The organism is Haloflavibacter putidus (assembly GCF_006546625.1).
GTDB classification, from domain to species: domain Bacteria; phylum Bacteroidota; class Bacteroidia; order Flavobacteriales; family Flavobacteriaceae; genus Mesonia; species Mesonia putida.
This window is the reverse complement of sequence record NZ_VIAR01000005.1, coordinates 57,672-115,342: the sequence shown is the minus strand read 5'-3', so window position 1 is coordinate 115,342 and position 57,671 is coordinate 57,672. Positions and strand designations below refer to the sequence as shown.

Below are 57,671 nucleotides of genomic sequence, written 5' to 3'. Positions count from 1 at the left end.
ATTAAACCAAGAAATTTACGATAACAAAATTGTAACCGAAATAAGCCCCGCAAAAGCTTTTTATAATGCCGAAGAAATACATAGAAATTTTTATAACAGAAATCCGCAGCAACCTTACTGCCAGATTATTATAAATCCTAAATTAGAGAAGTTAAAAGAATCTTTTTCGCATAAATTAAAGCCAGCGTTTTAAGTTTTTTAGATTTCGGAATGATTTTTGGAGTTTTAACAGAAAACAAACCTATGAAAAATATAAAACGGAAACTTTTATTAAAAGGCTTAGCCTACGATGCCGTAGGTATGCTTAGTTCTTTTATTCCGGTAGTTGGTCCTTTTTTAGATATTATTTGGGCGCCTTATGCCGTTCAAAAAATGCGGGAAATGTACCCAAACAGGAAAGGGAAAATTGCTTCTGTAATTCTTTTTATAGAAGAGATTTTACCGGTTACAGACGTAATACCAACTTTTACCTTAATGTGGTTATACACTTTTGTTTGGAAAAAAGAAGAAAACCCAATTATTATAGATGCAGAAGTAATTTCCTAGAATAGACAGATTTTTATATATAGATTTTTAAAAAGAGGGTGGCGTTAATTAATCGTCATCCTCTTCTTCTTCGTCTTCTTTCTCTATATCTGCTTCTTCTAGGTCTTTGGGCGGAATCTCTACAATGGGTTCGTTTAAATCTTCTTCTTCATAATCTTCCTCATCGTATCGTGCCATTGTATCTTCTAGACGCGTACTTACTTTTACCAAATAAACAGTATCGTTTGTTTTAACCTCTACAGCTTCTACCGTTTGGTTTTTGGCATTTTTAAAGGTAATTATATGGTCGTCGTCATAACCATCCGGATATTTTTCAACCAACATACCTAAAATTTCGGGCGTTAATTTTTTATAATCTACTATAACTCGTTTCATAATTAAAAATCAAATCTAGGTTAAGGTTTAAAAACACAATAATAAAAAAAGATTGGCAGAATAAAATTGGTAGGCCTTTTTATTTTTTAATAAAATCAGCCTTTTGTATAGTTGCCAAGCTATCGCAATTTAAAACCCTTATGCGTATTTCTTTTTTATTCTTTAATTGGTGCTCTATTCTAAAAATATTGCACGTATCTATTCCGTTTGTTTCGCTGTTGCTGAAATCTACATCGCCATCGGTAAAAATAATTTCTACATCTGTAGAATCTAACTGGTTTTTTTTAAAAAACAGAGCTGCATTGCTAGAGTATTCTATTGGTTTGGTACGAATGTTCTTTAAAACTCTTGCATTTGGACCATAGGCACAAGATGTTTTTTTTCCGCCAAGGAAAAAGAAAAGAATAATTATTCCTAAAAAAAATCCGCCAAGGTAATAAGCGAGTCTGTAAATAAATTTCATATTAAAAAATAAGCAAATTAATATCGCGGTATTGCAAATCAAACCAATCTGCAACCGATTTATTGGTTAAAATTCCGTGGTAAAAATACAATCCATTTCGTAAACCACGGTCAAAACGCAAGGTGTTTTCTAAGCCGCCTTCTTCACCAATATGTAAAAGATAGGGCGTAAAGATATTACTAATTGATAATGAGGAAGTTCTAGGATATTTTGACGGAATGTTAGGAACGCCATAATGAATCACGCCATACTTATTTTTGGTTGGTGTGTCGTGTGTGGTAATCTCGGTAGTTTCTATACAACCGCCCATATCTATACTTACATCTATAATTACCGCGCCTTTTTTCATATTTTCTACCATAGTTTGCGAAACAATTATGGGAGCTCTATTATTGCCACGAACGGCACCAATTACTACATCTGCGCGTTTTAAAGCTTTAAGCAAAGTTTTGGGTTGTAGGGTAGAAGTGTACAAAGGTTTGGCAAGATTACTTTGTATGTTGCGCAATTTGGTTAACGAGTTGTCAAAAAACTTTACGCTAGCCCCAAGACCTAAAGCGGCGCGACCGGCAAATTCTCCTACCGTACCGGCGCCTAAGATTACTACCTCTAACGGCGGCACGCCACTTATGTTGCCAAACATCAAGCCGCTGCCTTTTTCGCTAGATAAAATTTCTGAAGCTATTAAAATAGAGGCTGTCCCGGCAATTTCGCTTAATGCGCGCACGGCCGGATAAGTGCCATCTTCATCTTTGATAAACTCAAACGCCAAAGCGGTAATTCGTTTTTCTGCTAATTGTTGAAAGTAACCTTTATCTTGTGTTTTGAGTTGCAAAGCAGAGATAAGTGTCGTTTGCGGATTCATAAGAGCCAGCTCTTTTTTAGAAGGCGGCTCTACCTTTAAAATAATGGGGCAAGCAAAAACTTTGGCTGTTTCTTTGGTAATTTCTGCGCCTGCTTCGCTATAATCGTGATCTGTAAAATTGGCATCTTTTCCGGCTTTACTTTCTATTAAAACCCTGTGCCCGTGAGCAGTTATTGCAGCAACTGCATCTGGCGTTAAGCAAACTCTTTTTTCTTGGTAGGAAGTTTCTCTGGGTAAACCTATAAATAATTTTCCTTTAGATTTTTGTATTTCTAAGGTTTCTTCCTGCGGAAGCAATTCGGCATGGCTAAAAGGTGTAGAAGGTTTGCTCATAATTTAAGATTGAACAATAAAGTAACTAAAAAAAATGTTTGCAACAAACCTTTTTAAAAACTTAATTAAACAAGTCTTTTACTTGCTGAAAAAAACCTTTCTTCTCTCCAAGTTCTTTTTCAAACTCTTTTAAATCGTTACCCGAAAGGCTTGTAGAAAGCTTAGCACGAATTAAATAAACCAACGGTACAATAATAGCCATAATAGGAATAAGGTACCAAATTTCTACAACGTCAAAGTAAGATAAATCATCGTTTAAGGCACTGATTAATTGGAATAGAAACATACCAATGGGAATTAGAATTACGTGGTACCACCAATGTTTGCAAGTTAAAAACCAAATGGTTAAAAGATATAAGGGTATAAACTTTCCCATTATTGTCCATACACTTGCTAAAACGCTATAGTAAAAATTACTTTCGTAGGTAAACAAAAAAGTTTCCCAGGTTTTTGTTTCCGGGAAACTTTTGTAAGAATAAAATATATAGGGGGTAATCGCAATTAAGAATGCAATGATACTACCCGTTAGTAGGGACCCTGATCTGGTCTTTTCTGATATCGACTTTTGCGATTTCTTGTTTGTCTTGTGTGTTTTCATCTAGTTGGGGTAGGCAAGATGCTGAAAAAATTCCGATTAAACCAATAATTGCGAAAACGAATATAAGATTTTTTGCGTTCATAATAGTAAAATTTTGTGTTTGTAAAATTATTTTTTTGATTAATGTTGATACAAACCTATAAAGAAATTTGTTAAAAAAATTAATTTTCTTTGCCGTACATTTGCAAACTTTTATTTTGCAAAATGCAGATTTTCAAAATTTTACAATAGCTTATCTTTAGTGAAATGTTAAATTTAACTAATGGGTTTACCGCAGTAATTTAAGATTTCTTTTGTGCTCTCCCTTTTTTGTTAGCAATAGTTGAGTGCAATTTTCTGGTAATAAATTTTTAATTTTTTCCGGCCACTCTATTAATTTATAGGCGTTGGAGTCTAAATACTCTTCAAAACCTATATCGTAAGCTTCTTCTTCGTCTTCAATTCGGTAAAAGTCAAAATGAAAAATACTACTTTTTTTTGCTTCATATTGGTTTACCAAAGAAAAAGTAGGGCTAGAAACCCGGTCTGTGCTGCCCAATTGTTTTACAATTTCTTTTATTAAAGTGGTTTTGCCTGCGCCCAAATCGCCATAAAATAACAAACAATGGCTTTTGTCTGCCTCTAAAATTTCTTTGGCTACTTTGGGCAACTCATCTATGGTATAAGTAACAGAGTTCATCTTAACGCGGATTTAAAACAGTAAACGGAATAATCATTTCTTCTAAAGAAACGCCGCCGTGCTGGTAGGTGTTTCTATAATAACTAACATAGTGATTATAATTATTGGGGTAGGCAAAAAACAAATCGCCTTTAGCAAAAATAAAAGAACTACTCATATTTATACTTGGTAAATGAAAATCTTTAGGGTTTTTTGCGGCAACTACATCTTTGTTTTCGTACGTAAGGCTCTTACCGGTTTTATAACGCAGGTTTAAACTCGTGTTTTTGTCGCCAATTACTTTAGAAGGGTTTTTTGCGTTAATAGTGCCGTGGTCTGTAGTAATAATAACTTTAAAGCCTAATTGTTGCGCTTGTTGCAGCATTTCTAACAATGGCGAATTTTTAAACCAACTTTCTGTTAAGGAGCGGTAAGATTTGTCTGTAGAAGCCAATTCTTTTATAACTTCCATCTCTGTTTTGGAGTGGGAGAGCATATCTACAAAATTATACACCACTACATTAAGGTCGTTTTCTTTTAAGGTTTTAAAATTATCTACCAATTTCTTGCCCTTCTTTAAGCTCGTAATTTTATGGTATTCCATTTTATAATCTAACCCCAAGCGTTTCATTTGTGCCCGCAGAAATTCTTCTTCGTGCATATTTTTACCGCCTTCATTGGTATCGTTTAGCCATAAATTGGGATGCAATTTCTCCATATCTGCCGGCATCAATCCGGAGAAAATAGCATTTCTTGCATATTGGGTTGCGGTAGGTAAAATGCTATAAAAAGCTTCTTCCTTTTCTTTTTTAAAATAATTGTTTACAATTGGCTCAAATGCACGCCATTGGTCATAACGCAAATTGTCTATCACTACCAAAAGTGTAGGTTGTTCTTTGCTGAGTTGCGGTACAACTTTATCTTTAAATAAGGTATGCGACATAGTAGGAGCATCGGCATCTTTTTCAAACCAAGAAGCATAATTCTTTTCAATAAATTTACAAAACTCTGTATTGGCTTCGGTTTTTTGCGATTCTAGAATTTCAAACATCCCGCTATCTTCAATATTTTCTAATTGAATTTCCCAATAAATCAATTTTTGGTACAGCTCTGCCCAAGCTTCCCAAGAATTTACAGAGGCCAAATCCATAGCAATTTTTCTAAATTCTTGTTGGTAGCTTGAAGTTGTCTTTTCGGAAACTAATCGCGAATGATCTAAATTCTTTTTTAAGCTAAGCAAGATTTGGTTGGGGTTTACCGGTTTTATAAGATAATCGGCAATTTTAGAACCAATTGCTTCTTCCATAATATACTCTTCTTCGCTTTTGGTTATCATTACTACCGGCAAGTTAGCTTGTTTTGCTTTTAATTCTGCCAATGTTTCCAAACCTGTAAGTCCCGGCATATTTTCATCTAAGAAAACAATATCAAAATTTTGATTTTCTATTTCTTCTATAGCTTCAGAACCACTTCGGCACGTAGTGACCGTGTAGCCTTTTTTTTCCAAAAATAAAATATGGGGCTTTAATAAATCTATTTCGTCATCTACCCAAAGTACTTTGATATCATTCATATATGTATATTTGTTTTCTAATTAAATTAATGATTTGAATAAACCTAACAAACTTAAAATATTAAACGATCCAATTTACGGATTTATTACCATTCCTAACGAGCGAATCTTTGATATTATAGAACACCCTTACTTTCAAAGATTACGCAGAATTTCGCAAATGGGAATGTCTTTTTTGGTATATCCCGGTGCACAACATACCCGTTTTCATCACGCTCTAGGTTGCTTGCATTTAATGCGAAAATCCTTGGGAGTGCTTCGTTTTAAAGGTGTTAAGATTTCTCAAGAAGAAGAAGAAGCCTTGCTTATTGCTATTTTATTGCACGATATTGGGCACGGACCTTTTTCGCACGCAATGGAGCATAGCATTGTAAGCGGGGTGAGTCACGAGCACATTTCGCTCAAATTTATGGAAAAACTCAACGATGAATTTAACCAAAGTTTAACGTTGGCAATCCAAATTTTTAAAGGAGAATATCCGCGATTGTTTTTTCAGCAGCTAATAGCAAGTCAATTAGATATAGATCGTTTAGATTATTTAAAACGCGATAGTTTTTATACCGGTGTAGCCGAAGGAAATATAAACAGCGAACGCCTAATTACCATGCTTAATGTGGTAAATGATAAGTTGGTAGTAGAACAAAAAGGAATTTATTCGGTAGAAAAATTTTTGGTTGCGCGCAGATTAATGTACTGGCAAGTATATTTGCATAAAACCGGGTTAGGGGCAGAGCAATTGCTTATTCGTGTTTTGCAACGTGCAAAAGAACTTACAGATACCGGCGTAAAATTAAAAGCCAGTAGAGCTCTTTCTTTCTTTTTAAACAATAAAATAACTTTAGAAAAGTTTTCCGATAAGGTATTAGACACTTTCAGTCAATTGGACGATTACGATATTGTCTCTGCCATGAAAGAATGGATGCATTGCGATGATTTTGTTTTAAGCGAGCTTTGCAGTATGGTAATTAACAGGAATTTATTGAAGGTAAAGCTTAAAAAACAACCCATAGATCCTAAAAAAATAGCCCAATATACCAAAGTGGTAAAAGAGAAGTATAACTTAACCAATTATGAAGCCTCCTATTTTGTTTTTAAAGGGAAGGTTAGTAACTTGGCGTACGATAATAAGATTCAGAATATCAATATTTTACATAAAAACGGAAAGTTGACAGATGTTATAAAAGCATCAGACCAATTAAACTTAGAAGCATTATCTAATCCGGTATTAAAATATTATATCTGCTATCCGAAAGCAAAATATTAACAAATTTTTCTATTTTTGTCAGAATGAAATTTACAGCAGAACAAATAGCAGATATCTTAGACGGAAAAATTGAAGGAAATCAAGACGCCGAAGTTTCTACTTTGTCTAAAATTGAAGAAGGTACCAAAGGTAGCCTTACCTTCTTATCCAATCCTAAATACACAGACTATATATACCAGACCCAAGCTTCTATTTGCATAATAGATGAAGATTTTAAATTAAGTCAGGATGTAGACACTACTTTAATTAGGGTAAAAGACGCTTATAAAGCTTTTACAACCTTATTAGAGTATTACAATCAAATTAAATTAGATAAAAAAGGAGTAGAGCAACCTAGCTTTGTTTCGGCATCTGCCAGCATTGGAGAAAACGCTTACATTGGCGCTTTTGCTTATATAGGAGAAAATGTAAAAATTGGTGATAACGTAAAAATTTATCCGCATACCTATATAGGAGATAATGTGGTCATAGGCGACAATACCCTAATTTTTAACGGAGCAAAAATATATTCAGAATCAGAAGTTGGCGATTATTGCATCATTCACAGCGGTGTAATTGTTGGTGCAGACGGTTTTGGCTTTACGCCGAATGAAAAAGGAGAATACCAAAAAGTTCCACAAATAGGTAATGTAGTTATAGAAGACTTTGTAGACATTGGCGCAGGAACTACTATAGATAGAGCAACTTTGGGTTCTACCAGAATTAAAAAAGGGGTAAAACTAGATAACCAAATACAAATAGCCCATAATGTAGAAATTGGCGAGCACACAGCTATTGCCGCTCAAACCGGTATAGCCGGCTCTACAAAAATTGGTAAAAATTGTATAATTGGCGGGCAAGTTGGTATTGCGGGACATATTACTATTGGTAATCGTGTAAAAATACAAGCACAATCTGGCATTGGTAAAAATGTAAAAGACGACGAGAAACTGCAAGGATCTCCTTCCTTTTCGTACACCGCTTTTAACAAATCATATGTTCACTTTAGAAATTTACCCAAAATTGTTGGTAAACTTAACAAACTTGATAAAGCTAAATAAAAATGGCTAAAAATAGTCCGAAGCAAAAAACTATTAAAAAAGAAATCTCCTTAAAAGGAGTTGGTTTGCATAGTGGTAAACAGGTTACACTTACCTTTAAACCTGCAGAAGAAAATCACGGTTACGCTTTTAAAAGAACAGACTTAGAAGGCTCTCCTGTTATACCAGCAGATGCAAATTATGTTGTAGATACCCAACGCGGTACTACATTAGAAAAAAATGGCGTTTACATTCAAACCTGCGAGCATGTTTTGGCTGCTTGTGTAGGTATGGAAGTAGATAATGTTCTTATAGAACTAGACCAAGCAGAACCGCCAATTATGGACGGTTCTTCTAAGTTTTTTGTAGAAGCTTTAGAAGAAGCAGGCTACCAAGAGCAAAATAGCCCTGTGGAAGAATATGAAGTTACAGAAGTTATTTCTTTTGCAGACGAAGAAACCGGAAGCGAAATTATTATAATGCCAGCCTCTGATTATCAAGTTACCACTATGGTAGATTTTGGCACAAAAGTATTGGGCACGCAAAACGCTTCTATTAAAAATATGTCTCAATTTAAAGAAGAAATTGCAGACTCGCGCACCTTTAGTTTTCTACATGAATTAGAAATGTTGTTGGAAAATGGTTTAATACGTGGCGGAGACCTAAACAATGCCATTGTATATGTAGACAAAGAATTGTCTGAAGATACGATGGAAAAACTCCGTAAAGCTTTTAATAAAGATAAAATTGCCGTAAAACCAAATGGTATTCTAGATAATCTTACCCTACATTATCCCAACGAGGCAGCGCGTCATAAATTGTTAGATGTTATAGGAGATTTAGCCTTAATTGGTACCAGAATAAAAGGCAAGGTGATTGCTAATAAACCCGGACATGGTATAAACACACAGTTTGCCAAAAAAATGGCTAAACGCATTAAAATAGAAAAGCGTAATAAAGTGCCTAAAGTAGATTTGGAACAAAATCCGATTATGGATGTTAACCAAATCATGAAAATGCTTCCGCACCGTTCGCCTTTTTTGTTGATAGATAAAATTTTCGAGCTTACAGATAGTCACGTAATAGGTAGCAAAAACGTGACGATGAACGAAGATTTTTTTCGTGGGCATTTTCCCGGAGCTCCGGTAATGCCGGGTGTTTTAATTGTAGAAGCAATGGCGCAAACTGGCGGTATTCTTATTTTAAGTACCGTTCCTGACCCCGAAAATTACCTAACCTACTTTATGAAAATAGACAAGGTTAAATTCAAACAGAAAGTAGTGCCGGGAGACACCTTGGTTTTTAAATGTGATTTAATTTCACCAATTAGACGTGGTATTTGCCATATGCAAGGCCAAGCATTTGTAAACGGAAAACTATGTGCCGAAGCAGAATTGATGGCACAAATTGTAAAATCTAAAGAATCCTAAATATATGAATCAACCTTTAGCCTACGTCCACCCGGGCGCAAAAATAGCTAAAAATGTGGTTATAGAACCCTTTACTACCATTCACAACGATGTGGAAATAGGCGAGGGAAGTTGGATTGGTTCTAACGTCACCATTATGGAAGGCGCCAGAATTGGTAAAAACGTAAACATTTTTCCCGGAGCAGTAATTTCTGCAATTCCACAAGATAAAAAATTTAAAGACGAAGAAACCGTAACCATTATTGGCGATAACACCACTATAAGAGAATGTGTAACCATTAATCGCGGTACAACCGATAGAATGAAAACCGTTATCGGGAAAAACTGTTGGATTATGGCTTATTGCCACGTTGCACACGATTGTATAGTGGGCGATAACTGTATTTTTTCTAATAACAGCACACTTGCCGGTCATATAACTTTGGGAGAGAGCGTTATCCTTGCAGGGATGACGGCCGTACAACAATTTTGTAAAATTGGCAGTCACGCTTTTATAACCGGTGGCTCTTTGGTAAGAAAAGATGTACCTCCTTTTGTTAAAGCAGGAAGAGAACCACTTTCTTATGTAGGAATAAACTCCATTGGTCTTCGCCGAAGAGGTTTTTCTACGGAAAAGATTAGGGAAATACAAGACATATACAGAATTTTATACCAAAAAAATTATAATAATTCCCAAGCAATTACCATTATAGAAGCAGAGATGGAGGCCACTCCCGAGCGAGATGATATTCTTCAGTTTATCAAAGACTCCAGACGTGGTATAATGAAGGGATATTTTTCAAATTAATTAAAATTATGGCAACAACTAGCGATATTAGAAAAGGCTTGTGCATTCGGTACAACCACGATATTTATAAAATTATAGAATTTTTACACGTAAAACCGGGAAAAGGACCCGCTTTTGTACGTACAAAATTAAAGAGTGTTACCACTGGTAAAACTTTAGAAAACACCTTTTCGGCAGGGCATAAAATTGACGAAGTGCGGGTAGAAACGCACAAATTTCAGTTTTTATACCAAGACGGAGACTTCTATCATTTTATGAATACAGAAGATTATTCGCAAATTAGACTGGTAGAAGCAGCATTAGATACGCCGGGTTTACTGAAAGAAGGTGAAATTGTAACGGTTTTAATAAACACAGAAGACGACTCGCCATTATCTGTAGAAATGCCCGCTAATGTAGATTTAGAAGTAACCCATACAGAACCGGGGGTTAAAGGCAATACAGCAACCAATGCAACCAAGCCTGCAACGGTAGAAACGGGAGCAGAAGTAAACGTGCCTTTATTTATTAATGAAGGAGATAAAATTAGAGTAGAAACAGAAAAAGGCACCTACAAAGAACGCTTAAAAGAATAGTTTGCATGCAATTTCCCCAAAAGCATACTTTAAAGCAAATTGCAACAATTCTCGATATCGAATATGTAGGAGAAGATGATTTTCCTATTTACGGTATGAACGAAATTCATGTTGTGCAAAATGGCGATATTGTTTTTGTAGACCATCCTAAGTATTACGACAAAGCATTAAATTCGGCTGCGACCGTAATACTAATCAATAAAAAAGTAGAAAAACCGGAAGGTAAAGCTTTATTGATAAGTGAAGATCCGTTTACAGATTTTAATAAACTTACCACTTATTTCAAACCTTTTGAAAAAGCAGATAAAGCTATTGCTTCTTCGGCAGAAATTGGAGAGAACACGCATTTGCAACCCAATGTTTTTATTGGTAATAACGTAAAAATTGGTAAAAACTGCCGTATTCATTCTAACGTAAGTATATACGACAATTCTATTATTGGCGATAATGTGATTATTCACGCCAATACCGTTATTGGGGCAGATGCTTTTTATTATAAAAATAGACCTAGCGAGTTTGATAAGTTAAAGTCCGGCGGACGCGTAGTTATAGAAAACGATGTAGAATTGGGCGCTGCGTGCACAATAGATAAAGGCGTAAGTGGTGATACTACAATTAAAGCCGGTACCAAAATAGACAACCAAGTACAAGTTGGTCACGATACTGTTATAGGTGAAAAATGCCTTATTGCCTCGCAAACCGGAATTGCCGGTTGCGTTGTTATAGAAAATGAGGTAACTATTTGGGGTCAAGTTGGCATAAGAAGCGATGTAGTTATTGGCAAGAAAGCTATTATTTTGGCACAATCGGGCATTAGTAAAAATTTAGTAGGAGACACAACCTATTATGGTTCTCCTGCGCAAGAAGCAAGGAAAATGTTTAAAGAAGCAGCAATGCTAAAACGTATTCCCGCATTGCTTAAAAAACATAATATTGTATGAGCATAGAAGAAAAAAACCTGGTCAAAAATTTTTTTGAATCTGATTTTTATAAAGATACAACGCAATTAGAAACCTATTTACACCCAAAGGTAATTGTAAATTGGAGTAGCAGCGCTGGTCACAACGTGCTAAACTATAACGAGTTTGCTGCAATGGCTACAGAGATGGGAAAATCTTTTGAAGCCTTAAATTGCGAAGTTACTCACCTGTTGCAGGAAAGTAATTTTGTAACCATACGGTTTAGTTACACTGCAAATACTATAGAAGAACCAGATGAAGATATTCCCATTGCTCATTTTATTGCAATTTGGGAAATTAAGGATCAAAAATTATACAAAGGTTTTGTAATGAGCCAGCCGGGCGAGGAAGACGTGACCAACCTGTTTTAATTTAATAAAAAAATAAGAAAATAATTTAGCCAACCTATTTAAAAAATTTACCTTTGTAGGGCAATAAATCAAGAGAAAATTATGAGTGTTTTAGTCGATAAAAATTCAAAAATAATTGTACAAGGTTTTACCGGTAGTGAAGGTACTTTTCACGCCGAACAAATGATAGACTACGGAACAAATGTAGTTGGTGGCGTAACTCCGGGAAAAGGAGGTCAAAAGCATTTGGGTAAACCTGTTTTTAATACGGTAGAAGAAGCGGTAAAAGAAGTTAACGCAGATACCTCTATTATTTTTGTACCACCGGCTTTTGCCGCAGATGCAATTATGGAAGCTGCAAACGCAGGAATAAAAGTAATTATTACTATTACTGAAGGTATTCCTGTTGCAGATATGATAAAAACTGCAGATTATATAAAAGATAAAGATTGTAGATTAATTGGTCCTAACTGTCCGGGTGTTATCACGCCGGGAGAAGCTAAAGTTGGTATTATGCCTGGCTTTGTATTCAAAAAAGGAAAAGTAGGAATTGTATCAAAATCCGGTACCTTAACCTATGAAGCTGCAGACCAAGTAGTAAAAGAAGGTTTAGGAATTACCACAGCTATTGGTATTGGTGGCGACCCAATTATCGGGACAACCACAAAAGAAGCTGTAGAGTTATTAATTAACGACGAAGAAACAGAATGTGTAGTTATGATTGGCGAAATTGGCGGTCAATTAGAAGCAGACGCTGCAAAATGGTATAAAGAAAGCGGTTCTAAAAAACCGGTTGTAGCATTTATTGCGGGAGAAACTGCACCGGCAGGAAGAACAATGGGGCACGCCGGAGCAATTGTAGGCGGTAGCGAAGATACTGCGCAAGCAAAGAAAAAAATCTTAAAAGAAAACGGAATTCACGTAGTAGATTCTCCGGCAGAAATCGGTAAAAAAGTTGCCGAAATTTGTGCATAATCTCTTTTTCGTAATAAAACAAAAAACCTTCTGAGCTTTTCAGAAGGTTTTTTTATGGTTTAGCTAAAGCTATATGCTTATATTTGAACAAAAGAATGCAAAAATAACCCAATAAATTATGAAACTCTTAGAAGGAAAAAACGCAATAATAACCGGCGCTAGTCGCGGCATCGGAAAAGGCATAGCAGAAGTTTTTGCCAACCACGGTGCAAATGTAGCTTTTACTTATAGCTCCTCTGTAGAGGCAGCAGAAAGTTTAGAAAAAGAACTAACCCAAAAAGGAATAAAAGCTAAAGCGTATAAAAGCAACGCCGCAAGTTTTGAAGAAGCCCAGAAACTTATTGAAGATGTTACGAAAGACTTTTCTAGCATAGATATTTTGGTAAACAATGCAGGTATTACCAAAGATAATTTGTTAATGCGTATGTCTGAAGAAGATTTTGATAAAGTTATAGAGGTAAACCTAAAATCTATTTTTAATATGACCAAAGCAGTGCAGCGCACGATGCTAAAACAGCGTAAAGGTAGCATTGTAAATATGAGCTCTGTAGTTGGTGTAAAAGGAAATGCAGGCCAAGCAAATTATGCTGCTTCCAAGGCTGGTATGATTGGTTTTTCAAAATCTGTTGCCTTAGAATTGGGCTCTAGAAATATTAGATGCAACGTAATTGCTCCCGGATTTATAGAAACAGAAATGACAGACAAATTAGACGAAAAAACCGTAGAAGGTTGGCGCAAAGCTATTCCGTTAAAACGTGGTGGCAATCCAGAAGACGTTGCCAATGCATGTGCGTTTTTAGGAAGCGATTTGAGCGCATACATTACCGGTCAAGTCTTAAACGTAGATGGCGGTATGCTAACTTAAAATAGTAATTTCTTTACGGAAAAATATACACGTTAAATTATCGTTTTATTTTTCTGTAATTAGCTTGCCAAAAATTAATTTCGTTTTAATTGTTTAAAGCTATTATCTATTGGTTGCAAGTGCAAGAATATTGTATCTTGCAACCAATATGATTGTGGGTCGTTTACAATCTTTTCCTAGTTTTCTATATGAGCATAAATCTTGTTCTACTATTAATTACCGCTTTTGTAGTTGCCATTCTTTTGGCAGGATTGCAATATTTTTCCGTAAAGAATACCAAACGAAAAAAGAATTGGGTGGTTTTATTAGGTTTAAGAACACTCACTTATTTTGCTGTTTTTTTACTGCTTATAAATCCGCAGTTTAACCAAAAAAGTTATACTATAGAAAAGCCAAATTTGGCAGTAGTGGTAGACAATTCTTCTTCTATAAGTGCTTTTAAGAAAACAGAAACAGCAGAAAAGATTTTTCAACAAATACGTTCTAACAAAGATCTAAAAGAAAAATTTTCTTTACAGAGTTTTCAATTTGACGCTAATTTTAAACAATATGATGATAGCTTAAGCTTCCGCGGAAGCCAAACGAATCTACACGCTCTTTTTAAAAATTTAAATGCCCTTTACGGAAAAGAAAATGCGCCGGCAATCATAATTTCAGATGGTAACCCCACTTATGGTAGTGATTTTATTTTTGAAGCCAAAAAATATAAATCTACTATTTATCCAATAGTTTTAGGCGATACAACAAGCTATCAAGATTTGCAGATAAAACGCATTAATGCCAATAAATTTGCTTTTCTGGATAATAAATTTCCGGTAGAAGTATTTATAAATTATAGCGGAGAGAAATCTGTAAATTCTAATTTTCGTATAAAATTAGGTCAAACTACCGTTTTTCAGCAGAAACTTAATCTGGGACCAAATAAACGTGCAGAAGTTATTCAAACGCATTTACCGGCAAAAAGCGTTGGTTTAAAAACCTATACAGCAGAAATAGAGACTTTACCAAACGAAAAAAACACAGAGAACAATCAACAACCTTTTGTTATAGAAGTAGTTGATGAAAGCACACAAATTCTATTGTTAAGCGCTTTTCCGCATCCGGATGTTGGCGCAATTAAGAAAAGTATATTACAAAATAAGCAGCGCCAAGTAGACCTTAAAACCCCAACAGATGCAATAGATTATAGCAACTATCAGTTGGTAATTTTATACCAACCCGGTGCAGATTTTAAAGAAGTTTATAAAAAAATAGAAGCTTTTAATTTGCCAACTTTTACCATTACCGGTCCTAAAACAGATTATTCTTTTTTAAATAAAATACAAGACGATTTTCAAAAAGAAATAAGCACACAAACAGAAAATTATTTACCAATCTATAACAACAGCTTTTCAAGCTTTCAGTTTGATAATATTGGGTTTGATGATTTTCCGCCATTGAGCGATAATTTTGGGGAAGTGACTTTTAAAAAAGCACACCAAGATTTGCTATACCAAAAGGTCAATAGTATAGAAACTCAAAATGCATTTTTAAGTGTTGTAGAAGATAATAATGTTAGACGTGCTTATTTATTTGGCGAAAATATCTGGCAGTGGCGTGCAAAAAATTTTAGAGATAACGATAGTTTTGAAACTTTTGATGCCTTTACGGGAAAACTTTTTCAATTTTTAGCTTCTAATACCAAACGCTCCCGATTACAGCTAGCTTACGAAAACTTTTATAACTCTGGCGAGCCAATACTTCTACAAGCAGATTACTTTGATAAAAATTACGTTTTTGACCCACGCGCCACTTTGCAAATAGAGCTTAAAAATAAAAATACTTCGCAAGAAACGAACGTACCTTTTATTTTACAAAACAAGACTTATTTAGTAGATTTGAGCAATTTGCAACCGGGAGAATATAACTTTACAGTTTCGATAAAAAATAAACCAATTAGTAAAAAAGGAAGTTTTAGTATTGTAGATTTTGATGTAGAAAAACAGTTCTTTTCTGCTAATACACAAGGTTTTAGAAAAATTGCAGATTCGCTTTACTATCCCAATTCAGTAGATAATTTAATAAATAATTTAACTAATAATAAAAAATACCAAGCTGTACAAAAAGAAGAAATTAAAAAGGCATCTTTAATAGATTGGTATTATCTTTTAGCCATAATTATAGCCTGCTTAAGTGCCGAATGGTTTATAAGAAAATATAACGGATTAATTTAAAATAACCACTATGAATAATTTACCTAAAATTGCTTTACCTGCTATTTTTGCAGGTATTATAATCATAATAATAATTTTTAAATCTACGGTCACTATTGGTTCCGGAGAAGCAGGAGTTTTATACAAAACTTTTGGCGGCGGAGTAGTTACAGATCAACCTCCAATGAATGAAGGTTTTCATTTTGTTGCACCTTGGAACGACGTTTTTGTTTATGAAGTAAGACAGCAAACCATAGACGACAGAATGCAAGTTTTAAGCTCCAACGGTTTAGAAATAAAATTAGACGCTTCTACCTGGTTTCAACCTACTTATGCCAGCTTAGGAAAATTACACCGAGAAAAAGGAGAAAAGTATATTCAAAGATTACTTAAACCAGCTGTACTTTCTGCGGCAAGAGCGGTAGTGGGGCGTTATAGTCCGGAGCAGTTATATGCCAGTAAACGAGAAGCAATTCAGCAAGAAATGTTAGAAGAAACACAAGATTTGCTTGACAGTCAATATGTGCAAGTAAACGAAATTTTGGTACGTGATATTTCTTTACCGCCAACCATTAAAGATGCAATAGAGCGTAAGTTAAAACAAGAACAAGAGTCTTTAGAGTACGAATTTAGACTTACAAAAGCGCAAAAGGAAGCAGAAAGACAAAGAATTGAAGCAGAAGGGAAAGCGCGTGCAAACACGATTTTAAGCAAATCGTTAACCGATAAAGTTTTGCAGGAAAAAGGTATTCAGGCTACCATAGAACTTTCTAAATCTAACAACGCCAAAACAGTAATTATTGGTACCGGAAAAGAGGGTATGCCAATTATCTTAGGAAATCAATAGCATAAAAAAATCACAAAAAAGTTGTAAGATTTATTTCCTTACTCTAGTTTTGTATTTATTATGAGAAAAAACTTTGTACATCATCATCATTCTTCTTGCACTCGAGCGAGCAGGCGATGATATGTGGTACAAAAACCTAATATAAAACCTAAACCCGTTTGAGTAATTCAAGCGGGTTTTTTTATGGATTCTTGCCGGGTTACTCAAACACAATTTTAAAATCAGATGACAAAAAGATTAAAAATTGCTGTACAAAAATCCGGTCGGTTGCACGAAGATTCTTTGCAAATTTTGCAAGATGCCGGTATTGTTTTAGAAAAATCTAAAGATCAATTAAAAGCTACCGCAAAAAATTTCCCATTAGATATTTTATACCTCCGTAACGGCGATATACCACAATATGTAAACGATGGCGTGGTAGATGTGGGTATTTTTGGTGAAAACCTATTGGTAGAAAAACGATTAAATTTACCAATTTTATTACAATTGGGGTTTTCTAAATGTAGTTTATGTGTTGCTATTCCTAAAGAGCAAAACTTTACGGAATTAAAAGATCTAAACACCAAAAAAATTGCTACTTCTTACCCCAATACCGTGCAAGATTTTCTAAAAAAAGAAAACCTCACAGCAGACTTACACACCATTAGCGGCTCTGTAGAAATCGCGCCAAATATAGGGTTGGCAGATGCAGTGGTAGATATTGTTTCTAGCGGAAATACGTTATTTAAAAACAATTTAAAACCGGTTTATACCATACTTAAAAGCGAAGCCGTTTTAGTGGCTTCCCCAAGTATTCCATCTATACTTCAAGCAACGCTTAACCAATTGGTTTTTAGAATAGAATCGGTTTTAAATGCGCGTAACTACAAATACATTTTGCTAAATGCACCCAATAAAAATATAGATCAAATAGTTGCGCTTTTACCCGGTATGAAAAGTCCAACTTTGCTGCCTTTAGCGCAAGAAGGTTGGAGTTCTTTACATTCTGTAATTGCAGAAGAAGATTTCTGGAACGTAATAAACGATTTAAAAAAAGCCGGTGCAGAAGGCATATTGGTAAGTTCAATAGAAAAAATGGTACGCTAAATGAAAATTTATAATAATCCTAATACAGAGAGCTTTACGGAATTAACTCAACGTCCCGAACAAGCGTTAAGCAATTTAATGCCCTTAGTTTCTACTATTTTTGACGAAGTAAAAGCCAAAGGAGACAAAGCTGTAGCAAAATATACAGAACTTTTTGATGGGGTACGTTTAAATAGCAATTCGGTTAATGCGCAAAACATTCAAGAGAGCGATAAAAACCTCAGCAAAGAATTAAAAGAAGCTATTAACCTTGCTTATAAAAACATTAAAAAATTTCACCAAGCGCAAAAAACAGAAACGGTAAAAGTAGAAACGATGCCCGGGGTGGTTTGTTGGCAAGAAAAAAAACCAATAGAAAAAGTCGGTTTATACGTTCCAGGTGGTAGCGCAGCTTTATTTAGCAGTGTTCTAATGTTGGGTATTCCCGCGCAGATTGCCGGCTGCCAAGAAATTGTTTTGGTTAGTCCGCCAACTAAAAAAGGAAAGTTAGCTCCGGAAATTGCTTATGCTGCCAAACTTTGTGGAATTACCAAAATTTACAAAGTAGGCGGAATTCAAGCTATTGCAGCTTTAACTTTTGGTACGCAAAGTATTCCTAAAGTATATAAAATTCTTGGGCCTGGTAATCAATATGTTACGGCTGCCAAGCAACTTGCAACCAACCATAAAGTTGCTATAGATATGCCCGCGGGACCGTCAGAATTATTGGTGGTAGCAGACAAAATTGCTAATCCGGCTTTTGTTGCAGCAGATTTACTCTCGCAAGCAGAGCACGGCGAAGATAGTCAGGTGGTTTTGGTAAGCACTTCTAAACGTCTTTTAAAGCAAGTAGAAACAAGCATGAAAAAGCAATTAGAAAAACTATCTAGAAAAGATATTGCTTCTAAGGCTTTAGAAAATGCAATTGGTATTTACTTTAAAACCCCACAACAAGCTTTAGATTTTATTAATAACTACGCGCCGGAGCATCTGAGTATTCAAAGTAATGACGAGTCGTTTTATCTAAAAGGTTTGCAAAATGCCGGCTCTGTTTTTATAGGGTCTTTAACTCCGGAAAGTGCCGGAGATTATGCGTCGGGTACCAACCATACTTTACCTACAAACGCTTTTGCAAAACAATATAGCGGCGTTAATTTAGATAGTTTTTTAAAAAGTATCACCTATCAAAAAATAAGCGAAACCGGTTTACAAAACATTGGTAAAAGCGTAGAAATTTTGGCGGAAGCAGAAGGTTTACAAGCGCATAAAAATGCCGTAAGCCTACGTTTAGAATCTCTTAAAAACAACCAAGATGCAGAGAAATAATTCTTTTAACTTAGAGAAATTGGTGCGTAAAAACGTTCAAGAAATGATGGCTTATAGTTCTGCGCGAGACGAATTTTCGACTGCCAAAAAGGATACTGTGTTTTTAGACGCTAACGAGAATCCTTTTCCTAGCAATTTTAATCGGTATCCAGATCCGCAGCAATATAAATTAAAGCAAATGCTGGCAAAACAAAAAGGAGTAAATCCAAGCCAAATACTCTTGGGAAACGGCAGCGACGAAATTTTAGATTTATTGTTTAGGGCATTTTGCGAGCCAAATTGCGACAACGTTATTTCCTTAGAACCTACTTACGGAATGTACGCGGTTTTGGCACAATTAAACGCTATAGAAAATAGAAAAATAACCTTAAAGAAGGATTTTCAGCCGGATTTACAAAGTGTTTTACAGGCGACAGATAACAAGACAAAAATTATATTTTTATGTTCGCCCAATAACCCAACGGGAAATTTAATTTCCGTAAAGTTTATAGAAAATCTGCTACAGGAATTTTCTGGTTTTGTGGTTGTAGATGAAGCTTATATTCATTTTAGCGAGCAAGATTCTTGGCTTAGCCGTTTGGCTCATTTTCCCAACTTGATAGCGGTGCAAACTTTTTCTAAAGCCTACGGTTTGGCGGGCATTCGTTTAGGTGTTCTTTACGCTTCCGCGGAAGCGATTGCGCTGTTACACAAAATAAAACCACCGTATAACATTACTAGTTTTACGCAACAAAAAGCTTTGCAGGCGCTAGAAAATTTAGAGGTAGTAGAAGAACAAATTGCTTTGCTAAAAAGCGAAAAAAACAGACTCGCCAAAGCTTTGTCAAAAATTAAAATGGTAGAGCAAGTTTATGCATCTGATGCCAATTTTATTTTGATAAAAGTAGATGATGCTACAAAACGTTACCAGTAATTAATTGAAGCAGGAATCGTGGTAAGAAACAGAACGAACCAGGTTTTATTACAAAATTGTTTGCGAATAAGCGTAGGCTTACCAAAAGAGAACGAAAAACTGATTAGCAGTTTAAAAAAATTAGAATTATGAAAAAAGTATTGTTTATAGATCGCGATGGCACTTTGGTACAAGAACCTAAAGATTACCAATTAGATGCTTTCGATAAATTGGTTTTCTATCCGGAAATGCTATACAACTTGGCTAAAATAGCTAAAGAATTAGATTTTGAATTGGTAATGATAACCAACCAAGATGGCTTAGGAACTTCTGCATTTCCTGAAAAAGATTTTTGGCCGGTGCAAAATTTTATTTTAGCTACTTTAAAAGGAGAAGGTATTGATTTTTCGGAAGTTCTTATTGATAAAACCTTTGCAAAAGATAATGCAGAAACCCGTAAACCCAAGACGGGAATGCTTAGCAAATACAAAAACAAAAATGCTTACGACCTAGAAAACTCCTTTGTAATAGGAGATCGCTTAACCGATATGGAGTTGGCCAAAAACTTGGGTTGCAAAGGTATTTTAATTGGTAATCATAAAGAGTTAGCTCTAAATGAAATTACTGTTTCAGAAAAAGAATTAGAGGCTTTTATTGCATTAGAAACCACTAATTGGGAAACTATTTATGGCTTTTTAAAATTAGAAGATCGGCAAGTAAGTTTGTCTCGCGATACCCAAGAAACACAAATTTCTATTCAATTAAACCTAGACGGAACAGGAAAAAGTAAAATTACCACGGGAATTGCCTTTTTTAATCATATGTTAGATCAATTGGCACGCCACGGCCAAATGGATTTGAATATTGAGGTAAAAGGCGATTTAGAAGTAGATGAGCACCATACTATAGAAGATACAGGCATTGCGCTGGGCGAAGTTTTTGCTGAAGCTTTAGGGAACAAAATAGGAATAGAACGCTACGGTTTTTTATTGCCAATGGACGATAGTTTGGCGCAGGTTGCGATAGATTTTGGCGGTAGGTCTTGGCTAATGTGGGAAGCCGATTTTAAACGCGAAATAATAGGCAAAATGCCCACAGAAATGTTTAAACACTTTTTTAAATCCTTTTGCGATGGCGCTAAAGCAAATTTAAATATTAAAGCCAGCGGAGAAAACGAGCACCATAAAATAGAAAGTATTTTTAAAGCCTTTGCCAAAGCCATAAAAGCAGCGGTAAAACGCGATCCCAACAAAATGATTTTACCAACCACCAAAGGACTTTTATAAAATGAAAATAGTTATTATAGATTATGGTGCCGGCAATATACAAAGCATTCAATATGCTTTAAATAGAATGGGCTTTAAGGCCGTTTTAAGCAAAGATCCAGAAGAGATTCGGCAGGCAGATCGGGTTATTTTTCCGGGAGTTGGCGAAGCATCTTCGGCAATGCAAAAATTAAAAGAAACAGCTCTAGACCAACTTATTCCGCAACTTACCCAGCCGGTTTTGGGCATTTGTTTAGGAATGCAACTTATGGGAAAGTATACCCAAGAAGGCGATACCAAGGGGTTGGGTATTTTTGATGTTGCTTTTAAAGCATTTCCGCCACAATTAAAATCGCCGCAAATTGGTTGGAATACAATTTTTAATTTACAATCGGCTTTGTTTCAAAACATTCCGGAAAATGCATTTACCTACCTCGTTCATAGTTTTTACGCGCCCGTAAATCCGCAAAGTATTGCGCAAACCAATTATGGTAAAAACTATGCAACCGCTTTTAAAAATAAAAACTTTTACGGCGTACAATTTCACCCGGAAAAAAGCGGAAAAGTTGGAGAGCAAATTTTGTCTAATTTCTTAAATCTAAAAATACAATGAGAATAATACCAGCTATAGATATAATAGACGGCAAATGCGTACGTCTAACAAAAGGCGATTATAAAACACAGAAAACATACAACGAAAATCCGGTAGAAGTTGCCAAGCAATTTGAGGGTTCTGGCATTACCTATTTACACGTAGTAGATTTGGATGGCGCTAAAAGCGGAAAAATAATTAATTATAAAACCTTAGAAGCTTTGACGTCTCAAACCAATTTAAAAATAGATTTTGGTGGCGGAATTAAAACAGAAAAAGATTCAAAAATTGCTTTTGAAAGTGGCGTAAATCAAATTACCTGCGGCAGCATGGCGGTTAAAAATCCTGACTTATTTAAAAGTTTACTGAAAATGTACGGGAAAGATAAAATTATTTTGGGTGCAGATATTAAAGAAAATAAAATTGCCATAGATGCCTGGAAAAACACTGCAGAAGTAGATTTTATTTCTTTTATAAAAACCTATTTAGAAGAAGGTTTGTCGTATGTAGTTTGCACAGATGTAAGTAAAGACGGTATGTTGCAAGGTCCTTCGCTTGGTTTGTATCAACAAATTCTTTCACAATTTAAAAGCATTAAGCTTGTTGCCAGTGGCGGAATAAGCAATTTAAAAGATCTGGATAAGTTGAAAGCTTTGGGCTGCAATGCTGCAATTTTAGGCAAAGCCATTTATGAGAATAAAATTAGTTTGCCGCAATTAGAACAATACATTTTAAAGCAATAAGTATGTTAACAAAAAGAATAATACCTTGTTTAGATATTAAGGGAGGAAGAACGGTAAAAGGCGTTAATTTTGTAGGCTTGCGAGACGCCGGAGATCCGGTAGATTTGGCTGCTTTTTATGCCGCAGAAGGCGCCGATGAATTGGTGTTTTTAGATATTTCTGCCACGCAGGAAAAAAGAAAAACCTTGGTAGATTTGGTGCATAAAATTGCGCAAAAAATAAATATTCCGTTTACCGTAGGCGGCGGCGTTAGCAGCTTAGAAGACGCAAGTAGGTTACTAAATGCGGGAGCAGATCGGGTGGCGATAAATTCGGCGGCGGTTTATAATCCGGATCTTATCAATAAATTGGCCAAAAAATTTGGTAGGCAATGTATTGTGGTTGCAATAGATGCTAAAATTATGCAAGATAAAAGCTGGAAAGTGCACGTTATGGGCGGTAAAAAAGCTACCACAATAGATTTGTTTAGTTGGGCAAAAGAAGTAGAGCAGCGCGGAGCAGGAGAAATTCTTTTTACTTCTATGAACCACGATGGCACCAAAAATGGTTTTGCCAACCAGGCTTTACAAAAAATGAACAACTTGGTAAATATTCCTATTATCGCTTCTGGTGGCGCGGGTAAGCCAAAAGATTTTTTAGAAGCCTTTACGGAAGGAAAAGCAGATGCAGCTTTAGCAGCAAGCGTTTTTCACTTTAAGGAAATTGAATTGCCCACGCTAAAACAATATTTAGAAGCTAACGGAATACAAGTAAGAATATAAAAACAAACTTATGAAAATAGATTTCAATAAAAATAATGATGGTTTGGTACCCGCAATTATTCAAGACGCAGAAACCCAAAAAGTACTTATGTTAGGCTATATGAACAAAGAAGCTTTCGCGGAAACCAAACGCCGAAAAAAACTTGTTTTTTACAGTAGGTCAAAAAAACGTTTATGGATGAAAGGCGAGGAAAGCGGAAATACTTTAGAATTACAATCCGTCAAGGTAGATTGCGATGCAGACACCTTGCTTTTTCAAGTAAAACCCAACGGACCGGTTTGCCACAAAAACACAGACACCTGTTGGAGCGAAGAAAATAAACAAGCCTTAGGTTTTGTGGGTGCTTTAGAAGAAACAATTCAGCAAAGAAAAAATACGCTTCCCAAAGACAGTTATGTTGCTTCCTTGTTTAAATCTGGAATCAATGCCGTAGCACAAAAAGTAGGAGAGGAGGCCGTAGAAATGATTATTGAAGCTAAAGATGATAAGCAAGAATTGTTTCTAAATGAAAGTGCCGATTTGTTTTTTCATTATCTCTTGCTTTTACACGCAAAGGGAAATAATTTTAATGATGTGCTGGAAATCCTACAAGAAAGACATAAGTCTTAAGTTTATTTGCTAAGTCTACAACATAAAAAACCGTAGCTTTGTAGCTAAAACAGCCCTATTATGCAACAAATTCCTGCTTCTGCTTTAGAATTTTTAAAGCAATTAAAAAAGAACAACAACAGAGAGTGGTTTGATGAACATAAAAGTAGGTTTAAAGAAGAAGAACAACAAATGAAGCTGTTTTACAAAACGGTAGAAAGCTTGTTGTTACAGCACGATAGTATAATAAAAACCAAAGCTTATCGTATTTATAGAGACGTGCGCTTTTCTAAAGACAAAACGCCTTATAAAAAGCATTTTGCTGCTAGCTTTACGCGGAAAAAACCCGAGTTGCGCGGCGGATATTACCTGCACATTCAACCGGGAAATAAAAGTTTTTTGGGTGTTGGTTTCTGGAATCCGGAAAAAGACGACCTGTATAGAATCCGTAAAGAAATAGAAATAGACGCTACTGAAATGCGAGCTATTTTGAACGGTAAAAATTTACAAAAACACTGGGGAGAAATAGAAGGGAAACGCCTAAAAACGAGTCCGCGTGGTTTTGATAAAAATCATCCCGATATAGATTTAATTAATTTAAAGCAATATATATTTACGCATACATTTACAGATAAAGAAGTCTTAACCCCTGATTTTGCAGAAACGGTAAACCAACATTTTAAAGCCATAAAACCTTTTTTTGATTATATGAGCGAAATTTTGACTACCAATTTAAACGGAGAATCTCTGATAGATTAATTTTTGAGTTATAATGCAACGTAAACGTTTTTATTATTTAATAGAATTACAATATTTAGGATTTAGGTACCACGGTTGGCAAAAACAACCCGATGTAAATACCGTAGAACGTATGCTAGATCGTACGTTAGCTTATGTTCTAAAAGATAGAAAATTTAAAGTAATTGCGGCTGGAAGAACAGACGCGAAAGTTTCTGTAAATCAAACTTTTGTAGAGTTGTTTTTAGAAAAAGAGCCTATAGATACCCAAGCGTTTTTTGAAGAGCTAAATTATAATCTTCCGCCAGATATCAGAGCGCTTTCCGTAAAGGAAACCAACAAAGATTTTAATATAATTCAAAGTCCGAAGTCTAAAGAATACTGTTATTTTTTTGCTTACGGAAAAAAGATACACCCGTTTGCAGCTCCTTTTATGGCTTATATTAGAGAAGATTTAAACATTGAAATTATGCAAAGAGCCGCAAAGCTGTTTGTAGGAGAACACGATTTTAAAGCCTATGCATTCAGACGAACACCAAATACAATAACCACCGGGAAAATAGAAGCTTGCGAATTGATAAAAAACAGTATGTATCAAGCAAATTTTTTTCCCGAAACATCCTATGTTTTAAAAATTAAAGGGGCTGGTTTTAAACGCCATCAAATTAGATTGATGATGGGTATTTTGATAGACTTAGGCCGTGGCGATATTGATTTAGATTTTGTAGAACAAACCTTAAACCCAAAAGAAGACATTCGCTTAGAACATATTGCGCCGGCTTCGGGCTTAGTTTTACAAAATGTAACTTTAGAAAATTAGAGTACTTGTAGACTTCTATTAAAATTTTGTTATATTAAAAGTATAAAATTGCTACTGCTTAAATTTTATCTATTTTTAGCTTAAAATTTTAGTTTGAAAGCATCTAATATAGCCAAATACAGCAGTTTATTTTTTACCATAGGTTTACTTCTTATTTTAACGATTTTATATTTTGTTTTGCCAGAATTTCAATCTTCTGTAAAAGAATTATGGGACGCATTATTGACCGGAGAACAAGAACGCATCTCTGAGGTAGTTAAAGGTTTTGGCGCTTGGGGAGTTGTAGCACTTATTTTACTGATGGTTTTTCAGATGTTTCTCGTTATTTTTCCCTCTTGGCTACCAATGATTATTGCCGCCTTGGTGTATGGGTTTTTTCCTTCTATTTTAATTTCTTCGGCAGGGGTTTTTCTTGCTTCTACCATAGGATATTCTATTGGGCACGGAATAAGCGAAAGTGCTTTAGAGCGCTTTATAAAAGAGAAAACATTTAAAAAATTAAAATTCTGGGTTTCTAATTACGGTTTTTGGAGCGTGGTTTTGTTTCGGGTTTCGCCATTTTTATCTAACGATGCCATTAGTATTTTGGCGGGTGGTTTGCAAATGCGTTATTTAAAATTTATTACTGCTACTATGTTGGGAATTATTCCCTTGGCAACCGGAGTAGCCTATTTTGCCCACGATATAGACCAATTAAAATCCGGACTTTATTGGATTGGTGGCGCGGGAATTCTTATTTATGCCGCCTTTGTCTATATAGATTACCGTAAACGGAAAAAGAAGGGATAGTTGATGAGTTGATGAGTTGATGAGTCAATTAGTTGACTGGTAAACTGGTAAATTAGTTAATGAGTGAATTGGTTGATTGGTAAACTGATAAATCGGTAAATTCGTGAATGAGTGAATTGCTGAATTGATAAACTGGCAAACTGTTTTTAAATTTCTTAAAAAGATAAAATCCGTAAAAAGAAATGCTTAGGGCTTACAGCTTAAAGCGTAAAACCTAAATCATAACCATTTTTTTCGTTTAAAATACCACAGCAAACCAAAGAAAACTAATAACATAAGGCCCCACACATAAAAGTAACCGTATTTTAGTTGTAACTCCGGCATATAATCGAAATTCATTCCGTAAATACCGGCAATAAAGGTAAGCGGAATAAAAATACTGGCCATAATGGTTAAGACCTTCATTACTTCATTCATTTTATTGGAAATTGTACTCATATACATATCCATTAATCCCCACGTCATTTCCCTGTAAATATCTATATTTTCTGCTACTTGGATGGCGTGATCGTGTAAATCTCTAATGTAACTTTTTGTGCGTTTTTCTATCAACTTATGGTTTTCGTTTTCTAGATGCACAATAACTTCCTTAATGGGAAAAGTAGCCTTTCGTATACGTATAATTTCTCGTTTTGCTTTTTGAATGTCTTGAGCAATATTCTCTTGAGATTGTTCTAAAAAAAGAAGATCTTCTAATTTTTCTACCCGTTCTGCAATATGTTCTACAACTTCAAAATAATTGTCTACAATAGCATCGAGTAGGGCATAGGCCAAATAATCGCTTTTAAAAGTACGCAGCCTTCCGGTCTTATTTTTTAAACGCTCCCGGATACCATCAAAAACTTCACTTTCAGATTCTTGAAAACTAAGAACAAAATTATGTCCAAACGCAAGGCTAATATGCTCTTTTACCAAGCTGTTTCCGTTGTCGTAATAAAGCATTTTTACAGAAATAAAAACATAGTCGTCATAAACCTCAATTTTTGGTCGTTGGCGTGTATTTACTACATCTTCTAACAAAAGTGGGTGTAAACCAAAATGCTTACCTAAGATTTCAATATCGTTGGTATGGGTTAATCCTACAAAATCTATCCAAGTAGTATGAGGCGTGTTTCTATAATCTAAAACCTCTTCGGTAGCGGTAAATTTTTGAAATTCGAGCATATCTTTATTATACTCAAAAACTTCTATTGCTTTTTCTTGGGTAGACTTTTCGCCCACATAAACCATTTTGCCGGGAATCTGGTTTACAGACGGATTTTTAAATTTGCGCCGTTTTTTCTTTTTTCTAATTTTCTTTATCATCCTTTATTCTTCTGTTATAGGAGCGTTTAAAACTTGCAAGCTATCTTTTAACTTGGTATTAATAATACCTAAAATACGCTTGTTTAAAACCGAATCTTTCTCTAAATATACCAAGAGTTCTTTGGTAGTAAAAACGCCAATTACAATACCTAAAAGTCTGTTTTTTAATTTGTTGTCTTTCTGTAAAGCGTTGTCTATATAGGCTAATTGCTTGTTGCTAGAAAGACTGTAAAATACATTTTTATGACTACGAATATAGTTTTTAAAAAAATATAGAATAATATCATTTTGCAATTTTATAATAGGTCGTAAAGTAGTGTTTTGAAAATATTCGTTTTCAGAAATATTCTCTTTTACCTTTACGGAAGTAATATGGGGACGTAGATTAGTAATATCTGTATCACGTTGTATCATTTCTTATGTTATCTAGATTTAGAAAGCTAAAAATCGCCTTTCATTTTTGTTTTCCGTAAAGTAAGATAGCAAATTTTTATTAACACAAAGACTACGTTAAATTCATCTTAATTTAAAATTACCTTGCTTTTAGATGTTTAATTTTAAAGTTAAAATTATAAAGATGATTACCACTATAAATCCGTATACGGGAGAAAAAATAGAAAAATTTAAAGAACTTACTAAACCCCAGATAAATAAAAAGTTAAAAAAAGCCGATAAAGCCTTTAGAAAGTGGAAAGAAGAACCTTTTTCGCGCAAAGAAGAACTTATAAAAAACTTGGGAAAAGAGTTACAAAGCAATAAAGAAAAATATGCTGCAGACATTACTACAGAAATGGGTAAACCCATAAGTCAAGCCATTGCAGAGATAGAAAAATGTGTCTGGCTTTGCGACTATTATGCAGAAAATGCTGCTAAACATTTATCTAAAGAAAAGATAAGAACAGAAGCTTACAGCTCATACGTACGCTACGATCCTTTAGGCGCAATTTTGGCCGTAATGCCTTGGAATTATCCTTTTTGGCAAGTTTTTAGATTTGCCGTACCTACTTTAATCGCAGGAAATGTAGCCTTATTAAAACATTCTAGTTTGGTAATGCGTTGCGCAGAAAATATAGAACAAGCTTTTAAAAATGCCGGCTTTCCGGAAGGTTGCTTTCAAAATTTAATAATAGGCAGTAAAAAAGTAGAGCAGATAATAAGAGACAAACGCGTAAAAGCCGTAAGCCTAACCGGAAGTAAACCTGCCGGAGCGGCGGTAGCTTCAACCGCAGCAGAAGAAATTAAAAAATCTGTTTTAGAGCTTGGCGGCAGCAATGCTTTGGTGGTTTTTGAAGATTGTAATTTACAAGAAACCGTAAAAACCTGTGTACAGGCCAGGTTTCAAAACACCGGACAGAGTTGTATTGCCGGTAAGCGCTTACTTATTCAAGAATCTATTATAAACGAGTTTTTAGAAGAATTTATCACACAAGTGCGCGAATTAAAAAGTGGCGACCCAAACGATGAAGATACTTTTATAGGCGTGATGGCCAGTAAAGAATTGGCTAAAGAACTGGAAGAACAATTAAAAGATTCTAAAGAAAAAGGAGCTAAAGTTGTTTTGGGAGGCAAGCGCAGAAAGACGTATTTTGAGCCTACCGTTGTTGTAAACGTTGGCAAAAAAATGCCATTGTTTAAAGAAGAAACCTTTGGTCCGGTAATAGGCGTTACGGCTTTTAAGACAGATATGGAGGCTATAGATTTGGTAAACAGATCTGATTTTGGCTTGGGCGTTTCTGTCTTTACGGAAGATATGGAGCGCGCCAAAGCTATGATACCGCAATTTGAAGATGGCGCCGTTTTTATTAACGAATTGGTTAAAAGCGATCCGCGTTTGCCTTTCGGCGGAACTAAAATTTCGGGTTATGGCAGAGAATTATCTCTACACGGCATACACGAGTTTGTAAACAAAAAAACCGTTTATATAAATAAATTTTAAGCGCTGAAGGCTTGTAAATTAAGCAACTACGATTAAAATGTAAATTTTTAGAATATTTTTATTTATCGGTAGTTGTAAAATTAAGAAGTATTAATATATTTGCAACCGCTAACAGCAATGGTCTCGTAGCTCAGCTGGATAGAGCACCTGCCTTCTAAGCAGGCGGTCCCAGGTTCGAATCCTGGCGGGATCACGAATAAATAACAAAGCCTATTTTTAAAAGTAAGTTTACTTAACTTTATAAAATAGGCTTTGTTATTTTCAAGGCGGAGCCTTCTCAGGATGCGCAGCAATCCTGGCGGGATCACGAATAAATAGCGCAATATGAAAAGACGCAAAGTAGAAACTTAAGCGTTTTTTTGTTTTAAACCTATTCAAGAAGTAGCCTTTATTCTATTTCAATAAAAAAACAACGCTAAAAGTCGGTTTCTGGATTTAATGAAGTTTTAATGAACTATCTATGGGTTATCTATGGAGTAGCTATGGCGAATCTCCAGCACAATTATTTTATAAAGTAACGCTAAAGGAACGCTATTATAAAAAATCAGAATTTTTTAGACGCTATACTTTTTTAGCCGCAAAATTTGATGAGATTTTAATACACTCCTAATACACTAAGTATACCGAAGCTATACTTAAACTATGCTTGAAGTATGGAGAAGAAAAACTCCAATTATTTCAATTCTATGTTTAAGCTACTTAGCAAAAAATTGTTACCTGAATTTTAAATGAGCTTTCGGTCTTGCAGATTTTCTAATTTTAAGTAAATTGGTGGCTTGATTTTGAGAATAAAGCATAAAACCAACTAACTATCTATTTAAACCAAATCCAATATGAAAAAAATCGTTAGCCTAAGCTTACTTTTTTTATTACCTATAACAATGCTTTCTCAAAACAGGTTTGGTGTTTTTGCCGGCGCTAACAATTCCACTTTAAGTGATGGTTTTCTGGAAAAAATTGGAGTTGAAAATGCGCTAGGTTTTCATCTTGGTGGCTTGTATGAATTGGAATTATCTGAAAAAATAACCTTGCGACCAAAGTTAATGCTATCGCTTCAAGGAGACAGAGAAGAAACCTCCGGAAATTATATAGATGCCAGTTCTATAGATTATAAATTGACTTATATAAACATACCGTTAAACGTTAAATTTTTCTCCAAGCCTTATATAATTGCGGGACCGCAAATTGGTATTTTAGCTTCTACAAAAAAAGCAGAACGCGATTTTGGCGAAGTAAAAAGCAATTTAGATTATGGTGTGAATTTAGGCGTGGGCTACGACTTTAAAAATATATTTATAGAACTTAATATGTACCAAGGTTTAGAAACTTTAATACATATTGAAAGCAGTTTAGGCCAAAGTGTAGAGGTAGATGCAACCAATACTGTCTTACAACTAAGTCTTGGTTATTACTTTAATTAAAGCTTCTTAAAATCGTGATAACTAGCCAAAATACAAAAAGGGAAATGACATTAAAAGAGTATATACACAAAAGAAATGGCGTGCCTCTTGGAAGCTCCAAGTCACTTCAAAATAATCTCTACCGTTCTTTAGGAGCTAAAAATTTCTCTACCTTTTGGAATTATTGGAATCCAATTTTTGGGTTTTACCTAGGCAAATTTATTTTTAAACCCTTAAAAAGATATTTTCCGGTTGCTGCTGCATTAATATTAACTTTTATCTTTTGCGGATTAATACACGACGCGGTTAGCTTTGCCGTTCGTGGTAAAGTTTCTTGGTTTTTCACCATTTGGTTTGCTCTTTTGGCAATAGCCGTTTTACTCACAAAATATTTCAAACATAACTTTTCTACCCAAGTATGGATAGTTAGGGCATTAAGCAATTTTAGTATTTTAGTCTTTTGCTTTCTACTCACTCTTTATGTTACAAAATTTTTTGGACTGCGATAGTTAAAGCGTTTATTTCTATACAATTTTATGTGATGTTTAATTTTTTGAGAGAAAATTGAAGTTTGTTATAGTTTATTTCTTTACTAAAAAAAGTAAAGAAAAAGTATTTATAAAAAGTTGGGTAGCCTTAGTTTTATTTATATTTGGTTTTTTCTTATTCTAACCAATTAATACCAAACAAAAGTGAATAAAATCTACCTTATTCTTTTAGCAAGCATTTTTTTATTGGCTGTTCAGGAGATGATACACTAAGCGTCCCGAGATGTTAACCTACCCTCTCCGCATCCAACACCAATTGCACTTTATAAAGACGGTAGATTTGGCGGTACCATAATAGTAGATTTTGAATAAAGTAGGTTTCAACCAAATAGACTTTTTTGTAAACTAAAACAATGCAGAACAACTATATAGAAGGACAAGTTTTTGAAAAGGAGAACTTTACGGAAAATAACCCGGAAAAAGCAGATTATGAGAATTGCAGCTTTATAAACTGTAACTTTTCTAATGCTAACTTATCGCAACTAAATTTTATAGATTGCCAATTTGATGCTTGCAATTTAAGTAATGTCAATCTTTACCAAACCAGTTTTCAAGACATATTGTTCAAAGACTGCAAAATGCTAGGTCTCAATTTTGAAAAGCATAATGCTTTCGGTTTTTCCATAAAGGTAGAAAACTGTCAACTCAACCACAGCTCATTTTATAAATGTAAACTCAGCAAAACCCAGTTTAAAAACTCAAATTTACAAGAAGTAGACTTTACGGAAGCAGACTTAAACCAAGCCATTTTTAGCGAATGCGATTTGCAAAACGCTATTTTTCAACAAACCAATTTGCAAAAAGCAGATTTTAGAACCTCGTATAACTTTGCTATAGATCCCGAAATAAATCAACTTAAAGCAGCAAAATTTAGTTTAGAGAGCCTTGGCGGATTATTAACCAAATATCAAATTGCGATAGAATAGCGCTTTAGTAACTTTTCTTGAAAATCAATCTTTCTACCTAGATTATAAAAAGATTTTAGAAGTAATTTTAGGTAAAATTTTTATGTTATAATATTTAGATAATCAAAATTTACTTCCGTAAAGATAAATTCTTTTCCTTATTTTTGGTTAAACCGAAATGGTGAAAGCTAATTAAAATAGTTTGTTAAATGGATTTTGTAGATTATTATAAAATATTAGGAATAAGCAAAAATGCTTCCGTAAAGCAAATAAAAAATGCCTACCGCAAGTTGGCCAGAAAATACCACCCAGATCTCAATCCGGATAACAAAGAAGCAGAACAAAAATTTAAAGAAATAAACGAAGCGCACGAAGTTTTGGCAAATCCGGAAAACCGTAAAAAATACGACAAATACGGCAAAGATTGGAAACACAGCGAAGAATTTGAAAAAGCCCAACAACAACAACAACAACAGCAACACTCACAACGCAGTTATACACACGCCGGCAGCGGGGACAGTTTTACAGACGATGATTTTTCAGACTTTTTTTCTTCTATGTTCGGTGGTGGAGGCAGAGCATCTGGCAGAAGTAGCAGAAGCGGTTTTAAAGGACAAGATTTTAATGCCGAGTTACAACTAAACTTAACAGATGTTTATAAACCACAGCAGCAAGTACTAACTGTAAATGGTAAAAAAATAAGATTGACTATTCCGGCCGGAATAGAAAATGAGCAAGTTATAAAAATTAAAGGCAAAGGCGGCGAAGGCTTGCACGGCGGTCCCAATGGCGATTTGTATATAAAATTTAAAGTAATAAATAACACTTCTTTTAAAAGAGACGGTCAAAATTTATATAAAGAAGTTGAGCTTGATTTATATACTGCAATTTTAGGAGGTAAGATAACCATAGACACTTTAGACGGAAAAGTAAAACTAAGCATTGCTCCAGAAACGCAAAATGGCGCAAAAGTGCGCTTAAAAGGTAAAGGTTTTCCAGCCTATAAAAACCAAAATAACCTGGGAGATTTATTTCTTACCTACCAAATAAAACTGCCTACTAATTTGAGTGAGAAAGAGAAGAATTTATTTAAAGAACTGCAAAAAATTAGAAATAATGAATAAAGAGAAACTCATACAAATAGAAACGCTCTGTGTACATTATAAAATAGAATTTTCTTTTGTAGAAGAGCTGCAGCACAAGGGTTTATTGCAAGTAGTAGTTTTGGAAGAACGCCCGTATTTGCACCAAGATTACTTAGCAGATTTTGAAAAAATGATACGTTTACATTACGATTTAAACCTTAATACCGAAGGCATAGATATAGTTTTTAATTTACTGAAAAAAGAAATAGAACTTCGGGAAGAAGTAAAAGCTCTAAAAAACAAATTACGTCTATATGAGCAAAAGTAGGTTTTATAAATTTTTTAAAATAGCCTGCTGGTCTTCGGTAAACAGAAAATTAAACCATTTATAAATCTTTATGTATTTTAAAGCTCACACGATGTATTTATGTTATTGCATACTTTACTGAAATTTGTAGCACTAAAGCAATATTTTTATCGTTTCTCTCTTCATTCTTATATTATGCAGTCTTAAATATTTTTATCTCAAATTGTCAATCTTTTTGGACGCTTAATTACTTACCAAAATTTTTAAATTTTAGATGAGCTTTAAGATGCAATCTTTTTATAAACGGTTTAAAATGTTTAGTTTAAAACAAAAATAAGAAGAATGAAAAGGTTTGTTTTATTTTTAATTTTAAGCAATTTCGGTTTTTTTGTTAGCGCACAAGATAAAGCTACTAAGGAGGTTAAGCCTTTCGGCGGAAATAATCAAATTGCAAGAGTTCAAATAAATGCAAAAAATACTAAAGAAATAAACATGAAAAAGCAGCAAGCATTAAACTCAACCGATAAAAAGTTTTTAGAAAAATGTGTAGGATTGGCCAGAGAAGCTTACCAAGCAGGCGATAGTCCGTTTGGGTCTGTTTTGGTAGATAAAAACAATATGGTTTTGGCAACGGCCCGCAACCGGGTTAATGAAAAAACGGCAATGGCACATCCCGAGATAGAATTGGCGCAATGGGCGTTAGATAATTTAAATAAAGAAGAACGCCGCAACGCAACTATGTATACCAGTGGCGAGCATTGCCCAATGTGTGCCGGCGCGCACGCCTGGTCGCAAGTTGGTAGATTGGTATTTTTAAGTTCTGCCCAACAATTAAAAACTTGGCAAGAAGAAGCAAATATGCCGGAAGCACCAATAAATTTTATTCCGTCAAGAGAAATTATTAAAAACGTTGCCATAGACGGTCCTTATGATGGAGAACTTTTAGAGGAAATTAAAAAATTACAGTTTGCCACTTTCAGTAGAGAAAAATCAAAATAAAGCTTAGTTAATTACTTATATTTCAAAAAACAGTCTTTAAAGAGTCGGTTTTTATTTATTCTGCAAAAATAGAAGCTCTTTTTGCTTATAAAACTTGCTTTTCTTTAAATAATGTGTTATAATACGGCAATAATGCTTGCTGTAAGCAGGTTTGAGGAAAAGAATTGCGAGCAAAAATTAAATAAAAATATTTTGAAGAAAATCGTTATTTACTTACTACTACTATTATTATTTACTGCGAGTTGTGGTACTTATAATAATGATAAATCGAAGCAAAACGCTGCTCTCGAAAACAAACGTAATTCTTTAGATTATAATGTAGTTCTGCCTGAAACCTGGGAAGCTTTTTTGGATATACACGACGCGGTAAGCTTTAGACCTGCTAACCAGAGTGACATTACAATTCATTTACAAAAAATATCGCCATCCAAAAATAAAAATAGACCATTAGTGGTTATTGCCGAAAAGAAAATTAAAAATAGAAGTGCTTTTATAAAGATGCTTTCGGTAAAAAGGGAAGTAAAACCATCTAAATTTGGAGATACTTATTTTACTGATGGCAGTTATAAATTAAACTCAAAAAAATATAGATTAAGAGAAGTATATTTTACAACTAATAAAAATTATTACTGTTTTAGTTATTCTGCAGAAGCATCAGCGTATTCTAAATACCTAAGTGATGCCCTATTAATATTTGAAAAACTAGAATTTAAAAAATCATAAAATTTATGGGTATTTTGAAGTCATTAAAATCAAAATAATATTTTGATAAACCGATTTGTTACAATTAAGAATTGTTAGATTTTCTAATTGTATAAATCTTATAAAAAGAATCGTTCGGTGTAAACAAACTTTTTTCTGAAGTATTTGTTTAAGCAGTAGGAAAAAATTCCGTAAAGCTGCACTTCTAACCGACGCTTACGAATAGTATATATATTTATAGTTTAACGTCTTTTGCAAAAAGGCATAAAAAATTATTGCATAATATGAAAAATAAACGAATAGGAATTATTGGAGCAGGACCAAGCGGTTTGGCACAATTAAGAGCTTTTGAAGCATTGCAAAAAGAAGGAATAGAAACCCCGGAAATTGTATGTTTTGAAAAACAAAGTAATTGGGGCGGTATGTGGAACTATTCCTGGAGAACGGGAGTAGGGAAATATGGCGAGCCGGTACACGGTAGCATGTACAAATATTTGTGGTCTAATGGCCCAAAAGAATGTTTAGAGTTTTCTGATTATTCTTTTGATGAACATTTTAAAAAACCGCTATCATCTTATCCGCCAAGACCGGTTTTATTTGATTATATACAAGGAAGAATTAAAAAAAGTAATGCCAGAGATTACATTCGGTTTGATACAACTGCGCGCTGGGTAAGCTTTGACGAGAAAACCAAAAAGTTTACGCTTATTTTAGATAACCTAAAAGAAGACGAAACCTACGCAGAAGAATTTGATTATTTGGTAGTGGCATCCGGACATTTTTCTACGCCCAATATGCCTTATTTTAAAGGAATTGAAAATTTTCCAGGCGGTGTAATGCACGCGCACGATTTTAGGGGAGCAGACCAGTTTAAAAATCAAAAGCTATTATTAATTGGTAGTAGTTATTCTGCAGAAGATATTGGCGTACAGTGCTATAAACACGGTGCCAAATCTGTAACGCTTAGTTACCGTAGCAACCCGATTGGGGTAGAGTGGCCAGATGGTATTAAAGAAGTGCCATTGTTAAAATATTTTGATGGTCAAACCGCGCATTTTAGCGACGGAACTTCAGAAGATTTTGATGCCGTAGTAATGTGTACGGGTTACCAGCATAAATTTCCGTTTTTACCGGACAATATGCGTTTAAAAACCAAAAACAATCTTTATCCGGACCAGGTTTATAAAGGTATCTTTTTTAACGATTTACCACAGTTAATTTACTTGGGGATGCAAGACCAATATTACACCTTTAATATGTTTGATGCACAAGCTTGGGTAGCGCGTGATTATATGATGGGCAATTTAGAATTGCCAAGCAAAGAAGAGCGCAGAAAAGATATGGATGCCTGGTTATACCGCTTAGGCGAAATGGAAAATTCTTTAGACGCCGTAGATTTCCAGTCGGCTTATATTAAAGATTTATTGGCTTTATCAGATTATCCAGACTTTAACGTTGATAAAGTAGCCGAAATGTTTAAAGAATGGTTACAAGACAAAGAAGATAATATTTTAACCTATCGCGACAAGACGTTTAAAAGTGTGGTAACCGGCACACAAGCCGTAGAACACCATACCGATTGGATGAATGAATTGGACGATAGTAAAGAACGTTACCTTGCTTTTGACGAAGAAGTAGAAGAAATAGTTAACGAAGAAGCGGAATAAAGGTTTATAAATAATCACCCATTATATAGCCGATAAACAGCTTAAGGTTGCTAAAATCTTAGGTTGTTTATCGGTTTTTTTTAGGAAAAAAATTTCCGTAAAGCTATTTTAAATTGTAACAATTGCTAAGGATTTTCTGATGTCCAAAAAAAATTAAACATTTTCTTGCCGCGTTAAAACTTTGGTAATCTTTTTGATTAAAGTATAAAATAGCTTCTTATTTTTTATTTTAGTACAGAAAAATTTAGATTATGTTTTATATACCCGCCTTCTTGTTTTTTATTTTTTTAGCGAATCCATCTGTAGAAAATAAGTCTACTACAGATAATAATCCAATTTTAGAAATACAAATAGATAATATAAAAGAAAATAAAGGTAAAATAGAAATTGGTGTTTTTAATACTGGCGATAGGTTTTTAGAAGCAGACCAAGCCTATAAAAACTACAGTATAGAAGTTAAAAATAAAAAAGCAGTATTGGTAATAGAAGATTTGCCTGCAGGAAATTATGCCATTTCCTTATACCACGACGAAAATGACGACGACAAATGCAACCGAAATTTTATTGGTATTCCCAAAGAACCCTATGCTTTTTCTAATAATGTAAAGCCAAGGTTTTCGCCGCCTTCATACGAAGATTGTCAATTTGAGTTAAAAGAAAATACACAAATGAATATCTCTCTAATTCATTAAAAACAGCTTCAAAATAAAAATTTATCACTTTCGAGAACAAGCTCTGAAATCTTTAATATAGGCAAGTCTTGGAAATTTGGTTCAAGCCTCTCTTTAGTCTTATTTATTCAAACAGAAAAAGAAAATTAAATTCTTGTTAATAAAAATTATTGCTAAATTCTCCTTGTTTTAAGTTTTACCTTTGCAAAATCTAAATTTTAAGTAGTTCTCCCATAAGTGGTTTTCAGTTGTATGTATTTACTGTACAGCGGTTTAATGTTTCGGTCAACAAGCCAAACTTGTTTTCCGGTTAAGTCGGCAGTTTTTATAAACAAGGCTTTCTTATTGGCTACTTTTTAAAAATTACAGTATGCAGGCTTTTTACAAAAATAAATGGTTTTTACTAATAATAATGGCTTTGACTTGGGGCAGCTCTTTTATTCTTATAAAAAAATCTCTACCTGTTTTTTCTCCTTATCAAATAGGAGCATTTCGGGTGGGACTTTCCGGATTAATTTTGGTATTTATCGGGTTACCCGCTTTACGGAAAATGAAATTGCGTGACGCCTTATGGGTAGCGGCAGCCGGATTTTTTGGTAACTTTTTACCTATGTTTTTATTTCCTATCGCACAAACGCAAGTTAGTAGTTCTTTAGCTGGAATAATCAACAGTTTAGAGCCGGTTTTTGTGTTGGTTTTCGGGTTTTTATTTTTTGGAATACGCAGTAAAACCATTCAGGTTATTGGCGCTGTTACCGGGTTTATTGGTGCCGCAACACTTTTATATTTTTCAGAGAAAACGACGCAAGAAAGTCAGTTGGCGTATACGCTGCTAATGGTTCTTGCTTCGGGTTCTTATGCCGTTTCTGCGCTTATAATCAAGTTAAAACTGCAAGAAGTAAAATCTATTCATGTTTCGAGCAGTGTGTTTACTATTTGGATGTTTCCTTCTATTATAATTCTTATTTTCTCCGGATTTTTTGGTATAGAATACAATGCAGAAGCTTATAAAGCTTTAGGCTTTTTAAGTATTTTAAGCATTTTTGGAACGGCAATAGGTATTATGCTTTTCTATAAACTAATTCAAGATACGTCTGCAGTTTTTGCCAGTACGGTTTCCTATTTATTACCGGTTGTAGCGGTTATGTGGGGAATTTTAGATGGCGAGCAATTTACCATTTGGTATCTTCTTGGCGCCTTGCTTATTTTAATAGGTATTTATTTAATTAGGGAAAAGAAAAAGAAGCCACAAGTAACGCCTAGATAATTTTGCTTCGCTTTAGAAAAGAATTTTATAAAAACAATTGATTATTAGGTTTTTAGGTGAAGTTTTTCTTTACGGAAAATTAAAAGTTTAAGTACTTCTCACTTTACGGAAAAAAGCTTTAAATTTCTGGTTAATCTTCGGTAAAATTGCTTGAAGTAAACAAGGGTTTATAACTATCTTTGTAGGAAAATAGCTAAGCTTAAAATCTTATTGCCTTATGGCCGAAATGCTTTTTAATCCGTATCAAGAATTGATTTTTGACAATCAATTTTGCTTTCTTACCGGTACTTTAACCACAGAAAAGATGACTGTCTTTCCAAAGTGGTTAATGCAACATTTTAAATTGGAAGAAGAGAAAGTTGAAATGATGGATAAAACAAAAACCTATCATTACCAAGATCTGCAATTACCTTGTTCCACGGAAGTGAAAAAAGCTTTTTTAGACTTAGATGCAAAAGTAAAAGTTGCTTACGATAAGGGTTATGAAGGAATGGCCGCTTTAGAAGAGGAAGATTTGTTTTTATGGACGGGCAGAATCGTGTACGGCTTGCTGTATTACGAAATGCTTTACGAAAGAGATACGCAGCTAAAAAAAGGGAAAGATTTTCAGCTTTCTTTACACCTTAGAGATAGGTTTGGCAAATTTCATTTAATGCTGCAATCTATTATAGAACCGGTAAAATTTGTAGGAAAAAGACCGTGGAGCATTGTTGTGTTTCCACTAAAATATTCGGCAGATATTTTTAGCTATCGCGACGATCCTATTAGTTTGATGTTTTCTTTTGGGGTAAACGGTTTTGGTTTTATAGCGTGTTTGCAAGACAACGGGATAATAAAAGAAAATCAAAAAGAAACTTTAGAAAAAATGAAAGATCACGTGTTGCATCCCATTCAGTTTGAGGAGTTGTACGCCAGATTTCATTATTTAGATTATATAATGCAGCATAAGCCACAACAAAAAATTGAGAATACCGATAACGGAATTAGTATAGAAGCTATACAACCCGAAAAGTCTACCGATGAAGCTATTTTTGGCTTATGGAATGACGATTTATTTGCACAATTGTTGGCTAATTATTGGCAGGTTTACGGTATTGAACGGGAAAATATTTTACGCTTTCAAAAACCACCACTTAGCTTTTTGGAAAATCCGTATACCAAAGAATTTATAAACCCGGAAACGATTAAGCTGCCGTTTTAGTGATAGTATTGAGTAGTTAGTATTGAGTATTCAGTATCGAGTATAGAGTAGTTAGTAGTTGAGAATTTTAAATTTTCCCTAATCCCTGATTTCAACGCTTACAGCTTCTAATCAAAACCTTCGTTCAATAATTCGTTTGGGTTTTAGATTTGGATTGGTAATTATTTCAAAATTTATCACACCAAGTATCAAGCCTTCTTCGGTAATAACATCTACCTTCCATAAACCGGGTTTTATATTTTCCTTAAAGGTATAACCGCGGTACCCGGCATCTCTACCACCTGTTATTTTGTAGTCTATACGGTCTGCAACCTGCCATTCATCTGTTTTTTTATTGAAATATTTCCAGCGGTGCGCAACAGATTTTTTAATTTCGGTTGGGGCGAAAATAGACGTAAAAACAAAAACTTTTTCTCCGGGTTGGTGTATAAATTTAAGTCGGTGATCGCGCCAAAATATATACCAATCGTCGCGCTCGTAGGTTACAAAATAGTTATTGTTTTCTTTTCTTATCTGATGTGCTACCATTCCAGATTCTAAAGCCAATGGCACGGGCGGAATAAGATTGGTAAAATAAAAAAGGTTTATACTTATGTACATTGCCACGATAATGCCCAAAAGTTTGGTAATGCGTATTTCTAGACGTGTACTGGGACTTTTGGCATAAATAAAACTTATTAAAAAAAGCGTAACGCCAAGGCTAATTAACCCCGAAACAATAAAAACCGTTGTATTCATTTCCTTTATAAAAACCGGAATCATAAACGTAAAAAAGGTAAAATTGACAAAGAAATAAATGCTGAACTGTAAATATTTATTAGAAATACGCTTTTTTAGAAATTCGTTTGCCAGCAATAAAGCCACTAAAATTATAAAGAAACTTATGGTTTTGGATAACGAAACACTTCTGGCAAAATAAATAACATAAGCGCTGGAAAGTCCGCCAAAGAAAAACTGAATAGCCAGCGGAAAATAAAGTTGGTATTTTTCTAAAAACGTATTTTTCCATTTGCCGTCATCCATCAGGTTATAAAGATAAAGCGTAACCGATAAAAGCGTCATATGCAAACACAAAACAGATAGGTCGTACACTCTGTCAATTCGCCCCAGGGTTAAACTATCAAAAATAAATCCACCAATAAAGAAAAGTACCGGTAGATATTTTTGATGCCTACGGATAAATTTACGGAACCGGCTATTTTTATAGCGTTTTAAAGTGTTGTTCATAGTCTTTACGGAAGAAGCCGAAAAGTATAAAAAATATAGGATTTTAAGAACAAACGCTATGCTAATCTTTTTCTCGATACTAAATTTGTTTCGCTATCGCTTCACAAATTTCACTCGAAAACCGTATTTTTACTGATTAGCCAGTCAACGAGTTAACCAATTCACCAGTCAACCAATTACCGCTTTATGAAAAACAAACAACGGGATTCTGAATAAAATCTTTCCTTCGTCAGATTTTTTCAGAATGACAGGTTTGGGATGTTTTAGGAACTAGTTGAAATTACTATTGCATTTTCTTAGATACAATATTTGTTTCGCTATCGCTTCACAAATTTCACTCGAAAACCGTATTTTTACTGATTAGCCAGTCAACGAGTTAACCAATTCACCAGTCAACCAATTACTGCTTTATGAAAAAACCCATTTATAATTTCTTTACGGAAGATCACCGACGATTGGACACACTTTTAGAAAAAGCCACAAAAGATCCGGATAATGTAGACAAAGATTTATATAGAGAATTTAGAATTGGCTTATTGACCCATATAAAAATGGAAGAAAAAGTCTTGTTTCCGGCGGCCAAAATAGCAAATGGGGGAGAGCCTTTACCAAATTTTGAACGATTTAGGTTAGAACACGGCGCTATAACTACTTTAATGGCCGTACCGCCAAATAAAGAATTGTTAAAAGTATTGGGGCACGTTTTAGAAAAACACGACGAAGCCGAAGAAATTAAAGGCGGTATGTATGACATCTGTGAAAACCTAACCCAAGGCCAAACCGAAGAGATATTAGAACAACTCAAAAAAGTAACTCCGGTACCGGTACTTGAGCCAAACGCTTCTCCCGCGGTTTTAAAAGCCGCCAAGCGTATTTTAAAAAGAGCCGGTTATGATTATGACGGAATTGTGGCGAGGGTTTAGGTCTGTTTATACTGTCTATTAAAGTGTAATTTTCAAATTGAGGCGAAAACCGCTATTCATAATATCCCATATTATGTAGGAATCTAATAGGCTATTGTTTAACGAATTTCAAGTTTTGCTTGAAGCCATTTTTATTTTCAATTGTCAAAAAATATAGTCCACTTTTTAAATGACTAACATTTAATGAAATATTGGAATTAGCTTTTTCTATGGCTTCGGATTTAACTAGCTTACCGTTTATGTTAAACACATAGACAGCAACATCAACTATTGAGTTATTTAAATTTTTAATGTTTAAGACCTCTTCTGTCGGATTAGGATAAATTCTAAACGTATTAAAATATAAATCTTGGGCAGATAATAATACACTATTATATACTGCCCAGTCCCCCTCGCCGTTTGTGATGGTGAGTTGTAAGTAATCATTAACGGATTCTATGGTGTAGGTGAAGGGGTTTTTTGAATTTTCATGACTAAAAAAATAAATTGAATTATGTAGATTCATAAATTCATTTTGTGGCGGATTACAAACGCCTATTAGCACTATCCAAGGTTCAATATCAGACACTGTAAAGTTATCTGCTGATATTTCTACATAATTGCTTAAACACTCATCACAACTGGGGTAGCACAAATATATCTCATCATTACTAAAACTTACTACTATGATGTGTTCTTCTGGAGGTTGAAAAAATATTTCTCCATCCAATTCACCAGTTACAAAATACCAATTATGGTTAAAAATCTCAGTGTCTTGTGCATAAAGTCCCCCTCCACCCCCTCCAAAGGAGAGGAGCAAGACAACTAATGAGAATAACTTAACAAGTTTTATTTTTATTTCTATAAGTGTTTTCATAACAGTAATTATTTATTGTTTAATTAAATTTTTAGATTCTTGTATTTCTCCGTCACAAACCAAAACGATGGAATAAAGCCCAGAAGCGAAATTGCTAAGGTCTATGGTATGCGAGAATACTTGGGGGTCAATAATGTAATTGCTGGTGTTACCCGTGTTTTGATGCACCACCATCACATAAGCCGAGGTGGCATCTGTTGCCAAATAGTTTACCGTTACTTGTGCGGTGGCGGGATTTGGTACAAGGGTTTCAATGCGGTATGGGTTTACCTTTATTTCTGTCTCGTCATAATCTTTTAAACCGTCTAAGTTAGAAATAACCTCTAATTTATACTGTTGGGTAAATTGAGGTGATACGGTAATTGAGGTTCCCGTATGTATCAAATTACCGTGCACATCATACCAATTATAAACGGCGTCTTCATTAATCTCAGAAGCTTCAAGGGTAACGCTCTCACTGCGATAAATTTCTTTATTGTTGCCGGCATCTGCAGTAAAAGTTGGGCGGGATTTTTTTCTTATTTTATAGGTTTCGCCACCAGTAATCTCGCCGTTTGACAGGTCTTTTTGAAAAACGTGGTAGGTGTATTTATGTTTGTTGGAAAGCTCTTTTGTTAAAAAATTAAAAGTTAAATAAAGGGATCCAAGCTCATTAGGTGCAAATTGAATGTTGTCAATGAGTGTTACAGTATCAGTTACAATTATTTTCTTGGGGTTGTGTGTGGTTTTAAAATGAGAACCCTTTTTATTACCTCGCTCCCAAGCGGCGTATAAAATATCGTCCATTTCAATACCAATTTCAGCTTCTTCAAAAAGTTTTTTTCCATTTACATTAGGTCTGTCTGTTTGGTCAACTACAAGTTCTAAACTGTAATTTTTTGATTGAGAATATGGATTACTCACAGCAACCACGCCCCCGATGGCGGGAGTGTTGGGGTTAACATCAATCACTGTGGTGTTTTTCCAGCCAATATTATTGTTGTTCATTACATTAGAAGTAATCACCACATCGGTTTCTTCATTGGTCATAGGGTCATCATTAGATTCAATGCGGGCCAATAAACAAAAGTGCCAAGGATTGGGATTTAAATCAATATAATCTTGAGGATTGGGTACCATCCATTCAAACTCAAGAACGGCTTCTTGACCGGGTTGTAAGGATGGAATGGTAAGAGAGCCCACTTCTCCGCCCAAGGGAACATTGTTCCCTACAGTTAAGGAGCCATCCCAAGGAGCGGGCCAACTTAAAGCGGTATTGGCTTTTGACCAATAGAGTTTTAACTGCTCATTGCCAGAAGACGTTACACAACTTCTATTGGTTACCCTTACATTTACAAAATTAGGGTTTACCGGGTCATATTCAGGGTTTTGATGCACATCAATATAGCTTTCTCCAGCATTGTTTCGTACCCAAATTTCAGAACTATTCCACATCACATTGCCTGTATTTATATCTGGCTCAACGCCATAATCTACCATAGAATTGCGAACCATTAAATCCAGCTCTCCAATGTAGTTAGGGTCGTCCATACATTTGGCAGTTAATACAGCTCTGTAGGCGTTTACCCGCCCGCTGCCTAATTGGCCAACAAATGGTTGGTTCCAAGGGATGTGGTATATATCATCGGTAGTATTAATAATGATGTCTTTAGCCTGCTGAGCGGTTAAATTTGGATTGGCTGCAAAGACAAGCGCTGCTATTCCTGTAAGTAACAATGGGGGCAGTTGGAGAGGTCGCGGTCTTTGTATTATAAGTTGAAGTCCAAGGCTCTGTGGTGTCATCAATCTTAATTCCTGTTAGTAACTGCCCTGGAGCAGTAACATCTAGATTTGCCCTAAGGTTATGGCTAAAAGTATTAGAGATATCCGGTCTAAATAAATATACATCTTTCCAAGACCTGTAGTATCCAGGTACTGTGCCGCCACCATCTATTATATCGTGATAGTAAGTAGGTGCTACACGATGTCCCACCGTTGTAACGCCTATAGTTGCAGCATAAGAAGCAGGGTAATAAAGGGTATTTTCTGGGCACGGCCCATTGCCCCCAGCGGCTACCACCAAATAGCCTTGATCTAACAAATCTTGGTATTTCAATGAATCGGTTGGGCTAGGGTTATACCTACAACCGCCCCAACTGGCATTAATTACCCGTATCTCCGGTATTTCCATAACAAGAGCTTCAATATTAAAAAGATGTATATCGGGCGAAGAGGCAATCACAGCTTCTGGTGCAACAGAAGCAATGCCCATATTATTATTGGTGTTGGCAACAGCCATGCCTGCTGTAGCAGCACCGTGAGTATTATTTCCTGGATAAGGGGGTACATCTAACTCATAAATTACTTTACCAACCAAATCTTCATGATAATTAATCTTAGCATCAGACCAACCAATTATTTGCCCTTCCCCTCTAGTGATCGTCCAAGCCAATGGTGCTCTTATTAAATCTAAAGCAGTATTTCTCCCTCCTGTTACAATGTCCTCAAAATCATCAGGTAAAACTGTAAAAGATGCTGATGATTCTGTAGCAAGCTCTTCATTAAAAAAAACTTGCTCTATACGTACGACATCATGCCTAGAAGCTAATTCACTAAGTGAAACCCCTTGAGTTATAGAAACCAAGTAAATCCTATCTAAAACAGGGTTTAAATTGTTATGAAATGCCCTCTCAAAAGTATAGATAGGTTTCGCATTTAAAGCCATAGCTAAATCTGCATTTTGCATAGAGAGTGTCAAGGTCTGGTCTGCGTTCTGTGCTTTTTGGAACTGTTGAGGTACGTATCCTTCTTTAAATTCAACATAATAATAATCAAGTTCTTGACCATAGATGTAGGGAGTCGATACTAATAAAGTGAACAATAAAATAATTTTTTTCATAACTCAAAGTATTTAAAATAATCGCATCCTATTTTCTGTAATTAGGATGCTTGCAGTATTGCCTTTTAGAGTTTCTTTTGTTCTATTTCAAAATTGTAATATTAATTTTGTTGTATAACTGCTTATAAAAGCAAATATAACTATTTTTTAAAATTTTAACATAAATAAAACGATTTTACTGCTCTTGTCTTTAATAGTTTATGAATTATAAAAGAAAATGCTTGCGGTTTGGCAGATAAAATAATAGATTGGAGCAATTGATACAAGGATTAGAATGCTAATAAATTTCGCGTGTTTCCTATATATTGCTTCTTTTACGAAGTTTTCCAATTAAGAATATACGTATTCCGGGTTTTTATATTATTATCTTGTTTTTTAGCTGTAAAGAAGTGGAGATTCTTTTTACTTTCGCGTTATAAAAGCTAAAAAAGCCTGAACTAAGGGGGCAAATTATTCGGTTGCAAACGAAGTTAAATTTAGTTGGTAATCTTTTAACAAAGTCTCACTTTGGCATCTAATTTTTTAGGTAAAAAAGTTTTTTAAATCTGTAGAGTAGTTTTGATTATAACTGTCTTGTATAACCGTAAGTTACGGGTTATAATGGGTTATTTGCGCTTAGGTAGAGACTTTAAGAATTTTGAGTTAATATATCCGGGGCTTAGTTACCCGAAGCGTTGGGACGCTATAATTGTATGCAGTTTTTTTACTACAGTCGTTTTTTAATATCCATTCGTTGGTGTAAAATTCTAACAATTTCTACGATGTCATTTTCTACTTTTTTATAAAATATGAGATGCGATTTTAATTTAGTTACACGATAGTTTTTTCGTGTTTGTTCTGCCGATTTTCCTGTCATAAAATTATCGGCTATAAATTCAATTTCTGTAATTATTAGATTGTAGTACCTATCAGCTTGTTCTCTAGACCATTTATTTAAAGTATAAACCCAAATTTTACTTAAATCCTTGATCGCCTCTTGACTTATTCGGTATTGGTTTTTACTCATAAATACTTGCGATGCAGTTCTTCCAGGTTTTGCTTTGGATCAAAATTCTCAACAAACCCACTTTGTTCTCCAATTTTGAGAGCTTTTATAAGTTCTCTTTCTTTTTTTTCCTCTCTTTCTAAAAGTCTTAAAGCAGAACGGATAACTTCGCTTACGGAGCCGTATCTTCCAGATTTCACCTCTTCCTTAATGAATTCCTCAAAATGATTTCCGAGTGATATTGATGTATTCTTTCCCATTTTGGATATTATTTAATCAAATATACCAAACCTTGGTAACGTGCGCAAATCGCACACAAATAGCATTAAAAACTTATTTCTCTAAGTCTAAATAATAAACCTTTGCAGATTCTTCAATTTCTGTGTCAATGCCGCCATCGTATTTAAAACTGTGTGTGCGCCAATTATCAGAGGGTTTATAAAATTGAAATGTAAAACGAATTGGCTGTCGGTCATATTTTACTAAATAACTCATCAAAATGAAGCTATTGGATAATTTTTTCTTTACAATCAATTCATAACCATAATACTTCCCCACGTAATCTTCGTTTAAAGTTCCTATTTGCTGTTTTAATTGAGTGATATCGTCTGTAGCGCGACTCATCCATTTATTGTTGGCATAAAGATTATCTAAAGCTTTTGATGCACCATCATTTTTATAAACTGTAAAGAATTCTGCTACTATTTCTTCCGGACTATTTTGACCTATGCTGGTAATGGAGAAGGAAAAAAATAATAGTATTATGAAGAATTTTAAAAAATTTTTGTTTTTCATGGTTTTTGGTTTAGGTTGGTTGTCTGTTAGCAAATACTGGGGTCATATTATTGTTGTTTGGACAATAAAAGTTAAACTCTTTCCAAAGAATAAAAGCAGATTAGAGCAGTTCAGTTTTGTTATTAGTCTAAAATTATGGTTTCTGACTTATCTTCTCCTAACTCAAAAGAAATTGCTTTGGTTTTAATCTTATCTGTACCACCAGCAGTATAATAAGCGGAAAATCTAAATGTTTGAGAATAATTTGTTATTTCGTTAAAAGTAGTGTCTGTTGTCAAATTAGAAAAAGTGGCTACACCATCTTCTCCCGAAGCAGCTTGAAAATTAGCAAACAGTGTATCTTCGCCAATTGTTTCCCAAGTGTTTTCGTTATAGGCATAAACTACTACGCCTTCTACCTTTTCTCCATTAGCATCTTCAAGTGTAATGTCTATAGAAGTAACTTTATCTGAAGAAGCGTTATCATCGTCTGATGAACAAGCGGTTAACATTCCTAGTGTTAAGAATAAAAGTAAAAATTTTTTCATTGTGATTGTTTTGTAATGTGTTTAAAAAATGTGTAAACTGCTCCAATCGCACCTTTAAACGCACAAATATATCTTTTTATCTTAAAAACATTACCAAATTGACATCATTTTACTTATAGACAACCGTATGGGGTAAAAAACTAGTTGAAAAAGAGGCTTTTACAATTTAATTTTTTAGAAAATTATTAAAATAAAGTAGGGATAGAACCTATTTTTTTGCATTCTAATAAACCTCGACTGCGCTCGGTTTGACATTTTGGTTTTATCGGAAGTATATAAAACAAAATAGGGAGTACCAATTTTTTTTGATACTCCCGATTTCATTCCGCGAAAGCGTAATCTTTTTATTATTAATAAGAACTATTCATCTAAAAATTGACGCAATACATATTGTAAAATACCTCCGTGTTTTACGTACTCTACTTCAATTTTAGAATCTAATCGTAGAATTACTTTAAACTCGGTTTTTTTACCGTCTTCGTTTTCTGCTACTACGTCTAATTCTTGTCCGGGTTCTAAACCTGCTTCTATACCTTTTATGCTAATGGTTTCTTTACCTGTAAGTTCTAAAGTATCGGCATTTTCGCCATCTTTAAATTTTAAAGGTAAAACGCCCATACCAACTAAGTTAGAACGGTGTATACGCTCGTAAGAAGCTGCGATAACGGCTTTTACTCCCAATAAAATAGTTCCTTTTGCGGCCCAGTCTCTAGAAGATCCGGAGCCGTATTGGGTTCCGGCAAGAACTACTAAAGGCGTTTCGCTTTCTTTATAACGCATAGCTGCGTCATAAACCGTAGTTTCTTCGTCGTCTGGGAAATAGGTGGTATAACCTCCTTTTTTATTAGCTATTTGGTTGTTTATTCTTACGTTGGCAAAAGTACCGCGCATCATAACTTCGTGATTACCACGTCTGGAACCATACGAGTTAAACATCTTTTTTTCTATGCTTTTGCTTTGCAAATACTTTCCGGCGTCAGAATCTTCAGAGAACAGACCGGCGGGAGAAATGTGATCGGTGGTAACCGAGTCGCCCACCTTGATCAGTACGCGCGCGTTTTCAATATTTTTAAGTTGCTCCGGTTCTTCACTAATGTCTTTAAAAAACGGAATTTCTTTAATATAAGTAGAATCGTCTTTCCACTCGTAATCCAAACCGGTTGGCGCTTCTAATTTTTGCCATTGCTCTTCTCCGTCAAAAATAACTTCGTATTCTTTGGCGTAATCTTCTTTAGAAGTGGCAGACTCTATGGCTTTTTGTATTTCGTCTTGAGTTGGCCATAAATCTTTTAAGTAAACATTTTTGCCATTAGCGTCTTTGGTTAAAGGGTCTTCCATTAAATTAATATCTACACGACCCGCAATAGCATAGGCAACCACCAACATTGGCGATGCTAAAAAGTTCATTTCAATTTTGTTGTGAATTCTAGCTTCAAAATTTCGGTTACCGCTTAAAACAGAAGCTACAATTAATTCTCCTTCGTCTACTGCTTTATCAATATGCGGCGGTAGAGGACCGGAATTTCCTATACAAGTAGTACAACCGTAACCTACTACGTGAAAACGCAAGGCTTCCAAATCTTCTAACAAACCGGCGCGTTTTAAATAATTGGTAACTACTTTAGATCCGGGTGCCAAAGATGTTTTTACCCAAGGTTTTACATCTATTCCTTTTTGAATTGCTTTTCTGGCAACCAAACCTGCGCCCAACATTACAGATGGATTAGAGGTGTTGGTACACGAAGTAATTGCGGCTACCACAATAGAACCATCGCTTAAAGAATATTGCTCATTGCCTTGCGATATATTTACCGAATGTAAAACATCGTCTTTTTCTACAGATATTTCTGCATCTACTTCTTGCTCTCTAAATTGTTTATTGAATTTTGTACCGGAGCCGCCTTCGCTATACCAAGTTTCTCTTTTTTTAGGAGAGAGATAATCCCGGCCGTGCGCTTCTTTTAAAATATCGGTAAATTTACTTTTTAAATCTTTTGCGAGAATTTTTTGTTGTGGCAATTTTGGCCCCGAAACAGAAGGTTCTAAATCGTCTAAGTTTACGGTTACCACATCGCTATACTTTATATCTTCTTCGCCCGTACGCCATAACAGATTATTTTTACAGTAATCTTGTACCAAATCTAATTGGTCTTGATCTCTGTTGGTTTGCTCCATATAACGTATAGTTTGGTCGTCTATAGGAAAATAAGTTACCGTACAACCAAACTCCGGAGACATATTAGAAATAGTTCCTCTATCGGGTACCGAAAGATAATCTAAACCATCGCCAAAAACTTCTACAAAATCTCCTACCACGCCATAATCTCTAAGCACTTTGGTAATTTCTAAAACCATATCTGTAGAGGTAATGCCTTCCGGTAGCTTCCCTTCTAATTTTAAGCCGATTACTTTTGGTGCCGAAAAATAAATAGGTTGCCCTAAAAGAGCTGCTTCTGCGTCTATACCGCCAACGCCCCAACCAACAACGCCAATTCCGTTTACCATTGGCGTGTGCGAATCTGTACCAACCAAAGTATCGGGAAAAGCCCAACCGTCCCGGTTAACAACACCTTTTGCCAGGTATTCTAAATTTACCTGGTGACAAATTCCCATTCCCGGTGGCACTACGGTAAAGTTTTCGAAGGCGTTTTGCGCCCATTTTAAAACTTCGTAACGTTCTTTGTTTCGTTTATATTCGTATTCTACGTTTTTCTTGTAGGCGTAATCTGTCCCAAAGAAATCTACTTGCACCGAGTGGTCTATAATTAAATCTACCGGTACTTTTGGGTTTATCTTAGCGCCGTCTTTTCCTTTTCTAATAGCTTCAGAGCGTATTGCTGCAATATCTACAACGGCGGGAACACCGGTAAAATCTTGCATTAAAACCCTTGCAGGTTTGTAAGGAACAGAACTTTTGCTTCCTTTTGGGTTCCAATTTACCAAATCTGTGATATGCTGATCTTCTACCAAAAAGCCATCATAATTCCGTAAAGCATTTTCTAATAATATCTTTATGGAAAATGGCAATTTTTTTACCTTAGGATATTCTTCCGCAAAGTCTTTAAGACTGATATATTTTAAATCGCCATTGGCTGTTTTTAAGGTTTTGGTAATTTTTTGAATAGTTTCTTTCATAGCTTGTCAATTTTAAGGATGGTCAGTCTAAAGATACTTAGTTTTAACCGAAGAACAAAACCGAAATATCGGTTTTAAGTCTTATTTAGCCTTTAGAAGGTTTTTGATAGGAAAAGCAGTTTTGTAAGAAGATAATAAAAGTTTTAAATAGAAACTTTTATTCTTTTTGTTTTTTTAATAAATAGGCGTAGGGCTCTAAATTTTTGGTGTTTTCAAAAAGCACTTTTAACACTCCCACCAACGGCAGGGCAAAAATAGCACCTACCATTCCCCATAATACCGAAAAGAGGATAACGCCAAAAACGGTAATAAACGGATTTAAATCTATCTCATCTCCAATAATCCAGGGTGTTAAAACGTAATTTTCTAAAAGTTGTGCAGCCATAATTACTCCTAGAACCGTGAGCGCCGGACCGCCACCGGCATATAAATACGATAAAATTATTGCAACGCCGCCGCCTATTATATTTCCTACGTAGGGAATTATAGAAAATAAAGCTGCAAATAGAGCTAAAAACAGTGCAAAGGGAACTTGACCAATTTTAAAACCAGCATAATAAAGAATAGCTAGGAGAAACATTATTTTTCCTTTGCCAAAAAGATAACCGCTAATAATTTCTGAAGAACCTTTTAAAATTTTTGATGCGCCTTGGTTGTTGTTTACCAACTTTTTGAAAAAACCTATAAAAAGCTTTTTCTGCATAAGCAGAAGAATAACATAAATCAAAATTATAAACGAATTAGAAATCACATTGGAAACAGAAGCCAAAAAGCCTTCTGCCAATTTTTGTATTTGGTCAAAGAAATTTACGTTTTCGTTAAAAGTTTCTTTAGGATTTATTTGAAATCTGTCTTGCATCCACGTACTAAAAACGTGGTATTTCTGTAAAGCTTTTTCTTTTATGGTAGGCCAATCTTGTGCCATATTGTTTACCTGTGTGCTAATTAGCCAAAATAGTAAAGTAAAGAAGACAATAGATAACAACATAGAAATACTAATTGCCAACCATTTGGGAAAACCCCAAGATTTCATTTTTTCGGTTGGTTTATTCAGTAAAGTGGCAATTACAATTGCTACTACCAAAGGCAATATTAATCCTGAAGCATAGGTGAGTATTAGCCAGATTAAACTAATTAAAAGTAAAAATTTAATGGTTTTATTTCCGGATATATGTATTTTATGGTCGCTCACATGTTGATTTTTAATTATTACTTTCAGTAAACCGAAAAGATACTTGCTGGTTAATTTTTTCGTTACGGAAATCAAACTACAAGTTAGAAATTCTATTTTTTTATAAATTAACAATTAAGCTAATCTTAACGTAACAAATTAATTAGTTACTCGCGGTAGTTCTTCTTTTTTATAAAACCTGCTGCCCTGCCAAGTTTACAAATTTTTAGACAGTAGGTTAAAGCACGCTCTTAGGAATTTTTAAAATTTAAAACCTAAGGTAAATAAAATTCGTTGATCTTCTGAACTTCTGTAATAACCAATATTTGCTGTAAGCGCGTTAAAACCATTAATAAAAATTGAACCGCCATAACTGTTATGCCATTTTTCTGAAGTATCGTTTTCTACCCAAACCCTTCCGTAGTCAAAACCGGCAGAAACTCCTACCCGTATTGGCACAAAATTGGTTTTAAATTTGGTTATGCCGACACGCAAATCTGTACTCTGAAAAAAGGAGGATTTTCCTAAAAATCGCTCGTTTCTATACCCTCGTAAACTCTCGTTACCACCAATTCTTGCGGCGTGGTAAAATTCGTAATTATCGCCTAAAATAAAATTGGCTTTAGCTATAGTAGCTAAAGTTGCGGCACCACTTTCGTGAATAGGGTAAACAAAAGAGATGGTTGGTTTTATATAACCAAACTGATTATCGTAATTTTCTTCTATTGTACTTTTATAACCGGCTTTTAGGTCTAACTCCATCCCGCGTCTTGGGTAGCCAATAAGACTTCCTTTATTGTTAAAATTAACGCCTACTTCTCCGCCTGCATAAAGTTGCTGCTCATAAACATCATTACCGGCATTAAAGAAATCTTGTGCAAAGCCGTTGTCCTTGTCGGCTACTTCATGACTTTCTAAACGCGCTTGGATATGAGCTGTAAAAGTCTCGTTTTCTTTATAGAGTAAAGATGGGGCAATATGCCATTGTTTAATTTTGGTACGGTTGTAATCTTTGCTTACTGCATCTTCGTCGTAAGTGCTTTGATTACCTACACCAAAGAAGTTGGTTGCATATTTATCGCTGGTAAAGCGTGCGTCTAATCCAAAATTCCAATTATAAAAGATATGCGCAAACTCTCCGTTATACATTAATTCTATACCTTGGGTAGCGGCATAATAATTGGCAGTTACCGTATGTTGCGTTGTAAACGGATTACGCATTAGACCATAAGTAGTAAACTGGTCTGTTAAGCCAATTTTAAAACCTTCGTCTGAGCTAAAACCTATGCTTGGCAACACAATATTCTGATTGTATTTTCGCTTTTGCGGATCGTAATTATTAATATCGTACGAATCTGTTAAACGTTTGCCACCAACATTTTTATAGGTATTTTCTTTAGATTTATAATCGTAAACTTTTATACGCTTGCGATTTTCAAAATTATAGGTGTCGTTTTCTTCTCCGCCAAAAACTTTTATTTTAATAAGTTGACTTCCTTCGCCCGAAGCAGTAAAAGTATCGTTACCATCTAAACTGTAAATCCAAATTTCTTTGGTTTTTTCTTTATCATATTGGTTATCAAAAATACGTCTATCTTCCTCCTCTATAGTGATTTTGGTAATACCGTTTGGTTCTCTAATAATATTTACTTTGCTATCTTCGTCTGTAGCGACAATTACTTCGTGTTTTTTGAAATAATCATAATAATCGCGGGTAATTTTAAGCATATTATCGCGTCGTTGCTTTAAAGAGGATTTTATGCTTTCTATACTTTTATCTTGCACATCTGGTAAAAGGTCTCCAAAAGCATTATCTATTACATCATCTGTAAGATGGGTTTGTAAATATTCTGCTTGGGCTTTCCAATCTTCCCAACTGGCTTCATTTATAAAGGTTTTGTCTAAATAGTAACCTGCATGATTAAGCCATTTTACATCTTTTACTTCGCCAGAATAAGTTTGCATTGGCCGTATGAGTGGCACGCCAAATTTTAGTAGTTTTATTATTGGCCCGTCGTATTTTGGGAAAGCCTGATCTCTATCTCTTGGAATTGGTTTGTATAATTCTGTACCATCTTTTTGTTCAAATTTAGACCATCGCCATTGGTCTGCGTGTCTGTCCCAATCGCCAATAAGCATATCAAATAATCTGGCTCTTATATATAAATCTTCGTCTATTTTTGCTTGATTGTCATCTCTTATTTCGAGCAGCATATCTGAGGTGCTTAAAATATCGTCTGCATCGCCAAAAGTTTCAAATGTTTTATTTTCATCGCCAACGTGTTCTTCAAACATATATAGTTTATCGCCATAGGTTTCGTTAAACCTTCCTAAGCGTTCTTGTTTAGGAACATATACAATTTCAGGATTAGCGTGATAGATATTAATTGCATCTAATAAATCTCCTACAGCAAACGGGGCATAAGGATGTGCAGTTGTATAAAAATCTTGTACAATATCTTCTGCAATAGTATTGCGCATATAATCGCGTATGTAATGATCTGGAATGGCAGATTGTATAAAACGAACCGCACTTTTACGCAATTCTCTAATATTATACTCGTGTTCTTTATCGTTTATAAGCCGTAAAGTACGCGACTGGTTTCCGCCGCCGGCACGTAAAGCGCGAAGATTATGTGGCAAACTGTCTAAAAATAAAACCGGAGCTTGTATTTTTCTGCTGTAAATAGGTCTGTAATGTTCTCCCCAAGCCCAAGTGTAAAAACCAGATTTATCGGTTTCTTCTTTGGTATAAATAGAAGCTTTGTGCGTAGCTCCAAAATCACTGTTTTGATGGTATGTAAAATCTTCCAGCTCTCCGCGTTTACTTTTTATTTCTTTAGAATAAACTTTTTTTGCTCCATTTGGTTCCAATTCATAGATTTCTACTTCAGAACTACCGTCTTTATAGGCATTTAATTTAACAAAGCCGTGAGCGTTGCTTCCATAAAAGCCTTTATCTGTTTCGGGTCTCGTTTTTTCTGTGGTTGCTACTGCGCCACTTATTATTTGCGGAATGCCATCGTCTTCTAAAAATTGCAAGTTTTTATGATTACCCGATACAAAAATTACATCTTCAAATTGGCTGGCCAAGGTTTCTAATCTGCCAACCAAATCTTGCATGGTATTGTTGTAGTAATTCTGTTTAGAAAAACCGCCCATTCTGCCAAAAAAACCTTTGCGAGTAGCACTCAAAACCGGATGATGCACGGCTACAATAACCGTTTTATTCTGCTCGTCTTTGAGTTCATCTTTAAATTCCGTAAAGAATTGTTCTCTGGTTTTTATTTCGCATTTGTTATTAATGTATGGGTAATTGTCCCAATCTTCTAAAAACCATTGCGAATCTACCATTACCAATTCTACCTGATCACTTAAGGTTTCCCGCTCTAAAGGGCAACCGTCGTTTGGCCAGAATTCTGCTTTGCTGTTATCTTGCAAATAAGACTCGAGATCATCTAGGTTTTTATGGCCTCCTTTATTCCATTCGTGGTATCCGGGTGTATAAATTACCTCTCCGTTAAAATTTTCTAACGGCTCCATCAACGAGCGTTTTAAAAACTCTTCTTCGCTTTTTCTGGCTTTAGCATCTTTTAAATAGCCATTGTTTCGGGTTATATTACCTATAGCAACAAAAGCAGCATTTTTATCTTTTTGAGAAGCTTCTACAATTGCTTTAAGAATTTTATCTGCTTTACTATTTTTTTCGATACCGGTATTTGCGGTAAAATAAATGCTTTTAGAAATTTCCTTTTCTTGTGCTTGTACGAGAAAAGCACTTATTAACAGAAAAAATAAGAAAGTTTTTTTCATCTAGAATTATAATTGAATATTAGACTGGCTAATTTTAAAAAAAAAATGGAAGGAAAGCTTATTTTTAACGCATTATAACTTTTTAAAAAAGCAAATACCAATAAAACGTTAAAAAGTTTTCTACTTTATATGTATTGTAAACAGTTATTTTTTATTTTTGAAGCAACTAACTTCTTACAAAATGAGAAAGCTATTTTATATTCTTAGCTTTATACTACTTTTTTTATCGTGTGAAAAAAAAGAGAAAACAAGTAAACCAATACTGTTTTCTACTGCTACCATAGAAAATTCTAAGAATTTAGACAGCATTAACGAAGCATTGGAAGTTGCTCTAGCAGTAGCCAATTTTGATAGAGCCTATATTGCTCAACGCCGCAAATATGAAATTTTGCACCGTGAAGTTTCTGCCCATCGCTATAAAGCTATGTTAGACAGTTTGGCAACTTTTGCAGAAAATAGTGGTAGTAAAAAGCTAATTGCGGAGTCTACTTATAAATATGGACGTTATTATAGACTACAAGAAAAATACGATAGCGCCTATTTTTATTATAATAAGGCAAAGGACCAGTACTTAAATCTTAGCGATAGTTTAGAAATAGCAAAAGCCTATTTTTCTTTAGGAAAAATTTTATATAAAGAAAACGATTATTTTACAGCACAACAATTAACTATAGAAGGCTTAAATTATTTACCGCCCAATACTAAAGCTGTTTATCTTATTTCTTCCTATAATGTATTAGGTTATAGCGCTATGGGTTTAGAAAAATACGAGCAAGCTACTTATTGGTATGAACAAGCCATAGCGGTGGCACCGAAATCTAAATATGCCCAGCAAGTTAAAATTAACCTAGCAAAGATTTATATATACCAAGAAAAATATAAAAAGGCAATTAATCTGCTAAATACGTTGCTTAGGTCAGAAGAATTTCAAGACGAAAATATAAGCAGAGTGCGTATTTTAACATTTTTAGGAAATGCGTATACCAAAATAGGAAACCGAAAAAAAGCTTTACCAGCCTTACAGGAAGCACTGCGATTACGAAAAAAACTTGACACTAACCTTGGTTATGTTTACGAGTATTTGGCTAGATTTTACAGAGACTCTAATCCGGAA

General features: G+C 34.7%; 56 protein-coding genes, 1 tRNA gene and 1 pseudogene (2 of these 58 cut by a window edge). 38 read left to right on the top strand and 20 right to left on the bottom strand.

Annotated features, from left to right (window positions below; translation table 11 throughout):
- A protein-coding gene (msrA, locus tag FKR84_RS06680; protein WP_141421524.1) for a peptide-methionine (S)-S-oxide reductase MsrA crosses the window boundary here: on the top strand, nucleotides 1-193 show its end. 353 nt of this gene lie to the left of the window's left edge; only the last 193 of its 546 coding nucleotides appear in the window; its start codon lies beyond the left edge, outside the window; the stop codon is at nucleotides 191-193.
- 50 nt (nucleotides 194-243) lie between these two features.
- A complete protein-coding gene (locus tag FKR84_RS06675; RefSeq protein ID WP_141421523.1) occupies nucleotides 244-546 on the top strand; it encodes a hypothetical protein in 303 nt (100 codons plus the stop codon).
- A gap of 48 nt (nucleotides 547-594) precedes the next feature.
- On the opposite strand, the gene FKR84_RS06670 is transcribed toward FKR84_RS06675, so the two are convergent.
- The 6 genes from FKR84_RS06670 to porX form a co-directional block, all read right to left on the bottom strand.
- A complete protein-coding gene (locus FKR84_RS06670; protein WP_141421522.1) occupies nucleotides 595-921 on the bottom strand; it encodes a hypothetical protein in 327 nt (108 codons plus the stop codon).
- Nucleotides 922-1,000: 79 nt separating this feature from the next.
- Nucleotides 1,001-1,384 carry a hypothetical protein gene (locus FKR84_RS06665; protein WP_141421521.1) on the bottom strand — a complete coding sequence of 128 codons (384 nt, stop codon included), beginning with the start codon at nucleotides 1,382-1,384 and terminating at the stop codon, nucleotides 1,001-1,003.
- 1 nt (nucleotide 1,385) lies between these two features.
- Nucleotides 1,386-2,582: an alanine dehydrogenase gene (locus FKR84_RS06660; RefSeq protein ID WP_141421520.1), complete on the bottom strand. Its 1,197-nt coding sequence runs from the start codon at nucleotides 2,580-2,582 to the stop codon at nucleotides 1,386-1,388.
- 61 nt (nucleotides 2,583-2,643) lie between these two features.
- Nucleotides 2,644-2,958: a hypothetical protein gene (locus FKR84_RS13345; protein WP_233357690.1), complete on the bottom strand. Its 315-nt coding sequence runs from the start codon at nucleotides 2,956-2,958 to the stop codon at nucleotides 2,644-2,646.
- A 490-nt stretch (nucleotides 2,959-3,448) separates the two neighbouring features.
- A complete protein-coding gene (tsaE, locus tag FKR84_RS06650; RefSeq protein WP_141421518.1) occupies nucleotides 3,449-3,859 on the bottom strand; it encodes a tRNA (adenosine(37)-N6)-threonylcarbamoyltransferase complex ATPase subunit type 1 TsaE in 411 nt (136 codons plus the stop codon).
- 1 nt (nucleotide 3,860) lies between these two features.
- On the bottom strand, nucleotides 3,861-5,411 hold the full coding sequence (porX, locus tag FKR84_RS06645; RefSeq protein WP_141421517.1) for a T9SS response regulator signal transducer PorX: 1,551 nt from the start codon (nucleotides 5,409-5,411) through the stop codon (nucleotides 3,861-3,863).
- Nucleotides 5,412-5,445: 34 nt separating this feature from the next.
- On the opposite strand from porX, the gene FKR84_RS06640 reads away from it, so the two are divergent.
- The 22 genes and pseudogenes from FKR84_RS06640 (at nucleotide 5,446) to FKR84_RS06535 (ending at nucleotide 26,254) form a co-directional block, all read left to right on the top strand.
- A complete protein-coding gene (locus FKR84_RS06640; RefSeq protein ID WP_141421516.1) occupies nucleotides 5,446-6,675 on the top strand; it encodes an HD domain-containing protein in 1,230 nt (409 codons plus the stop codon).
- A gap of 23 nt (nucleotides 6,676-6,698) precedes the next feature.
- Nucleotides 6,699-7,715 (top strand): UDP-3-O-(3-hydroxymyristoyl)glucosamine N-acyltransferase, encoded by a 1,017-nt coding sequence (gene lpxD, locus FKR84_RS06635; RefSeq protein ID WP_233357689.1) that lies wholly within the window; start codon nucleotides 6,699-6,701, stop codon nucleotides 7,713-7,715.
- A 2-nt stretch (nucleotides 7,716-7,717) separates the two neighbouring features.
- Nucleotides 7,718-9,124: a bifunctional UDP-3-O-[3-hydroxymyristoyl] N-acetylglucosamine deacetylase/3-hydroxyacyl-ACP dehydratase gene (locus FKR84_RS06630; protein ID WP_141421514.1), complete on the top strand. Its 1,407-nt coding sequence runs from the start codon at nucleotides 7,718-7,720 to the stop codon at nucleotides 9,122-9,124.
- 4 nt (nucleotides 9,125-9,128) lie between these two features.
- Nucleotides 9,129-9,911, top strand: a complete 783-nt coding sequence (gene lpxA / locus FKR84_RS06625) for an acyl-ACP--UDP-N-acetylglucosamine O-acyltransferase (protein ID WP_141421513.1) — start codon at nucleotides 9,129-9,131, stop codon at nucleotides 9,909-9,911.
- Between the two features lie 8 nt (nucleotides 9,912-9,919).
- A complete protein-coding gene (gene efp / locus FKR84_RS06620; RefSeq protein WP_141421512.1) occupies nucleotides 9,920-10,486 on the top strand; it encodes an elongation factor P in 567 nt (188 codons plus the stop codon).
- 5 nt (nucleotides 10,487-10,491) lie between these two features.
- Nucleotides 10,492-11,427, top strand: coding sequence for a UDP-3-O-(3-hydroxymyristoyl)glucosamine N-acyltransferase (locus FKR84_RS06615; protein ID WP_141421511.1), 936 nt, complete (start codon nucleotides 10,492-10,494; stop codon nucleotides 11,425-11,427).
- The gene (locus tag FKR84_RS06610; RefSeq protein WP_141421510.1) at nucleotides 11,424-11,816 is read left to right on the top strand and encodes a nuclear transport factor 2 family protein; all 393 of its coding nucleotides are present in this window, start codon (nucleotides 11,424-11,426) and stop codon (nucleotides 11,814-11,816) included. The genes FKR84_RS06615 and FKR84_RS06610 overlap by 4 nt, the downstream gene beginning before the upstream one ends.
- Nucleotides 11,817-11,897: 81 nt before the next feature.
- Nucleotides 11,898-12,770 (top strand): succinate--CoA ligase subunit alpha, encoded by an 873-nt coding sequence (gene sucD, locus FKR84_RS06605; protein WP_141421509.1) that lies wholly within the window; start codon nucleotides 11,898-11,900, stop codon nucleotides 12,768-12,770.
- Between the two features lie 118 nt (nucleotides 12,771-12,888).
- Entirely contained in the window at nucleotides 12,889-13,635 is a 747-nt protein-coding gene (gene fabG, locus FKR84_RS06600) for a 3-oxoacyl-[acyl-carrier-protein] reductase (RefSeq protein ID WP_141421508.1), read from the top strand.
- Between the two features lie 188 nt (nucleotides 13,636-13,823).
- Nucleotides 13,824-15,848, top strand: a complete 2,025-nt coding sequence (locus FKR84_RS06595) for a vWA domain-containing protein (RefSeq protein WP_141421507.1) — start codon at nucleotides 13,824-13,826, stop codon at nucleotides 15,846-15,848.
- 10 nt (nucleotides 15,849-15,858) lie between these two features.
- A complete protein-coding gene (locus tag FKR84_RS06590; RefSeq protein WP_141421506.1) occupies nucleotides 15,859-16,674 on the top strand; it encodes a prohibitin family protein in 816 nt (271 codons plus the stop codon).
- A gap of 225 nt (nucleotides 16,675-16,899) precedes the next feature.
- Nucleotides 16,900-17,760 (top strand): ATP phosphoribosyltransferase, encoded by an 861-nt coding sequence (gene hisG, locus FKR84_RS06585; protein ID WP_141421505.1) that lies wholly within the window; start codon nucleotides 16,900-16,902, stop codon nucleotides 17,758-17,760.
- The gene (gene hisD / locus FKR84_RS06580) at nucleotides 17,761-19,065 is read left to right on the top strand and encodes a histidinol dehydrogenase (RefSeq protein ID WP_141421504.1); all 1,305 of its coding nucleotides are present in this window, start codon (nucleotides 17,761-17,763) and stop codon (nucleotides 19,063-19,065) included.
- Nucleotides 19,052-20,110 (top strand): annotated as a pseudogene (hisC, locus tag FKR84_RS06575) (histidinol-phosphate transaminase). Before hisD ends, hisC begins: the two are co-directional and overlap by 14 nt.
- Entirely contained in the window at nucleotides 20,107-21,243 is a 1,137-nt protein-coding gene (hisB, locus tag FKR84_RS06570; protein WP_141421503.1) for a bifunctional histidinol-phosphatase/imidazoleglycerol-phosphate dehydratase HisB, read from the top strand. The pseudogene hisC and the gene hisB overlap by 4 nt, the downstream one beginning before the upstream one ends.
- A 1-nt stretch (nucleotide 21,244) precedes the next feature.
- The gene (gene hisH, locus FKR84_RS06565) at nucleotides 21,245-21,835 is read left to right on the top strand and encodes an imidazole glycerol phosphate synthase subunit HisH (RefSeq protein WP_141421502.1); all 591 of its coding nucleotides are present in this window, start codon (nucleotides 21,245-21,247) and stop codon (nucleotides 21,833-21,835) included.
- Nucleotides 21,832-22,557 carry a 1-(5-phosphoribosyl)-5-[(5-phosphoribosylamino)methylideneamino]imidazole-4-carboxamide isomerase gene (hisA, locus tag FKR84_RS06560; RefSeq protein WP_141421501.1) on the top strand — a complete coding sequence of 242 codons (726 nt, stop codon included), beginning with the start codon at nucleotides 21,832-21,834 and terminating at the stop codon, nucleotides 22,555-22,557. Before hisH ends, hisA begins: the two co-directional genes overlap by 4 nt.
- Before the next feature lie 2 nt (nucleotides 22,558-22,559).
- On the top strand, nucleotides 22,560-23,318 hold the full coding sequence (gene hisF, locus FKR84_RS06555) for an imidazole glycerol phosphate synthase subunit HisF (protein ID WP_141421500.1): 759 nt from the start codon (nucleotides 22,560-22,562) through the stop codon (nucleotides 23,316-23,318).
- A 10-nt stretch (nucleotides 23,319-23,328) separates the two neighbouring features.
- Nucleotides 23,329-23,928, top strand: a complete 600-nt coding sequence (hisIE, locus tag FKR84_RS06550; RefSeq protein WP_141421499.1) for a bifunctional phosphoribosyl-AMP cyclohydrolase/phosphoribosyl-ATP diphosphatase HisIE — start codon at nucleotides 23,329-23,331, stop codon at nucleotides 23,926-23,928.
- Nucleotides 23,929-23,988: 60 nt separating this feature from the next.
- A complete protein-coding gene (locus tag FKR84_RS06545; RefSeq protein ID WP_141421498.1) occupies nucleotides 23,989-24,666 on the top strand; it encodes a DUF2461 domain-containing protein in 678 nt (225 codons plus the stop codon).
- 13 nt (nucleotides 24,667-24,679) lie between these two features.
- Nucleotides 24,680-25,465: a tRNA pseudouridine(38-40) synthase TruA gene (truA, locus tag FKR84_RS06540; RefSeq protein ID WP_141421497.1), complete on the top strand. Its 786-nt coding sequence runs from the start codon at nucleotides 24,680-24,682 to the stop codon at nucleotides 25,463-25,465.
- Nucleotides 25,466-25,558: 93 nt separating this feature from the next.
- Complete coding sequence (locus FKR84_RS06535; RefSeq protein ID WP_141421496.1) at nucleotides 25,559-26,254, top strand: TVP38/TMEM64 family protein; 696 nt, start codon at nucleotides 25,559-25,561, stop codon at nucleotides 26,252-26,254.
- A gap of 219 nt (nucleotides 26,255-26,473) precedes the next feature.
- Here the strand turns inward: FKR84_RS06535 and corA are convergent, their stop codons facing one another.
- On the bottom strand, nucleotides 26,474-27,559 hold the full coding sequence (gene corA, locus FKR84_RS06530; protein WP_141421495.1) for a magnesium/cobalt transporter CorA: 1,086 nt from the start codon (nucleotides 27,557-27,559) through the stop codon (nucleotides 26,474-26,476).
- Nucleotides 27,560-27,562: 3 nt separating this feature from the next.
- Nucleotides 27,563-27,973 carry a glyoxalase gene (locus tag FKR84_RS06525; RefSeq protein WP_141421494.1) on the bottom strand — a complete coding sequence of 137 codons (411 nt, stop codon included), beginning with the start codon at nucleotides 27,971-27,973 and terminating at the stop codon, nucleotides 27,563-27,565.
- Between the two features lie 163 nt (nucleotides 27,974-28,136).
- On the opposite strand from FKR84_RS06525, the gene FKR84_RS06520 reads away from it, so the two are divergent.
- The 3 genes from FKR84_RS06520 (at nucleotide 28,137) to FKR84_RS06510 (ending at nucleotide 30,916) form a co-directional block, all read left to right on the top strand.
- Nucleotides 28,137-29,495 carry an NAD-dependent succinate-semialdehyde dehydrogenase gene (locus FKR84_RS06520; RefSeq protein ID WP_141421493.1) on the top strand — a complete coding sequence of 453 codons (1,359 nt, stop codon included), beginning with the start codon at nucleotides 28,137-28,139 and terminating at the stop codon, nucleotides 29,493-29,495.
- 119 nt (nucleotides 29,496-29,614) lie between these two features.
- Nucleotides 29,615-29,688, top strand: a tRNA-Arg gene (locus tag FKR84_RS06515).
- A gap of 640 nt (nucleotides 29,689-30,328) precedes the next feature.
- Nucleotides 30,329-30,916 carry a porin family protein gene (locus tag FKR84_RS06510; protein WP_141421492.1) on the top strand — a complete coding sequence of 196 codons (588 nt, stop codon included), beginning with the start codon at nucleotides 30,329-30,331 and terminating at the stop codon, nucleotides 30,914-30,916.
- A 184-nt stretch (nucleotides 30,917-31,100) separates the two neighbouring features.
- Here the strand turns inward: FKR84_RS06510 and FKR84_RS13340 are convergent, their stop codons facing one another.
- Nucleotides 31,101-31,292, bottom strand: coding sequence for a hypothetical protein (locus tag FKR84_RS13340; protein ID WP_233357688.1), 192 nt, complete (start codon nucleotides 31,290-31,292; stop codon nucleotides 31,101-31,103).
- A gap of 504 nt (nucleotides 31,293-31,796) precedes the next feature.
- Between FKR84_RS13340 and FKR84_RS06500 the strand changes: the two genes are divergently transcribed.
- The 9 genes from FKR84_RS06500 to FKR84_RS06460 all read left to right on the top strand — a co-directional run bounded on the left by FKR84_RS06500 (nucleotide 31,797) and on the right by FKR84_RS06460 (nucleotide 40,247).
- Nucleotides 31,797-32,369 (top strand): pentapeptide repeat-containing protein, encoded by a 573-nt coding sequence (locus FKR84_RS06500; protein ID WP_141421491.1) that lies wholly within the window; start codon nucleotides 31,797-31,799, stop codon nucleotides 32,367-32,369.
- A gap of 188 nt (nucleotides 32,370-32,557) precedes the next feature.
- Nucleotides 32,558-33,472: a J domain-containing protein gene (locus tag FKR84_RS06495; RefSeq protein WP_141421490.1), complete on the top strand. Its 915-nt coding sequence runs from the start codon at nucleotides 32,558-32,560 to the stop codon at nucleotides 33,470-33,472.
- Nucleotides 33,465-33,761 (top strand): chaperone modulator CbpM, encoded by a 297-nt coding sequence (locus FKR84_RS06490; protein ID WP_233357687.1) that lies wholly within the window; start codon nucleotides 33,465-33,467, stop codon nucleotides 33,759-33,761. The genes FKR84_RS06495 and FKR84_RS06490 overlap by 8 nt, the downstream gene beginning before the upstream one ends.
- A gap of 321 nt (nucleotides 33,762-34,082) precedes the next feature.
- Complete coding sequence (locus FKR84_RS06485) at nucleotides 34,083-34,739, top strand: nucleoside deaminase (RefSeq protein ID WP_233357686.1); 657 nt, start codon at nucleotides 34,083-34,085, stop codon at nucleotides 34,737-34,739.
- Nucleotides 34,740-34,850: 111 nt separating this feature from the next.
- Nucleotides 34,851-35,462: a hypothetical protein gene (locus FKR84_RS06480; RefSeq protein ID WP_141421489.1), complete on the top strand. Its 612-nt coding sequence runs from the start codon at nucleotides 34,851-34,853 to the stop codon at nucleotides 35,460-35,462.
- A 263-nt stretch (nucleotides 35,463-35,725) separates the two neighbouring features.
- Entirely contained in the window at nucleotides 35,726-37,108 is a 1,383-nt protein-coding gene (locus FKR84_RS06475) for an NAD(P)-binding domain-containing protein (RefSeq protein WP_141421488.1), read from the top strand.
- Nucleotides 37,109-37,359: 251 nt separating this feature from the next.
- Nucleotides 37,360-37,800 (top strand): DUF2141 domain-containing protein, encoded by a 441-nt coding sequence (locus FKR84_RS06470; RefSeq protein ID WP_141421487.1) that lies wholly within the window; start codon nucleotides 37,360-37,362, stop codon nucleotides 37,798-37,800.
- 349 nt (nucleotides 37,801-38,149) lie between these two features.
- Complete coding sequence (locus tag FKR84_RS06465; protein WP_141421486.1) at nucleotides 38,150-39,046, top strand: DMT family transporter; 897 nt, start codon at nucleotides 38,150-38,152, stop codon at nucleotides 39,044-39,046.
- A 217-nt stretch (nucleotides 39,047-39,263) separates the two neighbouring features.
- Nucleotides 39,264-40,247, top strand: a complete 984-nt coding sequence (locus tag FKR84_RS06460; protein ID WP_141421485.1) for a hypothetical protein — start codon at nucleotides 39,264-39,266, stop codon at nucleotides 40,245-40,247.
- Nucleotides 40,248-40,358: 111 nt separating this feature from the next.
- Here the strand turns inward: FKR84_RS06460 and FKR84_RS06455 are convergent, their stop codons facing one another.
- The gene (locus FKR84_RS06455; protein ID WP_141421484.1) at nucleotides 40,359-41,474 is read right to left on the bottom strand and encodes a DUF2914 domain-containing protein; all 1,116 of its coding nucleotides are present in this window, start codon (nucleotides 41,472-41,474) and stop codon (nucleotides 40,359-40,361) included.
- 410 nt (nucleotides 41,475-41,884) lie between these two features.
- Here FKR84_RS06455 and FKR84_RS06450 point away from each other — a divergent pair, with 410 nt between their 5' ends.
- The gene (locus FKR84_RS06450; protein WP_141421483.1) at nucleotides 41,885-42,397 is read left to right on the top strand and encodes a hemerythrin domain-containing protein; all 513 of its coding nucleotides are present in this window, start codon (nucleotides 41,885-41,887) and stop codon (nucleotides 42,395-42,397) included.
- A gap of 91 nt (nucleotides 42,398-42,488) precedes the next feature.
- Here FKR84_RS06450 and FKR84_RS06445 read toward each other — a convergent pair whose 3' ends face one another.
- The 10 genes from FKR84_RS06445 to FKR84_RS06400 all read right to left on the bottom strand — a co-directional run bounded on the left by FKR84_RS06445 (nucleotide 42,489) and on the right by FKR84_RS06400 (nucleotide 56,557).
- Nucleotides 42,489-43,253: a T9SS type A sorting domain-containing protein gene (locus tag FKR84_RS06445; protein WP_141421482.1), complete on the bottom strand. Its 765-nt coding sequence runs from the start codon at nucleotides 43,251-43,253 to the stop codon at nucleotides 42,489-42,491.
- Nucleotides 43,254-43,265: 12 nt separating this feature from the next.
- Nucleotides 43,266-44,969 (bottom strand): hypothetical protein, encoded by a 1,704-nt coding sequence (locus FKR84_RS06440; RefSeq protein WP_141421481.1) that lies wholly within the window; start codon nucleotides 44,967-44,969, stop codon nucleotides 43,266-43,268.
- Nucleotides 44,902-46,131, bottom strand: coding sequence for a S8 family peptidase (locus FKR84_RS06435; RefSeq protein WP_141421480.1), 1,230 nt, complete (start codon nucleotides 46,129-46,131; stop codon nucleotides 44,902-44,904). The genes FKR84_RS06440 and FKR84_RS06435 overlap by 68 nt, the downstream gene beginning before the upstream one ends.
- Nucleotides 46,132-46,837: 706 nt before the next feature.
- Nucleotides 46,838-47,137, bottom strand: coding sequence for a type II toxin-antitoxin system RelE/ParE family toxin (locus tag FKR84_RS06430; RefSeq protein ID WP_141421479.1), 300 nt, complete (start codon nucleotides 47,135-47,137; stop codon nucleotides 46,838-46,840).
- Complete coding sequence (locus tag FKR84_RS06425) at nucleotides 47,134-47,376, bottom strand: type II toxin-antitoxin system ParD family antitoxin (RefSeq protein ID WP_141421478.1); 243 nt, start codon at nucleotides 47,374-47,376, stop codon at nucleotides 47,134-47,136. Before FKR84_RS06425 ends, FKR84_RS06430 begins: the two co-directional genes overlap by 4 nt.
- Nucleotides 47,377-47,449: 73 nt before the next feature.
- Entirely contained in the window at nucleotides 47,450-47,911 is a 462-nt protein-coding gene (locus FKR84_RS06420; RefSeq protein WP_141421477.1) for a hypothetical protein, read from the bottom strand.
- A gap of 122 nt (nucleotides 47,912-48,033) precedes the next feature.
- Entirely contained in the window at nucleotides 48,034-48,438 is a 405-nt protein-coding gene (locus FKR84_RS06415) for a hypothetical protein (protein WP_141421476.1), read from the bottom strand.
- A 360-nt stretch (nucleotides 48,439-48,798) separates the two neighbouring features.
- Nucleotides 48,799-51,573: an aconitate hydratase AcnA gene (gene acnA / locus FKR84_RS06410; RefSeq protein ID WP_141421475.1), complete on the bottom strand. Its 2,775-nt coding sequence runs from the start codon at nucleotides 51,571-51,573 to the stop codon at nucleotides 48,799-48,801.
- Between the two features lie 157 nt (nucleotides 51,574-51,730).
- Nucleotides 51,731-52,765, bottom strand: a complete 1,035-nt coding sequence (locus FKR84_RS06405; RefSeq protein WP_141421474.1) for an AI-2E family transporter — start codon at nucleotides 52,763-52,765, stop codon at nucleotides 51,731-51,733.
- A gap of 240 nt (nucleotides 52,766-53,005) precedes the next feature.
- Nucleotides 53,006-56,557 (bottom strand): metallophosphatase, encoded by a 3,552-nt coding sequence (locus FKR84_RS06400; protein WP_141421473.1) that lies wholly within the window; start codon nucleotides 56,555-56,557, stop codon nucleotides 53,006-53,008.
- A 181-nt stretch (nucleotides 56,558-56,738) separates the two neighbouring features.
- Here FKR84_RS06400 and FKR84_RS06395 point away from each other — a divergent pair, with 181 nt between their 5' ends.
- Nucleotides 56,739-57,671 carry the start of a tetratricopeptide repeat-containing sensor histidine kinase gene (locus FKR84_RS06395; protein WP_141421472.1) on the top strand. 957 nt of this gene lie beyond the right edge of the window, so the window shows 933 of its 1,890 coding nt (coding positions 1-933); its start codon is at nucleotides 56,739-56,741; the stop codon falls past the right edge of the window.

Coding starts and splice junctions, on each gene's coding strand:
- FKR84_RS06675 (WP_141421523.1), top strand. CDS start 244: ATGAAAAATATAAAACGGAAACTTTTATTAAAAGGCTTAGCCTACGAT.
- FKR84_RS06670 (WP_141421522.1), bottom strand. CDS start 921: ATGAAACGAGTTATAGTAGATTATAAAAAATTAACGCCCGAAATTTTA.
- FKR84_RS06665 (WP_141421521.1), bottom strand. CDS start 1,384: ATGAAATTTATTTACAGACTCGCTTATTACCTTGGCGGATTTTTTTTA.
- FKR84_RS06660 (WP_141421520.1), bottom strand. CDS start 2,582: ATGAGCAAACCTTCTACACCTTTTAGCCATGCCGAATTGCTTCCGCAG.
- FKR84_RS13345 (WP_233357690.1), bottom strand. CDS start 2,958: ATGGGAAAGTTTATACCCTTATATCTTTTAACCATTTGGTTTTTAACT.
- tsaE (WP_141421518.1), bottom strand. CDS start 3,859: ATGAACTCTGTTACTTATACCATAGATGAGTTGCCCAAAGTAGCCAAA.
- porX (WP_141421517.1), bottom strand. CDS start 5,411: ATGAATGATATCAAAGTACTTTGGGTAGATGACGAAATAGATTTATTA.
- lpxD (WP_233357689.1), top strand. CDS start 6,699: ATGAAATTTACAGCAGAACAAATAGCAGATATCTTAGACGGAAAAATT.
- FKR84_RS06630 (WP_141421514.1), top strand. CDS start 7,718: ATGGCTAAAAATAGTCCGAAGCAAAAAACTATTAAAAAAGAAATCTCC.
- lpxA (WP_141421513.1), top strand. CDS start 9,129: ATGAATCAACCTTTAGCCTACGTCCACCCGGGCGCAAAAATAGCTAAA.
- efp (WP_141421512.1), top strand. CDS start 9,920: ATGGCAACAACTAGCGATATTAGAAAAGGCTTGTGCATTCGGTACAAC.
- FKR84_RS06615 (WP_141421511.1), top strand. CDS start 10,492: ATGCAATTTCCCCAAAAGCATACTTTAAAGCAAATTGCAACAATTCTC.
- FKR84_RS06610 (WP_141421510.1), top strand. CDS start 11,424: ATGAGCATAGAAGAAAAAAACCTGGTCAAAAATTTTTTTGAATCTGAT.
- sucD (WP_141421509.1), top strand. CDS start 11,898: ATGAGTGTTTTAGTCGATAAAAATTCAAAAATAATTGTACAAGGTTTT.
- fabG (WP_141421508.1), top strand. CDS start 12,889: ATGAAACTCTTAGAAGGAAAAAACGCAATAATAACCGGCGCTAGTCGC.
- FKR84_RS06595 (WP_141421507.1), top strand. CDS start 13,824: ATGAGCATAAATCTTGTTCTACTATTAATTACCGCTTTTGTAGTTGCC.
- FKR84_RS06590 (WP_141421506.1), top strand. CDS start 15,859: ATGAATAATTTACCTAAAATTGCTTTACCTGCTATTTTTGCAGGTATT.
- hisG (WP_141421505.1), top strand. CDS start 16,900: ATGACAAAAAGATTAAAAATTGCTGTACAAAAATCCGGTCGGTTGCAC.
- hisD (WP_141421504.1), top strand. CDS start 17,761: ATGAAAATTTATAATAATCCTAATACAGAGAGCTTTACGGAATTAACT.
- hisB (WP_141421503.1), top strand. CDS start 20,107: ATGAAAAAAGTATTGTTTATAGATCGCGATGGCACTTTGGTACAAGAA.
- hisH (WP_141421502.1), top strand. CDS start 21,245: ATGAAAATAGTTATTATAGATTATGGTGCCGGCAATATACAAAGCATT.
- hisA (WP_141421501.1), top strand. CDS start 21,832: ATGAGAATAATACCAGCTATAGATATAATAGACGGCAAATGCGTACGT.
- hisF (WP_141421500.1), top strand. CDS start 22,560: ATGTTAACAAAAAGAATAATACCTTGTTTAGATATTAAGGGAGGAAGA.
- hisIE (WP_141421499.1), top strand. CDS start 23,329: ATGAAAATAGATTTCAATAAAAATAATGATGGTTTGGTACCCGCAATT.
- FKR84_RS06545 (WP_141421498.1), top strand. CDS start 23,989: ATGCAACAAATTCCTGCTTCTGCTTTAGAATTTTTAAAGCAATTAAAA.
- truA (WP_141421497.1), top strand. CDS start 24,680: ATGCAACGTAAACGTTTTTATTATTTAATAGAATTACAATATTTAGGA.
- corA (WP_141421495.1), bottom strand. CDS start 27,559: ATGATAAAGAAAATTAGAAAAAAGAAAAAACGGCGCAAATTTAAAAAT.
- FKR84_RS06525 (WP_141421494.1), bottom strand. CDS start 27,973: ATGATACAACGTGATACAGATATTACTAATCTACGTCCCCATATTACT.
- FKR84_RS06520 (WP_141421493.1), top strand. CDS start 28,137: ATGATTACCACTATAAATCCGTATACGGGAGAAAAAATAGAAAAATTT.
- FKR84_RS06510 (WP_141421492.1), top strand. CDS start 30,329: ATGAAAAAAATCGTTAGCCTAAGCTTACTTTTTTTATTACCTATAACA.
- FKR84_RS06500 (WP_141421491.1), top strand. CDS start 31,797: ATGCAGAACAACTATATAGAAGGACAAGTTTTTGAAAAGGAGAACTTT.
- FKR84_RS06495 (WP_141421490.1), top strand. CDS start 32,558: ATGGATTTTGTAGATTATTATAAAATATTAGGAATAAGCAAAAATGCT.
- FKR84_RS06490 (WP_233357687.1), top strand. CDS start 33,465: ATGAATAAAGAGAAACTCATACAAATAGAAACGCTCTGTGTACATTAT.
- FKR84_RS06485 (WP_233357686.1), top strand. CDS start 34,083: ATGAAAAGGTTTGTTTTATTTTTAATTTTAAGCAATTTCGGTTTTTTT.
- FKR84_RS06480 (WP_141421489.1), top strand. CDS start 34,851: ATGTGTTATAATACGGCAATAATGCTTGCTGTAAGCAGGTTTGAGGAA.
- FKR84_RS06475 (WP_141421488.1), top strand. CDS start 35,726: ATGAAAAATAAACGAATAGGAATTATTGGAGCAGGACCAAGCGGTTTG.
- FKR84_RS06470 (WP_141421487.1), top strand. CDS start 37,360: ATGTTTTATATACCCGCCTTCTTGTTTTTTATTTTTTTAGCGAATCCA.
- FKR84_RS06465 (WP_141421486.1), top strand. CDS start 38,150: ATGCAGGCTTTTTACAAAAATAAATGGTTTTTACTAATAATAATGGCT.
- FKR84_RS06460 (WP_141421485.1), top strand. CDS start 39,264: ATGGCCGAAATGCTTTTTAATCCGTATCAAGAATTGATTTTTGACAAT.
- FKR84_RS06455 (WP_141421484.1), bottom strand. CDS start 41,474: ATGAACAACACTTTAAAACGCTATAAAAATAGCCGGTTCCGTAAATTT.
- FKR84_RS06450 (WP_141421483.1), top strand. CDS start 41,885: ATGAAAAAACCCATTTATAATTTCTTTACGGAAGATCACCGACGATTG.
- FKR84_RS06445 (WP_141421482.1), bottom strand. CDS start 43,253: ATGAAAACACTTATAGAAATAAAAATAAAACTTGTTAAGTTATTCTCA.
- FKR84_RS06435 (WP_141421480.1), bottom strand. CDS start 46,131: ATGAAAAAAATTATTTTATTGTTCACTTTATTAGTATCGACTCCCTAC.
- FKR84_RS06430 (WP_141421479.1), bottom strand. CDS start 47,137: ATGAGTAAAAACCAATACCGAATAAGTCAAGAGGCGATCAAGGATTTA.
- FKR84_RS06425 (WP_141421478.1), bottom strand. CDS start 47,376: ATGGGAAAGAATACATCAATATCACTCGGAAATCATTTTGAGGAATTC.
- FKR84_RS06420 (WP_141421477.1), bottom strand. CDS start 47,911: ATGAAAAACAAAAATTTTTTAAAATTCTTCATAATACTATTATTTTTT.
- FKR84_RS06415 (WP_141421476.1), bottom strand. CDS start 48,438: ATGAAAAAATTTTTACTTTTATTCTTAACACTAGGAATGTTAACCGCT.
- acnA (WP_141421475.1), bottom strand. CDS start 51,573: ATGAAAGAAACTATTCAAAAAATTACCAAAACCTTAAAAACAGCCAAT.
- FKR84_RS06400 (WP_141421473.1), bottom strand. CDS start 56,557: ATGAAAAAAACTTTCTTATTTTTTCTGTTAATAAGTGCTTTTCTCGTA.